Genomic DNA, 57671 nt, shown 5'->3' on the forward strand with positions numbered 1-57671 from the left:
CCCCGATGCCGGTTTGAGGCCGATTAACTCGGCCGTTTCCGGTTTTTGTAGAGCGGAACGAAAACGATAATGCCTGAAGCGACAATGGAAAAAACGGTCATAAAGTCGATTGTCTTAGTCGATGTCAACAAAATATATACCAGAAACCCCCACAGCAGGATGATGCAGACGGCTTGTGTGTTCGTGATTTTTCGGCGTGCCATGGGAAGCGTTTATTTGATTTCGGTGATGATTTTATGGGTGATGGCATAGAACGTAAGTCCCGGAATGGTTTTAATGCCGAGCTTGGCCGTGATGTTTTTGCGATGAGTCAGGATGGTATTGAGACTGACGAAGAGCCGTGCGGCAATTTCTTTGTTCGTATATCCGCTGACGATGAGTTTGAGCACTTCCTTCTCACGGTTCGAGAGATGGCTGTTATCGTCGACCATCGGGAGCAGGATGCGGTTGCGAATGCGGTTGTGCTGCCGGATGTCGCGCCCCAGTGCGTCGATGGCGAACAGAACAGCATAACACAGATTCTCGTCGTACATTCCGGTCAGATGCTTGATCATGATGTTCCGCATATCGTCCATCATGGCTTCGATCGATTCGTCGGTATCAACCGATCGTTTCGACCGTGTATTTCTCCGGTCCTGCTCTTTTTCGCCGAGCGAAAGGAGTTGGGGAAACCATTCTTTCTCGTCGGTTTGAATGCGTCCGCACAGTTTCTCTCTGAACGAGGCGAAGATATTGCCCAGCAGTTGCAGCGAAGCATTGCTCCCGCCCGAGGTATGAATAAATATCTGCAAGTGCCGGTCGATATTGGGCAACTGGTATTGCAAGTAATACCGGTTCGTTTGCTTCAGATAGTCGATAATCTGCGTGAGGTGGAAGTTTTGCAGTTTTTTCTCGGGGAAATAATCTTCGTTGATAAACGTATTGACGATGGTGAGGAAAAAGTCCGTATCGATATCGTTTGCTTCGCAAAGCGCCATGACCGTCTCGTCGCCTACCCCCAGCCGTATGCCGAAGCGATTGATCACCGGAATGAGCGAGAGGTGCTTGCTCACCACCTCGCTCATTCTCATATTTGCATATACTAACGGCATCCGCTTCCGCTATACATTTATATATAGTGTGTTCCTTATGCCTCGTCCCACTGCTTGCGAAGCAGCTCGACGGCGGCCGTAGCCGTGGCTACGCGATCGTTGTTCTGACAGCCGCATTCAAAGCTCACGTACTTATCGTAGCCGAGCATCTTGAGCGCGCGGAAACCGTCGACGTAGCGGTCGGCCTCTCCGTCTTCGCCCGGCATCAGGCGACGCTTGCGGCTGGCTATATGTACGTGCTGAAGCAGCGATCCGGCCGAAAGGAATGCGCCCATATCGGACGTTTCTTCCCATGTCATGTGCCAGAAATCGCCCATGCAACGCACACCGGGGTTGTCGATGTCGCGACAGATGGACGCCGCGTCGGCTACCTGACGGAGGTAGAACGCTTCCTTACGGTTCAGCGGTTCGAAGATGACCGTCGTCCGGTGCTCGGCGGCAAACGAGCCGAGTTCGTCGAACCACCGGCAAAGGAAGTCGCGTGTCTCCTGCGTATGCGGCATGGCCGGCTGTTGCGCGTTGAATGCCGGCACGATGATGACACCGGTCGAGCCCAGCTCGCCCGCGGCAGCAATGATTTCGCGCATCGTATCACGACAGAGGTTACGCACGGCTTCTTCTTCCGAAAGCATAAAGCCTTCGAATCCGGCGCATATCGCGCTGATTTTAATGTTACGTCCTTCGAGTGCTTTCTTCAGTTCGTCCTTCCGCGCGGCCAATCCTCTGCCTCCCACTTCAAGGCCGGTTACACCGAGTTTCTCCATCACATCGAGCTTGGCCGTCAGCTCCAGATCACCCAACGTACCCTCCTGAAACGAGAGGTTCAGCTTCACGTCTTTCTTCGTGTCGCCTTCGTCCTTGCAGCAGGTTTTCGTTTCTGCGCCTGTCGTCGAGCCTCCCGAGCAGGCGGCCATTGTTGCCAGCGCCGCACTGCCCAGCGAAGCTTTCAGAAAGTTTCGTCTGTCGATACTCATCACTTTTTCTCTAACGGTTTACCGGGTACGGGAACCACGAACGGTTTCATATCCATTTTACCCAGATTCAGGTCGGCCGGCGTATAGTCGAGCGCTGCAGCCGTCATGGCTTCCCAGGTCGTTTCTTCGCCCGTATAGGCCGATTCGCGTCCCATAATGGCGGCCATGTTCGATACGGCGGTTTCCGAAGCCTGATCGATCGATTTGCCGGCGCGAATGGTATTGATCCAGTTCACATGCTCCAGCGTATAAGGATCGTTCTGTTTGAACGAAGCCTTTTCGGCTTCAACGTCGTATTTCCAAATCACATTGCCGGCCAGGTCTTTGATCCCCATGTCGGTGCTGTTCCACGAACCTTTCGTTCCCTGAATAAATTCGCTGACGTTGTTGGCGCAACCGTCTATCTGGCGACACATACTGTGCAGATGAATCCCGTTCTCCATCGTGAAGTCGATGCTGAAGTTATCATACTGGTCGCCCGTGATCCGGCGCTGACGCGAGCCGAAGCCCACGGCTTTCACCGGTTTCAGCCCCGAGAACCATGTAAACACGTCGATGTTGTGTACATGCTGTTCCACGATATGATCGCCGGAGAGCCATTTCCAATTCACCCAGTCGCGGATCATCCATTCGCAGTCGCTCCATCCGGCCTGACGCTCCCGGTACCACAACATGCTTTGATTCCAATAAACCGTTCCGCCCGTAATCTCGCCGATCGCACCGTTCATGATCTGCTGGTACGATGCGATATAACTGCGCTGATGGTGACGCTGCGTACCGGTGATTACGCACAGGTTCTTGGCCTGTGCCTGCTTGGCCGTAGCCATGATGGTGCGGTAGCCTACCGCGTCGACACAGATCGGCTTTTCAAGGAAGCAATGCTTGCTTTTTTCTACGGCATACTGGAAATGAATGGGACGAAAGTTGGGCGGCGTGGCAACGATAACCACGTCTACGTCGCTGTCGATAACCTGCTTGTACGCATCCAACCCGACAAAGCGCTTATCGGCGGGGATGTCGATATTCTTTTCGTCTTTCAGTTTCTGAGCCAGACTGTCTACCCGATCCTGAAACGTGTCGCCCAATGCCACAATCGATACGCCATTCGCTGCCGCGAGGAAGTTCATCGCTGCGCCACTGCCGCGCCCTCCACAACCGATGATGCCGGCTTTTAACTCTTTACCGTCGGCCGCCATATCGGGCAACTCGGGCACATAATACGTTCCCGGTTCTTTCAGCGGTTTGTTGGCCGCATTCGCATTCTCGTTACTGCTTGCGCCTCCTCCACACGAGGTAAGCAGGGTGGCAGCCCCCCCCGTACCGACCATTCCGGCTGCTCCTGCAAGAGCGGTGCTTTTGAGGAATGATCTTCTACTGATACTGCTTTTTTTTGTCATGACAATTTTGAGTTAGATATACTGTTTTTTTTTAGTTCCTGATTATTTTGCTTTCAGCGACGAGTCGGGCTCGCAAACCACGCGGAAGCCGATGCCCCGGATGTCGGAATACCACCAAATACTCTTCGGCTGCTGCGGGTCGGTCTTCAGCCAGTCGTCGTGGTGCGTATGACTGCGGGCGGCACAGCGCACATCGGCGGCATCGCTCGTATAGTTGCCGCCACGTACAACCCATTCTTCGCCTTCGGTCACCAACGGATCGGTAACGGTCGAGCTTCCTTTGGCATACGCCTGCGGATCGTATTTGTCGGCACAATATTCCATCACATTGCCGAGCATATTTTTCAGCCCGAACGGGTTCGCTTTGACTTTACCGGGCTCCTGCGTCTTGTTCTTCGCGTTTTTACCGTAAATGACAAATGCTCCGATGGGTTCGGTCTTCGCACTGATAAACTTGCGGATGAAACCTTCATCGGAATAATCTTTCGGTCTTCCTGCGAAGAAATAAGGTGTTTCCGTTCCTCCGCGAGCCGCATATTCCCATTCGGCCTCGGTCGGCAGACGATATTTCTTACCGGTCTTGAGGGAGAGCCACTGGCAGAACGTCTCGGCGGCGTAGTGCGTCATCGTAATGGCCGGTCGCGTGCCTCCTCCCCATCCCTGATCCGGAAATCCGAAAGGCGGCGTAGGACCGGAAACACCGTCCACATCGATGTCCGCGCGGGTATTATTGGCGTAAATCGTTTCGGGCGGGGTACGTCCTTCGCTGAGCGTAGCCGCGTAGAATGCCCAATATTGATCCCATGTCACTTCTACCTCGGCCATAAAGAACGGACTGACTGTTACGTTTCGTACCGGCATCTCATCTTCTCGGCGGAAGTCTTCCTTATCGGGACTGCCCATCTTGAATGTTCCGCCCGGAACGGCGATCATTTTGAACGATACGGGAGTGCCCGGAATTTGTTCGGTAAAATCGGCAAAAGAAGTCACAACGGTTGCCGAGTCGAAGAGTGGCCCGGATGCTGCGGCGGAAGCTCCCGGAATACCGGTCATCTGTCCGTGCTTGTAGTTCGGGTTATAATGTCCGGCATCGAGGTGACAACTGATGCATTGCAAATTCAGTTTTTTCTCGTTTTCTTCATAGTAAAGATGCGCGGTGATCCCTGCATCGGTAATCCCTGCGGGAAACAGATTCTTATGACACTCCTTACACGATTCGTTCGGGATATATTTCACGGCATGTTCGAGCTGCGACTTCATTTCCCAATCGAATGTATCTCTTGTCAGGTAGCCCCACACGTCGCGCATTCCAAGTCGTATCTTGGCCGAATAATGATTCCATGTCTGATTCTTCGGAGGCAGGTGGCAGTCGACACAATGAACGGTGACACCGCTGCCGTTGTTTACGTGCGATGACAATTTCCATGTTTCTTCCGCATGCGGATGGACGTGACAACTCATGCATGCCTCGTCCGTCGAATAGTAGACGGATACTTCATAAAGCGACATAAAAAAGGCCATGCCGACGATAAAGCCGAACAGAAACAAGGGCCATTTCCTTTTCTTCTTTCTTTCGTCTCTTCTCGATCGGTAGCTCGTTCTCATATTTTATTTCAGTCGTTCGTTATATTTGTTTTGTTGTTAATCGATCCATGGCTGCCATTTGCCGTCCATCTCACAAATCAGTACGATCTTGTTATCCATAAGAGCGGCACAACGATGGATGGAGCCAATGAATGCATTGATCCCACCTCCGATCATTCCCATGCGTAGCTTTCTGTTTCTCATGCGCAAATTAATGTCTTCAATCAGAAAAAATAACCGATTGAGCCGCTAAAGGTACTTCTTTTCCGATAATTCGCCAAATTTTTGTAAAGAGGATTGGTTTACGTCTTATCAACAGTCTCTTGCCTACGGGGAAGAGAAGAACGATAAGAAGACTTCCTGCTCCCGTGCCCATCAATTCAATGCATTTACCCGCATCGAAAACGATATTTCGGTTAAAGTCCCAGAATAGAAAATAGGTCACCTCTCTATTCGATCGATAAAGAAACATTACCTTTGTACTTCATTTATAAAACAAGAAAGATGGAGAAGAAAATATGGCTTCTTTGCGGATGGATGCTTTTGCTCTCCGCATGCGGAAGGGAAAAAGAAGCAAAAGCAGGTCTGGAACGTGCCCGGGTGCTGTATGAAGAGCGGCAATTCGCTGCGGCCAAGAATGCGATCGATACGCTCCGGATGCGTTATCCGGAGGAAGTGGCCGTGCTGAAAGAGTCGCTGACGTTGATGCGTCTTGTCGAACGCGGCGAGAGTGAGCGCAACATCGCTTTTTGCGACAGCATGATACCGATTCGTGCGGAAGAAGCCGAAGCAATGAAGAAAAATTTTGTGCTCGAAAAAGATATGGTATACGAGGACGTGGGGCATTATGTCTGGAAGCAAAAGACCGTCGAGCGCAATGTGGAGCGCAGCTATATCCGTTGCGGGGTCGATGAAAAAGGCGAAATCTATCTGGCCAGCGTTTTTTTCGGACGGGCTCCTCTGAATCACACCGGGCTGAAGTTCTGTACACCCGACGGGGCTTACGCCGAGACAGCTTCCGTCCCTTACGATGGGGGCGTGAATTACCGTTTCAAAGATTTGGGCAATACGACCGAGATTGTCACATACAAAGCTGAGAACGGTATTGATGCCATCAAGTTTATCTGCGGGCTTGATGACAAGGCGCGTGTGAAGGCCGAATATACCGGAGGCAAGCCTTTCTCTCTCATGCTGAGCAACGATGACAAGAAAGCCATCCGTGCAACGTTCGAGCTGGCCGTCATTCTGAGCGACCTCGAAAAGATGCGTCGGGAGAAAGAAAAATCGATGAAGAAAATCACGTACATCGATCAGAAGCTCGGCAGTGGCGAAATGCTGAAAAAGAATTAAAAAAAGCCGCATACCGGTTGTCCATTCTCAATAAATCTTTACCTTTGTCTCCCCTTAGAAAAATGGGATAAAACAGGTGTTATGGCACAACAGGAAGATATATTTAAGAAACTGATTTCGCATTGCAAAGAGTATGGGTTCGTATTTCCTTCGTCGGATATCTACGACGGATTAGGAGCTGTATATGATTACGGTCAGTACGGTGTAGAACTGAAAAACAACCTCAAAAAATACTGGTGGGACAGCATGGTGTTGCTCCATGAGAATATCGTAGGGATCGACTCCGCCATCTTTATGCACCCGACCATTTGGAAGGCTTCCGGACATGTCGATGCGTTTAACGATCCGCTGATCGATAATAAGGACAGCAAAAAGCGTTATCGCGCCGATGTGCTGATTGAAGATTACCTCGCGAAGCTCGATGAAAAGATCAACAGGGAAGTTGAAAAGGCCGCCAAGCGATTCGGCGAAGCGTTCGACGAGCAACAGTTCCGCTCTACGAACCCGCGTGTACTCGAAAACCAAGCCAGACGCGATGCAGTACATACACGCTTTGCCGACGCAATGAACGCCAACGACCTCTCCGAGCTGCGGCAGATTATCCTCGACTGCGAAATCGTATGTCCCGTGTCGGGCACCCGCAACTGGACGGAAGTGCGGCAGTTCAATCTGATGTTCGCCACTGAGATGGGCTCGACGGCCGACGGTGCGATGAAAGTCTACCTCCGTCCCGAAACGGCTCAGGGTATCTTTGTCAACTACCTCAACGTTCAGAAAACGGGACGGATGAAATTACCGTTCGGCATTGCACAGATCGGGAAAGCGTTCCGTAACGAGATCGTGGCGCGGCAGTTCATCTTCCGCATGCGCGAATTCGAACAGATGGAGATGCAGTTCTTCGTTCGTCCGGGCGAAGAGTTGAAATGGTTCGAACAGTGGAAAGAGATGCGTATGAAATGGCACCGTAACCTCGGTATGGGCGATCATAAATACCGCTTCCACGATCACGATAAACTGGCGCATTATGCCAATGCCGCTACCGACGTCGAATTTGAAATGCCGTTCGGATTTAAGGAGGTGGAAGGAATTCACAGCCGTACCGATTTCGACTTGTCACAACACGAAAAATTCTCCGGGAAAAAAATTCAATATTTCGATGCCGAACTAAACCAAAGTTATACGCCTTACGTGATTGAAACCTCCATCGGGGTCGATCGGTTATTCCTGAGCATCATGGCAGGAGCCTATCAGGAAGAGACGCTGGAGGGCGGAGAGTCACGTGTCGTTCTGAAGTTACCACCCGCACTCGCACCCGTCAAACTGGCTGTACTGCCGCTGGTGCGTAAGGACGGACTGTCGGAAAAAGCCGAAGAAATTTTACACATGCTGCGCTTCGATTTCCGTTGCCAGTACGACGAAAAAGATTCCATCGGCAAGCGTTACCGTCGTCAGGACGCGATCGGTACGCCGTACTGCATCACGATCGACTACAACACGATGAAGGACGATACGGTAACGATTCGTTTCCGCGACACGATGCAGCAGGAGCGGATGCCGATCGCCAAATTGCACGAAATCATTTCGGACAAGGTCAGCATGCGCAGTCTGCTCGAAGGTTTGAAGTAATTACAGAGACTAACGGATATACATACACGAAAAATGAAGAAAAACGTTTTCTGTCTGATCACACTATTTGCGGTGCTGTTCGCCGCGGTAAGTTGCGACAAAAAGGACGATGATGAGGCCGGTCAGGCATGGAAGCTCGCCAATGAGCAAGCATTCAATGCCATCAAAAATAATCCGGCATACACCGAGTTTAAGTCGCCCGGCAACGAAGGAAGCATATACTACAAAGTTCTCAGGAAAGGGACCGGCACGAAACCCATCTTTTACACCAGCACCGTGAAAGTGTATTCGAAAGGGTGGTTTGTGGCCGACTCGAAGGAGCGTGGTATCACCAACGGCATGATGTTTCAGAAATGGCTTGCGGAAGATGGTATACCGGCAACGCTAAAGGTGTCCGAGCTCCTCTCGAAAAATGGCGTCACTGTTTCATTTAAGGGGATACAGGCTGCTTTGCAGAAGATGGTGGAAGGTGATAAATGGGAGATATGGATCCCCTACCAGTTAGGCGGAGGAAAGAGCAAAGCGTCGACCTTAACCCTCGGTTTCGGAGGCGCTTCGCGTCCTCCTATTCCGGCTTATTCGACACTGGTCTTCGAAATCGAAGTCGTGGAAGTCATGCAGTAGTAGTTGCGCTTTAAAAGTGCAACTTACCGAAGTGTTCGGGACAGTGATAGTCCGGTGACGGCAGCTCTATCGGGCTCCAAGTGACGTAATGCGGGTTTTCCGTACTGTCCGCACATTTGTAGAAGTTGCCCCGTATGCTTTCGGGCAGATGGGCGGCGTCAAGCCCCATCAATTCAAACGGAATAGCGACCGTCACTTCCCACGTATAAATACCTTTCTTTTCTTCAAAAGTCTCCCGGTTTACGGTTGTATAACGGCGTATTTTCCGGTATTCGTCATCGGTGAGCGGGGTGCGGTCATGGCGTCCTGCTCCGCGTGCCGCCAGACACGTGCCGATACAGTTAAATTCAAAATTCGTATAGAACAAGTCGTCATTACGACGCATAAAAAACTCGACGCAACTGTCGGGGTGTACGTACTGTCCGTCCCGACCGGCTACAGCCCGGAGCGATAGTCCGTGCACGAAATAATGGAGATATAATTCTTTGTCGCCACGTGCGATATCGAACGCCACAATCGGTTTGTACGGAAATTCGGGCCAATTGATCGTGTCGAGACTTTGGCGTAAGGCGATAGTTTCCATCGCAGCCGTTACGCTCTTCAAATCCATGCCGTCCAATTCGGGGCAATACGGTACTTTCAATGTTTTCATCATCATGTGTAGCGTTGTAGAAGTATTCATTTGTTGGGAAAAAGAAGGAATGACGCGCTCACTCCCTCTTTTGTCAGATGTTTGTTATTTGCAGGCGCAAGACGGTTTCAGCTGTTTAAAGAAATCGTTTCCTTTGTTGTCGACCAGGATAAATGCAGGAAAATCTTCGACTTCAATTTTCCAGATCGCTTCCATGCCGAGTTCGGGATATTCGAGGCATTCGACCTTCTTGATGCTTTCGAGCGCGAGCACGGCTGCCGGTCCGCCGATACTTCCAAGGTAGAAGCCGCCGTATTTCCTGCAGGCGTCGGTCACCTGCTGGCTGCGGTTTCCTTTGGCAATCATCACCATGCTTCCGCCGTGAGACTGGAAGAGATCGACGTATGAGTCCATACGTCCGGCCGTCGTCGGGCCGAATGAGCCGGAGGACATGCCTTTGGGCGTCTTCGCCGGCCCGGCGTAGTAGATCGGGTGATCTTTGATATACTGCGGCAGCCCTTCTCCCTTGTCGATGCGCTCTTTGAGCTTGGCGTGCGCAATATCTCGCCCGACGATGATCGTGCCGGAGAGTGACAGGCGTGTCGAAACGGGATATTTGTCAAGTTGTCGGAGAATTTCCGCCATAGGTCGGTTCAGGTCGATCTTCACCGCGTTTCCTTCGCCAGCTTGACGCAGCGGTTCGGGGATAAGACGCCCGGGATGATCGTCAAGCTTCTCGATCCAGATACCGTCTTGATTGATTTTGGCCTTGATGTTGCGGTCGGCCGAGCACGAAACCCCCATTCCTACGGGACACGATGCGCCGTGACGCGGCAGACGAATGATGCGGATATCATGAGCAAAATATTTTCCGCCGAACTGTGCGCCGAGACCTATTTTACAGGATTCTTCGAGCACCTTCTTCTCTAATTTGATGTCTCGGAAGGCACGACCGCCTTCGTTGCCCGTTGTCGGGAGGTTGTCGTAGTAATGCGTCGAAGCAAGCTTGACGGTCAGCAGATTCTTTTCGGCCGATGTTCCGCCGATGACGAACGCGATATGGTAAGGCGGGCAGGCGGCCGTACCGAGCGTCTTCATCTTTTCGACGAGGAAAGGTACGAGTGTGTCCGGGTTCAGCAAGGCTTTCGTTTCCTGATACAGGTAAGTCTTATTCGCCGAGCCTCCTCCTTTGGTGACACAGAGGAAATGATATTCCATCCCTTCGGTGGCTTCGATATCGATTTGCGCGGGCAGGTTGCATTTCGTATTCACCTCGTCGTACATGGTGAGGGGAGCATTCTGCGAGTAGCGGAGGTTTTCTTCCGTATACGTCTTGAACACGCCTTTCGAGAGCGCTTCCTCGTCGCAAAAGCCTGTCCATACCTGCTGTCCTTTCTCGCCGTGGATGATGGCTGTTCCCGTATCCTGACAAAGCGGGAGTTGTCCTTTACACGACACCTCGGCGTTGCGCAGGAAGGTCAGGGCAACGAACTTGTCGTTATCGCTCGCCTCGGGATCGGCTAAGATTTTAGCGACCTGTTCGTTGTGTTCGCGCCGCAACAGGAACGAGACATCGCGAAAAGCCTGATTGGCCAGGAGGGTCAATGCTTCCGGCTCGACTTTGAGGATCGGGTGTCCTTCAAACTCACTGACCGACACATGGGCTTTCGTCAGCAGATAATACTCCGTCGTGTCTTTTCCCAACGGGAACGGCGGCTGATACTTGAATTCAGGTGTTGTTGCCATAATTCTATGCTCTGATTTTTACGTTACATCGACATCAATAAATTTCCTGCTCGCAAAGATACATAATAAATTGAGAATGGAGGACGGTTAATGCGATATTTTCGGTTGTTGTTATCTTTCGTTTTCTTCGGGAAAAAGCCGCATAAGACGAAGCGTTTTTTTGTTGCTGTTACCGATGGTGTACGGGTAAAAAACTTATCGCTGCACAACAGCAAGGTCAAAGCATGCTGTTTGAATGGTATTGTTGCACAAAATGGGGTGGGAGGACGAATCTTTGGGGCTGTTCGTCTGCTTTCAGCATGTCAGCTTAAGTCCGATCCCTCGCACGGTTACGATGGAAACGCGTTTGTCTCCGGTGAGGCGTTTTCGCAGCTGTGTAACAAACACGTCCAGACTGCGTGAGGTGAAATAATCGGCTTCTGGCCAGAAGCGCTCGAGAATGGCCTCACGTCTGACGGTTTCGTTCCGATGTTCGCATAAGAGCTGCAAGATTTGTGCTTCGCGCGGCCTGAGCGAAATGGCTTCCCCGTTCTTGTCGTACAATTCCGACTTCGATGCATCGAACCGAAAGCTGCCCAATGTATATTGTAAGGAGGTGTCTCTGGACTGTTCACCGTTCACCCTCCTGAACATCGCTTTGATATGTGCGTCAAGCTCTTCGGAAGTATAGGGTTTCTTGATGTAATTACTTACCCCTACATTATAGCCGTGGATGACATTCGCCGGTTTATCGAATCCTGAAGCAAAGATGATGGGTAATGTTTTTTCCGTTTTCCGTATTTTGGATACCATTTCATAACCGTTCATCACCGGCATTTCGATGTCGGAGACAATGATATCCGGCGCCTGTTCTTTCCATTGCTGCAAGCCTTCTTTGCCGTTCACGGCGGTGAGAACTTCGTAACCGCCAATCATGTCTTCCAGTCCGCTGCGTACCATGTAGAGCAGCTGGGCATCGTCTTCGATCAATAAGAGTTTAATCATGTTGTTTCGTAGTTAATGAAAAAGATAGTTCTTGCATCAGGAGGGGGAAGACCAGTGTAAACCGGCTGCCTTGGCCTTCGATGCTTTCTACTTCAATGCTTCCGTGGTGTGCTTGCATGACTTGCTGCACATAGGTCAGTCCCAGCCCGAAGCCGGTCGCTCCTCCGCGCAGCGAGCGTTTGTTGGCGGCTGAGGCGCGTTCGAACTTTTCGAAAATCAGGGCCTGGTCTTTTAACGGGATGCCGAATCCGTTGTCCGAAACACTGATTCTTTTTTCGTTCGGAGTGGTATGGCACGAAATTTGGATATGTACCGAGGTGTCGGAATATTTGACGGCATTATCAATCAGGTTGCTGATGATTTCACGCAAATGCATCGGATCGGCATAGACCTGTTCCGTTTCCGAACAATCCACCTCGAAAGTAATCCTTTTGTCCGTTCGGATCGAGAAGCTACGAACCTGCTCGTCGATCAGCGGCTTTAGCGGCACTTTAACACGGTCGAGGATCAGTTTTTCTTCTTCTATTTTGGCAAGCGTCATGACTTTGTCAATCAACGAATGCAGACGACAACAACTGTTTTCAATGATGTCGAAATGTTTCTTTTTCTTCTCCGCATCGTGATCGATCTTGCCGCTAACTAAAGCGCTTATTCCTATCATGATCGTATTCAACGGCGTTTTCATATCGTGCACCATCGCGTTCGAGAAATTTTTGCGCAATTCGGCAATCCGGTTTTGGAGGAGGATAATTTTGACTTGATAAGCGATGCCCCACCCCACAAAAAATATGGAGACCAATGACCCGAGGAAAAGGAGTCCGAGCCGATTGAATACATTCTTGTGAGGCGAAACGATAACGGCGCGAATAGCTTCGGTACTGTCTCGGCGGAGAATTGCAGGGTCCGTCTCAACTATTCCCCACCATGCATGAAACGTCGGGTCGGTGCTCTCCAATATCTCGCCCGTGCGCAGATTGACTTTGTTGATAATCGTTTTTGTATGGATGTTCTCGGCAGAAAGAAAAGTTTGGTAAATCGAATCGAACTGTGTTAGAGAAACAGGAGCATTATATTCAATAAGCGCCTCCTGGACGGGGGTGAAATCTTCTTTTCCGTTTTCTTTTAATCCTCCACCAATAATAGTTGCTCCTTCAGGGAGTTTCCCGCTATTTAATCGAAGTGAAATATCCTTGTATACGGTTGTCTCTATTGCCTCATTACAAGTTTCTTTAAGATGAGAATATAATATTCGGTACACATAAACCGACCACATTGCTTGCAGACAAAACAATACAAACAATGATGCCGCAGTTACAATCTTAGGTCTTCTTGTATTCATGATACCTGCTTTTATTATTTAACGATACAAAGATGTAAAATTTTTTTTTATCGCGCAAATTTTTCAGGCAAAAAAATTTAACCTACACATAACCTTAGATAACGTAGCCTTAACATTGCATGAAATTCGGAGGCTGTATCTTTGCCGTATCAAAAACAATAAAAAGTAAACAGACATGAAAGAAAATGTATTTAATGTATGCAGAAGAGGCACTGCAAAAAAGAATGCGATGGTGCAAGTACCGGATGGATATCTGACCGCTCTGACAAACCGTGAACTGGAGATGATTGAAGGCGGAGACTGGATGTATATTGTGATAGACGGGAAATCCGTTAAGATTTATATCCCGAAAAATTAACGTAAAGATAACGTAGCGTTAACACAAGGCTCGAAAAAGCGGTTTTACCTTTGCTGTCGGAATATAAGAAAACAAAGGATCATTAGATGTGATAATAATAGTTAGTTATTTATTAATGTAATTTTTATGTTCAAATCCCGCATGCGCATGCACCCTCTCTGAGAGGACACGTGTTTTTCGGAAACCGGTATAAAGAAAAACGCGAGTCCTTTTGGAAGGGCTTTTAAAAGAGAAAGAGCGCAAAACGGGAACGGCAAAAGGATGAAATGAAACAGGGAAGAAAAGAGGCATTAAGCCTTCATAGATTTTATTAATCAATTAAATTTTAAAGAAAATGAAAGAAAAACGGAATGAATCCACTTACGCAGTGGAAGTGATGAGTGAGAGTGAAATGACGGAAGTCAATGGCGGATTATGGGGAGAAGTTGCAGCTTTTATAGTATCGGCAGTATTCCAATGGGGATTTGCAGCTGGACAGGAAGACAGAGCTAAAAATAAGTAAAATCAATTTCTATAAACAAGATGATATGGAAACGAAACTGTTAAACAATTCAAGAGAAGAGTTATTTACCGAATTAACTATGTCGGAAGCCATCGCTACGGAGGGTGGAAAAATGACAGATCATGCGGGGTATTGGATATCAAGCTTGTTTAATCTTGGTGGAGTATGGGTGGCTGGATACTTAATGGGTAAATATTTGTAACAAGATTATGAGACTCATAAAATTTTACAGGAAGCATACTATCCTTGTTTTAACTTGTCTCCTTGTAACCATGGCGGTACTTCAATGGGGGTACTATGCCGGTAAAGAAGACGCAAAAAAACGTTTGGAGCATAAAACAGAAAAATTTGAATGTTACTGCATGGATAAAGTAGAGATGGAAAAATAACGATGTTACTTATAGCTATTGCCTTATGCATTCTTGTATTGGCTATACGATGCAAGAATAAGAAGATAAAATATGCATTGTTGGCATGTTCGCTGGTCTTGTTGATTTTAAGCATGCTTATTACACTCTGATTTTGTTTCGTGAGAGTGTAGCACTTATCCGATGATTTCGGGGTTTACTCGGCAAGACAGGATATGATGTTTTTGACCGGAGAGGGACCGATTTACTTCTCCGGTCACTTATCGCTTTTTCGGGCAATTGGATAATTGAAATCTTCTTTTTAATTTCGCATCAATGAATGTTTAACAATAAAAAATGAAACGTATGAAACGGTGTATTTTTAACAAAGAATCGAATGCGGATAAGGCATTGGTGATTTTATTCTGCCTGTCCATTATCATTTATGTGGCCGGTGAAATAGCATACCAATTCGGACAAGCTTTGGCTGCGGGGTAAGCGCATTGAATGCTATTCTTAAGAGTAATTGAATTCTTTGGCTTCATGTTCTTCAACCGAATTAATTATTAAAACAGAACAGTAATGGAAAGACAATTATTTAACCTCATTGTATTGTCGTTAATTATTGCAGCCGACTGTTTGGCAATTTATGACTTGCTGCGTTATGAAAAAAAGCGTAGTGTACTGTATAAGGTGGTTATGGTATGCCTTATTCTTCTTTTACCATTGTTAGGAGTATCGATATATTATGCAATAAAGAATCGTCACTTAAGACGAAGATGCTCCGTTTAGTTTCTTACAAAACATTGTTTTGAAAATTACTCTTTTACAAACCAAAGAAATAAAACACAAAATATCAATCCAGGACATGAAAAAAACAATTTGGAAAACAGCCTTGATCACCCTTGGGGTATGGGTGTTGTACGATATCATCCGGAACTTACCCGAGAGTGTCGCAGCTTTTAAAGCCGGCATGGATTTTTGCATGAATATGTTATAATCGGCTGGAGAATGAGGGTGGGGCGCGATGCGTTAATTTGTTCTTTAACGTTTACCCTTGCCCCATAATCTTATTTATTCTCATAGAACTTAAGAAGATATGCCAAAATGTAATGTTTTGACGCATCCTCTTTTGGTTGTCCGGTATCGGTTAGCCCCCTGCTTTGTTAACGTAAAAATAACATGATGATAACATAGCTTCAGTTGTTCGCCATATACTTTTGTCGTAAGAATTTAAAGACAGAAGCTATGTTGTTACCGAACGAGTTTATTGAGAATAGTATTGAGACGTATATCTATAAACATACAACAACGTCTCAAAAAATTTACTGGGTCGTATTGGCGGCTGTGACAGTGGCATTAGCTTCTCTGCCGTTTATTTATGTAGATATATCGGTACAGGGGTTGGGAATCATCCGGCCTGTTGCGGAAAAAACGGAGATCAAGTCGCCTGTAACAGAACTGGTCGATTCCGTCTACGTCCGTGAGGGCGAACAAGTGAAGAAAGGCGATATTTTGTTGCGATTCCGTACAAACAGTTCGGATTATAAGATAGCCTATCAATCGAACCGCCTGAGCGATTACGCCGAACAACTAAGCGATTTGACTTATTTGGCAAGAGGAGCGTGTCCTCCTTCTTTTCAATCGCCTGTACGCAGGCAGGAATATCATTATTATATCAAACGGAAGAATGAGTTAGAGACTTCGTTGGATCAGGCGGAAAAAGAATATCTCCGCAACAAATCCCTGTTTGAAAAGAAAGTCATTGCCGAAGAAGAATACGATAAGTATCTCTACCGCTACAAAAGTCAGCAGAACGAGTTGGCCTCGCTCATCGAAAATCAGATGAGTACATGGCAAGCAAATTTGAACGCACTCCGTAACTCACATAGCGAGATGCATACTTCCCTAAAGCAGGAAATAAAAGATAAGGAGATGTATTTCGTCAAGAGCCCGGTCAGCGGAACGTTAGATCAGTTCTCCGGGATATATCGCGGCAGCAGCATACGGGCCGGAGAATCCCTCGCCGTGATAAGTCCGGACTCTACGCTGTATTTCGAGGTGTATGTGACCCCAAGGAATATCGGTTATCTGAGTTTGGGCATGCCGGTGATTGTGCAAGTAGAATCGTTCAATTATAACGAATGGGGTACGGTCGGTGGTACGGTCAAAGATATATCGTCGGATTTTATGACGGATAAACAAGGTCATTCTTCTTATAAGGTGAAATGTGGGATGGACAGAGACTACCTGCAACTGAAGAACGGACGAACCGGTAAGTTAAAGAAAGGAATGACCGTCAGTGCTCATTTTATGATTACCCGTCGCTCCCTGTTCGACCTGCTTTACCAGAAGATGGATGATTGGGTAAATCCTGCCCGGTATAAACAAGTATCTAACGATTAAACATAAAAAAACAAATGAAAAGAGGAATTAAAGTTAAACAGCATGATATAACCGACTGTGGGGCGGCTTGTCTGGCATCCGTTTGTGCTTACCATGGATTACGTTTTCCCGTTTCACGTATCCGGCAGTATGCTTTCACAGACAAAAAAGGAACGAATGTGCTTGGGCTTACTCAAGCTGCGCATAAACTCGGCTTATCGGCCAAGGGGGTCCGTGCGCTTCCGGAGGCTTTGGATATCGTACCCAAACCGGCAATTGCCCATGTTATTGTCAAAGAACAATTACAACATTATGTCGTAGTCTATAAAGTGACGAAGACACACGTTACCTATATGGATCCCGGGGATGGGCGCATGCATCAAAAAACGCGTGAGGAGTTCAATAAAGAATGGACAAAGGTTATGGTTATTATGGAGCCTGAAGAGTCTTTCCGGCGTGGAAACGAGAAGAAGAATATCATCTCTCAATTCATGGCTTTGCTTGCGCCACATAAAAGCGTCATGCTTCAAGCTCTTTTCGGCGCTCTTGTGTATAGTATATTAGGACTTTCTACAGCGGTCTACGTCGGTAAGATTACAGATTATGTCTTAGTAGATAAGAATTTGAACCTGTTGCATCTGATGGGAATAATCATGATTGCCGTCCTTTTATTGAGAACGTTTATCGGTGCGATGAAGAGTATTCTGGCCTTAAAGACCGGTCAACGTATCGATGCCGCATTGATTCTCGGATATTATAAACATCTGTTGACCCTCCCTCAGCAATTTTTCGATACGATGCGCGTAGGCGAAATCATATCGCGAGTGAATGATGCCGTAAAGATTCGTTCTTTTATCAACAATGTCTCACTCGATCTGGCTGTGAACGTGATGATCCTGTTCTTCACCTCCTGTCTGATGTTTGTGTATTCATGGAAGCTCGCCGTAGTTACCCTCTTGTCAGCCCCTCTGTTCCTGCTTGTGTTCTGGGGATTCAACCGACTGAACCGTAAATACCAGCGCCGCATTATGGAAAGCGCTGCCGATCTTGAATCACAGTTAGTCGAATCGATTAACTCCATTTCGACCATCAAACGGTTCGGGATAGAAGAGTATGCCAATCTGAAGACCGAGACGCGCTTTGTCCATCTGTTAAAGAACACGTTCCGCAGTATCTATGGCTCTATTATGGCACAGGGTGGCATTCAATTTATTTCTACGGGAGTGACGATTGCCGTGTTGTGGACAGGTAGCGTACTGGTGATCGATCAGGAACTGACGCCGGGTGCCCTGATGCTGTTCTATTCATTGGTGGGATATGTACTGTCTCCGATCTCTTCGCTGATCACGTCGAACCAAACCATACAGGATGCGTTGATTGCGGCAGATCGCTTGTTTCAGATTATGGATTTGGAGAGAGAAAGCGACAATAGTCAGAAAATCAATCTGACACCGGAGATGATCGGCAATATTTCGTTCGAGAATGTAGCCTTTCGTTACGGTTCCCGAAAGAAGGTCTTCGAGTCGTTAAATTTAAAAATAGAAAAAGGAAAGACAACAGCCGTTATCGGTGAAAGCGGCTCCGGTAAAACAACGCTGATTTCACTGATGCAGCATATCTATCCGATACAAGACGGACAGATACGCATCGGAGAGTTCGATATTGCCCAAATTACGAACGAGAGTTTACGCAGGATCGTTGGTACTGTTCCTCAGCAAATCGAATTATTTGCCGGAAGTATTGCCGAAAATATCGCGCTCGGAGATTTGTATCCGGATATGGAACGAATCATCGACTTGGCGGAGCAACTAGGTTTAAAGGAGTTTATTGAAAAATTACCGCAGAATTATATGACGTATATCGGCGAGCATGGGGCATCGCTTTCCGGGGGAGAGCGGCAACGTCTGGCCATTGCACGTGCGTTATACAAAGAACCGGAAATCTTAATATTTGATGAAGCGACTTCTTCGCTCGATTCGGTTTCGGAGAAATTTGTAAAACAGACCTTGAAAAGTCTGGCGACACGAGGAAAGACGATTATTGTGATTGCTCATCGACTGAGCACCGTCAGAGATGCCGATGCGATCGTTGTGCTGGATGATGGGAAGGTGGTTCAGCATGGGGTGCATGAGCAGTTGATACATGAGGACGGTATTTACCGAAAGTTGTGGAACGAGCAATACGGCATGGTATGAAAAGCATGGTTTTTCTTGTATTGTGCCTGTTGTCAGGAAATTTACTGTATGGGCAAGCTTCGTACACATTAGGAGAATGCATACAACAAGCTCTGCATGCCAATGTGGATATCAAACGCCAACAGGTAAAGTTGGACAAGCAGGCCATTCGGGTCGAGACGGAAAAGTACAGCCGGTTGCCGGACCTGAATTTGAACGGAACACAGCAATTTGATTTCGGGCGTTCGCTGAACCGTGATAATACGTATACGGATGTCAACTCACAAACAAGTTCATTTTCTTTGACCACAGAAGTGGGGCTGTTCTCCGGATTTAAAACGATGCATTCGATCGCACGGCAAAAGTTAGAATTAAAAATAAATCGAGAATTATTAGAGAAAGTACGGAATGATATTACGTTGCAAGTTACCATCTGCTATTATCAGATTCTGCTCGATAAGGAGATTGCAGCGATAGCCGACGAACAGATCATATTGACGCGTGAACAGGAAGAAATGACACGGGTGCTGGCTACACATGGCAAAGTAGCGGAATCACAAGTGTTGACTGTCAAGGCACAGTTGGCAAATGACGAATTAGCATCGGTCAAAGCAGCGAATACACTTCGCCTCTCCATGATCAATTTGCTTCAGTTACTTGAGCTACGCGATACCGCCGGTTTCGACATCGTGCCTGTTGCGCTCGATACCCTCATGCCTTTGGCCGTATCTCCGGATGAGATTTTTGCCGTATCGGAACAGATTATGCCTGAGATCAAAAGCGCCCGTACAGCTGTTGAGAGCAGCCAAAGCGCTATTCGCATAGCCAAAGCCGGTTATTATCCGTCCTTAGCATTGGCCGCAAAAATAAGTAGCGGATATTATCACAATAATGACAATAATCCGCCATTAGACATACAGTTTAAAAACAATATGCAGCAAACGGTATACCTCACGCTCCGTATTCCGCTATTTAACCGGATGACGACCAGGAATGCCGTACGCACAGCACAAAAAGAACGGGAGGATAGCCGTCTTGCCGCAGACAATGCGTTAAAAACGTTGTATAAGGAAATACAAAAGACGTGGTACGATGCTCTCTCCGCACACGAGCGCTACGAGTCGACCCGCCACTCCGTCGCGGCCAACAGTGAGGCATTACGCTATGCAAAAGAAAAATATCAAGCGGGTAAGAGTACCGTATACGAATATAACGAAGCAAAAATGAAACTGGCGAATAGTCGCTCCGAACAGGCACAGGCCAGATATGAATTTGCCTTGCGGAAAAAGATATTGGATTTTTATGCCGACCAATCCATCAGGTAGAAACGATCAAAAAAGGATGATTATGCAATTATTTGAAACCATTGACAGAGCCAAACGCATGCACGGTCTGATACAGCACGAGGCAACGGGAGACCCACAGCAATTTGCCGAGCGCCTGCATCTTTGTCGCCGACAGTTTTTCAATGTGTTGGACGAACTGAGGGATTTAGGTGCAGAGATACGATATGACAGAGTACGGTGTACGTATTTTTACGCTAATGACTTCGATTTTCAGATCGTAATCAAATGCTGCTCCCTTGACGAAAAAGAGCAGAGGCGGATTTCCGGAGGATTTTTTATCAAAAAAATACCGAGTGCAATTTTATTGCACCGAAGCGATGTACTTTTGTGTTGTGATTAAACGAATGGTGCACAATTCGGGAGATTGCAGAAAGACTTTATTTTGTAAATTTAAAATTTTAAAACAATGAAAAATTCAGAATTGACTACTTATGGAGTAGCAGAGCTTAATGCTCAAGAGATGGAAGAAGTGAATGGGGGATTTTGGGGCGCTTTAGCGGCTGCTGTCGCGGCTTATTTAATCATTAGCTCAATAGAGTATCCTGAGGATTTCGTAGATGGTTTTTTAGGTAACAAATAAACTGAATGATCATGAAAGAACTAAGTTTAGAAGAATTGGTTGAGATAAATGGAGGTGAAACAGGTTCTCGGAACGGTGCTCGCATAGCAGGGCGACTTGTTGGGATAGCATTGATGGGACCCTTGGGCGGAATTTATTATTGCGGTAAAGATATGGGATGGTGGTAATAAACAAGACTTATCGTATGATTTTTAAATATTCGTCTCGAAAGAAGCAGATTGGTATATTGAGTATTTTGTTCTTGATGGTGGTTATATATGCCATATACAGGCATTATCTACGTCCTTATGCGATTCAATATTCAGACAGTCGATTCTTGAAAGATTTGCTTTATACATTTCCTAATTTCTGGGGCTCATTCATGCTTTATCTGATGTCTAAATACTTTCTGAACCATACTTTTTGGAAATCGATATGGTATGTGTTTGCATTGGCCGTTATATATGAATCGCTCCATATTGTGAATTTTGGGACAAGTTTCGATATTTATGACATCTTGGCTTCGGTGATTGCTCTTATATTCATTGTGATATATGAAAAAGTCATCAAACCAAATGTTTGTAGAAGAAAGGTACTTTTCTCTAAGCAATCTTGTGTAAATGATAATGCAGGAGACGACATATGGAAAGAGTAAGATAGCCTTATACCATACAAACCAAATCGAGTAGGAGGAAAACGTCTTCCTACTCGATTTACTATAAAACATATCAAACCAAATTGTTTGCTGTTTTGGAATGAAGAGACTTTCTCTATATTAACAAATCCAGTAATGAAACAACGCATTGATTTAAGATGATCTTTCTCAGCGGTATTCCATTATGAATCGCGTTTTATTCTACCATCCTTTCCAAACGATTATGGGCTGTTCTTTGGGCGCTTTTTCTCGTGCCGACGCTGCTGTGCGGTCAACCTCGTTCGGTCATTACGGGGAGCGTCGCAGATGAGCATAACCGGCCGCTTCCGAACGTGAGCCTTTTCTTCAAACAGGCGAAAAGAGGAACCGTTACGAATTCCGACGGGCAATTCCGGCTCCGGCTGCCAGAAACAGGCGATACGCTGACCGCATCGTGTATTGGGTACGAAACGCAGGCCATACCCATAGCGCAAGACAGGCTTACTTTATCCATTCGATTGGTTTCCGCCGATGTACCACTGAACGAAGTCATCGTTACGAATCTTTCGACTCGCGAGCTGTTACAAATTTATAGCTGTAATTTTTAGACATAAACAACATGATGAAAAAGAATTATATTATTGCAGGAGCCATTATTGGCATTATCGGGATACTGATGGCATGGATATACAGACCGTACGTCGAAGCACATCAAATTGAGGATTTATACATAGGAGATACGCTTGAATGCCTTTTCTTTATCCCTACGGGAGCGTGTCTTCTTTATGGTATCAGTAACAAATACTCTTTTGGAAAGGTCGTATTAATTATTGCTTTCTCAACGGTACTCTATAATGTGATAGGGGGAGATTTCGGATTTTTTGTAATCCGTCTTGTTGCCATACTGGTTAGCACAGTTGCCACTTATTTCATCCAAAAATGTATCAGCCGATGTGCCGTCCCAACGAAAGTCAATAGATAGATCGTTCTATCGTATGATTTTTAAATAGTTGTTTCGAAAGAAACAGATTGCGATAGTCCATGTTCTGTTCTTGATTGAACGAACATGAAAAATTTTGATTGGGCTACCTACGGAGTAGCAGAGCTTAATGCTCAAGAGATGGAAGAAGTGAATGGGGGAGATGGAAAATTTCATTATTGGGAGTTTGGCTTGGCATGTGTTTTGCTTGGTCCTATAGGTGGGGCATTTTATCTATTAGGTGTTGCACAAAATTGAACTAAAATAATTTGATATTTTGTAATTATGTTTGAAGAATTAACTATTACAGAGCAGGAGAATATCTCTGGAGGAGAGCTTGTTATCGCTACAATTGCTTTTTTCTGCTACCAATTAGGTAAAGATTAACTTTGGAAGAATAATGAAAAAAGTTAGTGTGATTTCTAATGTGTTAAGCATTGCTGCTATTATATTCCTCTTCATTTTAGACTATCCGTTTATGAGTGTCGGATATATTATGAAGAATGTATTAATTTTAGCGCTTATCTTGCTATCGATATTGATTTATGTACGAAAAAAACAGACGGAAAATAAATAGCTTTTCAAGTGTTTGTTTTTTTTAGTTATTGTTGCTTTGCAAATGTGATGTTTTGATTGTCAATCAGAGGTTGACACAAGATGTTTAATTGAATATCGGGAATCTTTATCTTGTACAGAGCATAGGATTCCCGATTTTGTCATTCATATTGCTTCTGTTTCGCAGATCGATCATTTTAAGACAGAGAACTATACGGATTTTATGCGTTTGCATACTGTGCGTGGTGAACACCGGTATGTTAAGCGCGATAGATGGAATTTTTTTTGCATCTGATCGAAAACGCTTCTATCTTTGTGCGTTTATTTTTTATATTTTTTATAATCGTGTTGATTGCGGCTCTTGTGCGTCGGGCAGTAGAGAGGTTATCCGCCACCATGTAGGCATATTGCCTGCATTTCGATTGTCAACCGATAAATAAATGATCAAAACATAGAAAAGGACGATGGTCAGATGAAAAGAGTAGTATGTATCATGCTTGTTATTATGACAGGTATGTATTTAGGTGCAGGGCCGTCGAGGATGTCGGCTGCCACAGCTGCTCCTCGTGCAGGTTTATTTGATTTCTTCAGAAAAAAGAAGAAGAAAACGGCTGCAACGGAGACGAAAAGTGACTATGAGAAACTGGTGGCAGACGCTTGTCGGAGCGAGGGTATGTTTATCGTTTATCAGAAGAAGAACGATTATTACTTTGAGATACCCGTTAGGCTGCTCGGCCGTGATATGCTTGTTGTGAACAAGCTGCAGCGCGTCCCCTCAGAGTTGAACGATGCCGGCGTAAACCGCGGCGTGAACTATGAGAATCAGATGGTGCGCATGGAGTGGGACAAGCGTGCGGGCAAGTTACTCTTTCGGCAGCAACGCCCACTACCCGATTCACCGCAGGAAGATGCGATACACCGTTCGGTAGCGGACAATTTCATCTCGCCGCTTATCGCCGCCTTTAACATAGAAGCGGTAAAGAACGATTCGACGGCAGTCGTCATCAAGGTCAATGATATATACAACGGAACCGAGACGAGCATCAACAACGTCTTTACCAACATAAATCTGGGTACATCGGCCGTTAAGGATTTGTCACGCATACAAAAGATCAAGTCGTTCCCCGATAATATTGTCGCGATGTCCGAACTTACCACACGTGTTGTCGAAGGTACGACGACCGTACACGTCACCGTCGAAGTCAGCTCATCGCTGTTGCTGCTGCCGGAACGGAAGATGACCGGTCGCTTCGGGAGTCCTAAGGTAGGGTATTTTACCACATCGCTTCAGCGTTTCGGCGACGCGCAGCAGCGTACGGAGAAAAGTCATTACATCACCCGCTGGCGAATGGAGCCCAAGCCGGCCGACCGTGAAGCCTATTTGCGCGGTGAACTCGTAGAGCCGGAACGACCCATCGTCTTTTACATTGACCGTTCTACTCCGCACCGTTGGCGTCCTTATATCAAGCAGGGGATAGAAGAGTGGCAGGAAGCGTTCGAACAGGCAGGATTTAAAAATGCGATTGTGGCGAGAGACCTTACCGACAGCATGATCGTGGATATGGACGATGTTAGCTACTCGGTACTTACATACGCTGCATCGGAGAAAAAAAATGCGATGGGTCCATCGTTACTCGACCCCCGTTCGGGCGAGATCTTGGAGGCAGACATTATGTGGTGGCATAACGTCATTTCTATGGTAAGCGAGTGGATCACTACGCAGACCGGTGCCGTAAACGTTGAGGCCCACCGCTCACCTCTGCCGGATTCGCTGATGGGCGATGCCATCCGTTTCGTTGCCTGCCACGAAGTGGGTCACTCGTTGGGATTACGGCATAACATGATGGGCTCATGGGCTTTCCCTACAGACTCGCTGCGTTCGCCGGGATTCACCGGCCGCATGCACTCTACCAGTTCATCGATTATGGATTATGCGCGTTTTAACTATGTGGCACAGCCGGAAGACGGCGTCAGTCTCCTCTCTCCGCATATCGGTCCGTACGATAAGTTTGCCATCGAATACGGTTATCGCTGGTATGGCAAAGAGACCCCCGAAGAAGAGCGCGAACTTTTAGCCGATTTCCTGAGTCGGCATACGGGGCGTCTGTATAAGTATGGTGAAGCGCAGGACATACGGGACGCTGTAGACCCACGCGCACAAAATGAGGACTTAGGCGACGATCCCGTGCGTTCTTCGCTGCTGGGTATCGCTAACCTTAAACGGATCGTTCCTCATATAATCGAATGGACGACGACCGGTGAAAAGGAACAAACCTATGCTGACGCGTCCCGCCTCTACTATGCGGTCATCAACCAGTGGAACAGCTATCTGTATCATGTTCTTGCCAATATCGGCGGCATCTATATGGAAAATACGACGGTGGGTGACGGGACGAAGACTTTTACGTTTGTGGAAAAGGAGAAGCAGTCTGCCTCCGTACGTTTCCTGCTGGATGAAGTGCTTACTTATCCACGATGGCTCTTCGATGCGGAAGTGGGCAAATATACGTACCTGTTGCGCTCTACACCGCTCGGCATACAGGAGAATGCTCCCACACAAGTACTTAAAAACGCACAGGCTTATATCTTGTGGGACCTGCTGGGCAACAACCGCCTGATGCGCATGATAGAAAATGAGGTTGTAAACGGCAAACAGGCCTATACGACGGTAGAACTTATGGACGCCCTCCATCGACATATTTTTGCCTCCACCGAACGTGGCGTATCACCCGACGTGATGGAGCGTTCGCTGCAGAAAAATTTCCTTGATGCCTTACTAACGGCTGCCGCCGAACCGGAGGCGGTGAAAATAAATAAGCATCTCTCGGAAGATCATTTTTTACTTGCCGGCCGACCGTCGTTATGTCAGCATTCCGATGAAGAACAGCGTTGCCTGCGTCAAATAAACCGGGTGGGAGCACCACGCACGCTTAACTTCTACGGTGCGCAACTTACGCGTATTTCAGACGCCATCTCGATAAAGCGCGGAGAACTCTTGCGCATAAAAACATTGTTGCAAAAACGCCTCGGTATGGCCGATACGGCCGTGCGCTATCATTATGAAGATATGATACTCCGCATCAACACGGCGTTGGGGATTTGACAGACCGGTAATAAACAGAACGTAATTTATATTTTTATGAACAAAGGATTTTTATATGTATTTTTGTGCTTCATCTTGTCGACTGCTGCCGACGCAGCCAATCGTGTTGTTACGGGGGTCGTACTGGCGGGAGACGATAACCAGCCGCTTGTCGGCGTGTCGATACAAGTCCCTTCGGACGAGCTGAAAAAAGCGGGTATCTCGTCGAACACGCTTGGTACGATCACAGATGTGAACGGAAATTTTTCAATATCCGTGCCTGATGAGGTGCGTCGTCTCGTCTTTACTTACATCGGTTATCAGGAGGAGTCTTTGCTCTTGCAGGACGGGCGTAACGACTACCGTATCGTGTTACAGTCCGGTACGCATATGCTTGCCGATGTAGTAGTCACCGGCTACCAGACGGTGGAACGTCGCCGGCTCACGGCGGCTGTTTCCAAAATAGATGTATCCGAGGCTGTTATCGGCGCAGCTAAAAGTATCGACCAGGCGCTTGCCGGACAGATAGCGGGTGTTTCGGTAACGAATACGACCGGCAGCCCGGGCGCTCCGGCGCGTATCCGGATACGCGGTACGGCTTCGCTCAACGGCACGCAAGACCCATTGTGGGTGATGGACGGTATGCCGCTGGAAGGAACGGATATCCCCAGAATAAGCAGCAGTAATGACAATGACATTATCAATATGGGGCAAACCGCTATTGCCGGTATAAGCCCGAACGATATCGAAAGCATCACGATACTCAAGGATGCTGCAGCTACAGCGATCTACGGCGCACGTGCTGCCAACGGCGTGATTGTGATTACGACCAAACGCGGACGCAGCGGAAAACCCGTGATCAACTTCAATACCCGGCTTACGTATATGCCGAACCTTAACACTTCGCGCCTCAATCTTCTCCGTTCCGAAGAAAAAGTCGATCTGGAGCTGGAACTGATGAAAGAGCCCGATGATGAAGTATTTTTTTCTCCCGTGCCGGTATATGCCACCAAGGGAGGGGTCGCTGCCATCCTCACCCGCTATAACCTTCTCGAGGCATATCGGAAAAACGGTTGGAACGGTCTGACACCGGAGGCGCAGCAGGCAATCAATAATCTCAAAACGGTGCATACCGACTGGAACGATATATTGTATCGCGACGCTTTTACGCAAGAGTATAACCTGAGCCTTTCCGGAGGAGCAGAAAAGATTACTTATTATAACTCGCTCGGCTATATGAAAGAGAACGGTAATGTACCTGCCGTAAGCATGGACCGCTTCAACCTCACAAGTAAAACCGATTACCGGTTGAGCAAGGTCTTGAAATTGGGCTTCTCGCTTTTCGTGAACCGCAGGAAAAATAATACGTTCGTAACAGATACGTACGGGTTCTCCAACCCCAATTACTATTCGCGCATCGCCAATCCCTATTTTGCACCTTTCAGCGCTGACAGCCGCTATTTGTATGACTACGATATCGCAACCGGAAACACGCGCGACCTGAAGCAGGGATTCAATATCTTTGAAGAACGGGCCAACAGCAGTGACGAGGCCACGACGACGGCCATCAACTCGATCTTTGATGCCGAACTGCGCTTCGGCGATCATTGGAAGCTCTCATCACAGGTGGGGGTGCAGTGGGAACAATATGAACAACAACGCTATGTGGGGCAAGAAACATTTAGCATGCGCAACGCACGTATCAACAGTCATTACTGGGATAACGCCAGCAAGACGAACAAATACTTGCTCCCCGAAGGAGGTATGCACAAAACAACAGACCGTACCATGTCTCAAATAATGTGGAAGACGCTGGGAGAATATAAAAACACCTTTGCTGACAGTCATGATGTGCAGGCCATGATCGGTTCCGAAATACGTAAAAACCGATACGACAATCACTCGGTCAACGGTTACGGTTACAATCCCAGAACGCTGACGACAAAGCCGCTTATTTTTCGCGACGAAGCACAGGCGCGCGCATATCCGCTTTACACCAAAAACTATCAGGAAAACGCGTTCGCCTCTTTCTTTGCCAACGGGTCGTATTCGCTTATGAAACGTTACATCCTCGGTGCAAGTGTACGTATGGACGGTTCTGACTTGTTCGGCGTGGATAAGAAATACCGTTACCTGCCTATCTACTCCGTGAGCGGATTGTGGCGGCTTTCCAACGAAGCGTTCTTACAGTCTTATGACCGGATAGATAACTTGGCGCTTCGTCTCTCTTACGGCTTGCAGGGGAATATCGATAAGAACACTTCTCCATTTCTGATAGGACGGTATGAAAATATCTCCATCTTGCCGGGGGTGACAGAAGAGAACATCACCATCTCCGACGCGCCCAACAGTAAGCTGAGATGGGAGAAAACCGCTTCCTATAACCTGGGGGTCGACTTCTCCGCCATCGAACAGCGCATCAATCTGAGCATCGATTATTATTACCGCAAAGGGACCGATCTTATCGGCACACGTATGCTCCCGCTCGAGAATGGTTTCACCAGTATGAGCATCAACTGGGCCAGCATGGAGAACAGGGGGATAGAAGTCAATTTGCAGACACGGAACATTATGACGAAAGATTTCTCATGGTATACGTCGTTCAACTTTGCCTATAACAGGAACAAAGTGTTAAGACAGATGGTACCCGACAATCAGACGACACCCGGCTTGGAAGGATATCCGGTCGGTGCGATCTTCGCTCTCGAAGTGAAAAGTATCGATCCGCAGACGGGACGTATCTACATTGCCAATCCCGAAGGAAAGGCCGTAACGCTGGAAGAACTCTACGGCGCTTCAGATCCGACGGGCACCGGCTTCTATGAGTTTAAAACCACCCCGGTACAGGAACGTACCTTTTATAAATATATCGGTTCGTCTGATGCTCCTTATACGGGAGGCCTCATGAACACGTTCACTTATCATAACTGGGAGTTGAGCGTCAATTTCGCGTATCATCTGGGCGCATACGTACGCACTTCGCCCTCATACAAAATCGTAGGACAGGACCCGGGGCATAATGTGAACCGTGATATTCTGGAGCGATGGTCCCCGGCCAACCCGACCGGCACATTGCCGGCTCTGCTCACACGTAAGACTTTCCCCGCCGATTATAGTCTGATCGATAATCGCGGAGATATTTACCGTAATTTGAGTATCTGGGTGAAGAAGCAGAATTACATACGCCTGCAGAACATACGTCTGGCATACCGTATGCCGGCCGTATTCCTGCACCCGCTACACATCAGCGGGGCTACGCTGGCCCTTGAAGGGCGTAACCTGCTCGTTTTCGGTTCAAGCTATAAGAACTATATGGATCCCGAATCTATGGGCAATCTTTATGCTACCCCGATCCCCAAGTCGATTACATTCAACTTTAATCTCGACTTTTAACGCCATGTCATATATGAAAAATTCGATAAAAAAATTTACGGCAATGCTTCTGGCGGCAGGTGTACTGATGTTTTCCGCATGCGATCGTTTCCTCGATATACGTCCCGTAGGAAAAGTTATCCCCGAAACACCGGCGGAATACCGCGCACTGATGACGACGGCTTATCAGTTTCAGTTTATCGACCGCAGTCTTACGGATATGCGTACGGACGGACTTGTTGTACGCAGCGATGAGCTGGATCAAAACAACTACGGTGACATCGAGAAATGGATAGACGTCAACTACGGAGCGGCTACGCAACCGTTCGGCTGGGCCAAGTACTATGAATCTGTTTACTATGCCAATGCGATCATTGACGGACAGAGCCGTATGAAAGAGGGTAACGGAGAGGAGATGCTTCAGCTTGCAGGCGAAGCATACCTCATGCGCGGTTATTTGCATTTTCTTTTGGCAAACCTCTACGGGCAGCCGTATACTGTAAGCGGTGCACCTCAGACTAAGGCTGTACCTGTCAAACTCGACCTCGACTTGGAATCCGTCTTGGGGCGCAGTACACTGGCGCACGTGTATGAATCTGTCTTGGCCGATATCGAAAAGGCCCGCACGCTTATCACAAAACAAACATGGGATTCGGCTCACATGTATCGTTTCTCTACGCTGTCGGTCGACGCTCTCGATTCGCGCATCCACCTTTACATGGGCGAATGGCAAAAAGCATACGATGCGGCAGAGCGTGTACTGCAGAAGAAACAGGAGCTTGAAGACCTGAACCGGAGCGACGCCATGTTACCTAACTATTATCGGTCTGTCGAGATGATCACTCCCTGCGAGATGATCTACTCCTCCTCTACGATCCGTGCCGTACGTGCTACGAGCACCCTTATCAACAAATATGATACGTTGGGAGACTTGCGTGTGCACAAATATTTCGGTGCGATTGATGCCAACGGACAGTATCCCATACTTAAGACCGACGGTTCAACCAAATACCGTTGTTCGTTTCGCACGGGAGAACTTTATCTCAATGCGGCTGAAGCGGCAGCACATCTCGGTAACTTGTCGCAGGCACGCTTACGCCTGCTCGCCCTCATGAAGAAACGATATACTCCGGATGCTTACCGGACAAAGCAAACGGCTGTGAGCGCCATGACGCAGGACGAACTGATTACTGAAATACTCGACGAACGCGAGCGTGAATTGGCCATCGAAGGGCACCGATGGTTCGACCTGCGCCGTACTACCCGTCCCCGCATCCAAAAAATACTTGGTGGAAAGCAATATATTCTTGAACAAGACGATGCCCGTTATACGCTGACGATCCCCAAAGAGGCCATCAGTGCCAATCCGGGATTGAACAATTAATGAAACAAGCGGGCTGTGAGAGCATACGATATTCGTGTGATGATAAAACATTTCTGAAAGTAGGAAGAAAACCGTTTCGTTTTCTTCCTACTCGATTGAAATTTATTGCTGTCCATTAAAATTTTTTGAACAATAAAAATTAGGACTGAATTCCTCGCTTGGAATCCAGCCCTTTTAGTGACCTTTGTTTCTGCCAAAATAAACCATAGTAGCGATGAACAAAGATACACATTTTACCGGACAGTAATATAAAATAATTAGAGATACCGTTAATGAAAGCGTAGATAAAACAAAAAAGAACGATATGTTCCCTGTTTGCAGTGGGTCATCGGAGCTCGTAATCGAGTCCGGTCACTTGAAATTCGGTACGCCGGTTCAGCTGATCAGCTACTTCCTGCTGCTCCGGCGAAAGGGCATTGACAAAGGCTTCATTTAGAATGGTTCCTTCAGGGAGAAAGGGATGTTTTTCCGTAAGTTTTGCGGTGATTATTTTGGGTACGGTTTCGCCGTATCCTTTAGCGGTAAGTCTATCGGGATCAATACCTGATTCAATCAGGTAGTCGACGACGGACTGGGCGCGGCGCTGTGCCAGATTTTCGTTGTATGCCTCCGTACCTTTGCGGTCGGTATGGGCTCCCAGCTCGATCGTGACATTTGGATTTTCGTTAAGAATTTTGACAAGTTGGTCGAGCGCTTCTTTCGATTCGGGACGGAGGGTGGCTTTGTCGAAGTCGTAAAAGATATTTTCAACCACCACGGGCTTGTCGACGGGCGAGAGGAAGAAATCGACGTAATATGTTTCATCTTTCTCTTCGTCACTCGTTTTGAGTTCAAAGTACTGGTTCAGGAAGTTGGGCGCTTCGGCCATCATCACGTAGCTGACATCGCGCGCCAGTTCCACTTTGTACGATCCGTCGGGCTTAACGGGTACCTTCATGTTCAGGCCGTCTTTCCCCACGATACGTACGACGGCGTTCTCAATCGCGTATTCTTCGACATCGGACACGTAACCCTCGATTTGTATCGTAATCGTTGGATATTCGAACGAGTAGATATGATCCCATCCACGGGCGTCGCCTCGGTTCGAGGAGAAGAATCCGCGTTCTTTGTCACCCTCGAAAGTGATGCCGAAATCGTCGGCTGCCGAGTTGATGGGGGCGCCCATGTGAGTGACGATCCATTGTCCGGTGCTGTCGAGCGTGGCTTTGAACAAGTCCAGTCCGCCCATGCCGGGATGGCCGTCGGAAGCGAAATAGATCGTCACCGAATCGCGCACGTAGGGAAACAGCTCGTTCCCCTCGGTATTGATGGAGGGGCCGAGGTTTTCCATTCCGCCGAAGCCGTTTTCTCCGGTGATTCGCGTACGAAACAGGTCTTTTCCTCCGTATCCACCCACTGCGTCGGCGACGAAATAGAGGTATTTGCCGTCGGGCGAGACAGCCGGATGCGCCAGCAACGTGATCGAATCTTTGACGATGTTGGCACGCTGTCCCTTGCCCCAGGCGGCTCCGCTGCGCGAAGAGACGTAAATCTCGGAGGTACGCGGGTCGACGGCGTCTTCGGCGCAGTAGGTATAGTACATCGTCGATCCGTCTTTCGAGAACGAGGGGGTACCCTGGTCATACGCTGTCGTGACGGGGTCTTGCACCTCGACGGGTTTCTGCCATGCACCGTGTTCATCTTTGCCCGAAACGAACAGGGCATTGTTCTTCAGTCCGGTGATACCGTTGACGGAGTCTTTGTGTACAATTCCGCGCGACGAGCAGAAATAAAGCTGGTCGTACTTTTCGCCGTAGAGCATGGGGCTGAATTCGCTGCGGCGTGAGTTAAAGATATCCATCCGTGCCACCTGATAGAGTGTCGGTCGTTCGCGCCATCCGGTTGCCATTTCGCATCCTGCGATGCCGTTGGCGGCGCGTGTGTCGGACGAATCGAGTGCCAGATACGTACGGTAGTATTTGATGGCATCGCCATATCGTCCGTCTTTTTGATATGCTTGTCCGAGGTAAAGGAAGAGCATACTGTCCGGATAGTCGTAGCGCAGCGCATTCTGATAGGCGCTGATGGCGCGTGCCGTGTTGCTGGTGCGCTGATTGCAGTATCCCATGCGAAAGGCGATGTAGGCACGCAGGTCCTTCTGTTCGGGCTTCGATTTCGTGTAGAGCTTGCGATACATTTCGGCCGCACTGTGGTATTCGCCGAGGCGCTGTTTCTCTTCGGCATCTTTGAGCTTGACCGTCTTGCACGAGATAAGTATCCCGAGAAGCAAGCATCCCAGCCCGAGCGGCACGTTATATCTTTTTAAAAAGCGAATCATCTTAATGGGTAACGGATCGGTATGCATCTTATTGTGTCATAGCAGCAGCGAACTGTCGCCATAGCTGAGGAAACGGAAATTATGGTCGAGCGCATAGTCGTAGATCGCTTTCCAGTCTCCTTTAACAAAGGCTGAGACGAGCAGCAGCAACGTGCTTTGCGGCTGATGGAAATTCGTAATCATACCACGTACGATCTTAAACTCATAGCCAGGCGCAAGGATGATCCGGGTGGCCGCGACGAGCCGGTCGACTCCTTGGTGATCGAGATGATCCAGAAGATGTTGTAGCGCTTCGCGGGCGGAGATGCAAGGCACCTCATCTGTGTAGGGAGTCCATTGTTCAACGGTCGGAAGGTCGGCGTGGTCGGTCAGCCTTGTCATTGAGAGCCGGGCGCCGAGGTAGTAGAGGCTTTCGAGTGTGCGTACCGACGTAGTACCGACAGCAATTACAGGCCCTGACGCGGTTATGAGGCGTTCGATTGTCCGGCGACTGACGGCGAAATGCTCCGTGTGCATTTCGTGCGATCCGATCGTTGGGCTCTTGACAGGCTTGAACGTGCCGGCTCCTACATGCAGCGTGACCTCTTCGCGCCCGATGCCGCGGGCATCTAATTCGGCCAGCACCTCGGGCGTGAAATGCAATCCGGCCGTAGGGGCGGCCACCGAACCTTTGATACGCGAATAGACGGTCTGATACGTTTGCAGGTCGGTCGGCTCCGTCTCGCGCCGCAGGTAGGGAGGGATAGGCAGTATCCCGGCTGCTTCGAGCACTTCGGCAAACGTATAGCGCGAATCATCCCACCGGAAAGTCACGAGGTGACTCGTGCCGTGTGTCTCTTCCCGCTCGGCTGTCAGTCGAACGGATTCCTCGCCGAGGTATACCGTACGAGTCAGCGTGCCGTCTTTCCATTTTTTCAGGTTCCCGATGAGGCAATGCCAGCTACACTGCTCCGTTTGTTGAAAAATCTGTGCATAGTCGGCCGGCTCAGCCGGTTCGAGGCAAAAGAGTTCGATCTGTGCGCCTGTCGTTTTATGGAAGAGTAGCCTTGCCCGTATGACACGCGTATTGTTGAAAACGAGCAGAGCGTCGGACGGCAGCTCATCGGGTAATCGGTTGAACACCGTTTCGCCGATCTGTCCGCCGCGGTAGACGAGTAGCTTCGACCGGTCTCGCTGCGGTAACGGGTATCGGGCTATCCGATCGTCCGGGAGCGGATAGGCATAATCGTCGATATGTATGTGTTGAGGTGCCATCATTTCGGGAGGCAAAAGTACGAAATTCATGGCAAAAGATAGAAATGACATCTTATCCTTCCCACTTCTTTTTCTCTTTCTTTTCCGAAAAAGAGGCAGACGGGGAGGAATATCTTTTAGGAGAAATGCCGAACTTCTCCTTGAAACATTTGAGAAAATAGTTGGCGTCCTGAAAACCTACGCGATAGGCCAATTCGTTGATGCGGATATCCTCGACTGATAAGATCGCAGCGGCTTTTTTGAGCTTGTAGTCGCGCATATATACCGACGGAGAAACCCCCAGTAGCTTCTTCATCTTCCGATACAAGTGTACACGACTGAGCCCAACGTCTTCGCTCAGGTTCTCAATCGAGTACATTTCGTTCGACAGGTTCTTCTCAATCTGCTCATCGATGCGCCTCATCAGCTCCTGATCGTATGGATTCAGGCGGTTTTTCTCTTTCTCGGGTAGCGCGTCTCTTTTGTAAAGCTCGTGCAAATGCTCCTGCCGGCGCAGGATGTTGTGGATACGCAGATGAAGTTCTTTATATGGGAACGGTTTCGTCAGATAACCGTCGGCGCCCTGTTCCAGGCTTTCCATTTTAATCTCCTGCTGCTGCACGGCTGTGAGCAGAATCACCGCGATATGGCTCGTCAGGATATTCGATTTAATTTCGGTGCAGAGCTCCTTCCCCGTTCTGCCCGGCAGCATGATGTCCGACACCACCACATCGATGTCCGTCTCTTTCAGAATTTCGAGCGCCTCTTCGGCCGAAACCACGTTGAACACGTTGAACGACCGGTTTAGTTTGCGCGAAAGGGTATTCAGCAACGTGATGTTATCTTCCACCAGCAGTACGTTGTATCTTTTCCTGTTCGAGGTGTCGGTCGAAACAACCTCCTCTTCCTCTTTTTCCAGCTCCGACAGCACCTCTACCGGCAGCACAAAACTTTCCGACGTCGAACAGGGCAAGTCCTCGCTCAGCCTGATGCCCCGCAGCGTAACCGTAAACGTACTGCCCTTGCCCGGTGCGCTGTGAACGTCGGTCTCTCCCTTCATCAGATCCTCGACGATTCTCTTCACCAGCGAAAGCCCGATGCCGCTTCCGGCGCTGTGCGCTTTCTTCCCTTTGAAGAAACGGTCGAAAATATGAGGCAACTCTTCGGGCAAAATGCCGCTGCCCGTATCCGATACTTTGATCGACAGGCCGCAATGCTCTTGATCTTCGGGCGATATCTGCACCCGAAGCGAAACACACCCCCCTCTCGGAGTGTATTTGAAGGCGTTGGACAACAAGTTCAGCAACACCTTCTCGATTTTATCCTTGTCTATCCACAGCGGCTTGTCGGTCGTTACGGACAAATCCGTCTTCCAGACAACCCCGTTCTTCACAGCCACCGACTGAAACGCGGCGTTTACATTTTCCAGAAAGTTCTTCAGCATAAGCGGCGTTTCATCCAGATGCTCTTTCTCCAGCTCGATCCGGTTAATGTCCAGCAACTGATTGACCAATAGCAGAAGGCGTCGGCCGTAATACTGTATGGTCGAGACTTTTCCGCGATCGTCGGGGGGTAGCGACGATGTTTCCAGCAGTTCTTCCACAGGATTCAGAATCAGCATCAGCGGCGTGCGTATTTCATGACTGATGTCGGTAAAATACTTCACTTTCATGTTGTGTATCTGCTCGATCTGTTGCCGTTCGAGCTCTTTCAGACGAATACGGTGTTTCAGCTCCGCTCTTCTCAGCATATTGGCCACAACCGCCCAGACGGCCGCAAGACACAGAATGATATACAACACGATCGCTTCACCCGAAAGCCACCAGGGGGGAGACACGATAATCGGAACCGTCAAAGGATCGCTCCAAACGCCGTCATTATTGCCCGCATGTACCGTAAGGGTATATTTCCCTGCGGGAATCTTTCCGTACTCGACCCGCCCGCCCGGCCCGGTATATCGCCAGTCGTCGTCGAAACCGTCGAGCCTGAATTTGTAGCTGTTATTTTCCGGCATCAGGTAGTTCAATCCGGTAAATTCGAACGTGACGGTCGTCTGATCGTATTTCAGGCGCATCTCTCCCGGGTTGAGCATATCGATGCCGCCGAAACCGGACAGCTCCGCTATCGGAATGTTGTTGATTTTAACGGCCGAAAGATAAACCGAAGGCTTGTAAAGATTCTTATAGACGTTCTTCGGATGAAACGAAACCCACGCGTCCTTACCGCCAATAACGAGGGGAGAAGCCGGCTGACTCGTTCGCAAATAGGCTCCTCCGTTTATCTCGGACAGAGGAAACCCGTTTCGAAGATGATGGTTGATGCAGCCGCCGTCGGCCGTTAGTTGAGAGATGCCGTTGATGCAGTTGGCCCATACATGGTTGTCGAAAGAGATCGTACCGAAAACAGTGTTGTTCTGCAACCCCTCTTTCTCGGTAAAATGCCGGACGACCCTCAACTCCCTGTCTAAGAGAAGAAGTCCGTTGCCGTTCGTACTCACGTAGAACGTGTCGTTCAATAGCAGCGTGTGATTCACCTGCCGGATGTCTGGAAGCACTTTCTCGACCTTGCCTCCGGGTCTGTTCTCAAAGGCAACCAGTCCCGAGCCGGTTGTAGCAAGCAGGTAGCTTACCGAGTCGATGGGCAGTAAGTGCATGCACTTGCTTCGTCCGATGATGGGATGCAGCTTCTCCCGAATAGGAAAAGATTCCGTCCGCCCGCTAACCGGGTTGTACCTGTTCAACCCGCCCCCCCGGTCCGAAAGCAGCCACAAGCCGTGTCCGGAGGCTTTCCCGATGCCGTTGATGACTCCCAGCGCTTCCAACCCGGCAGATACCGCCCGGCCGCCCTTCATCTTATAGAGCCCGTTCCTCAATGTACCGATCCACAACGCATCGTTTCCCTCGTCGTAATACAACGATTTGATAACAATCGGATTTCCCCGAGCGTCTTTCAGCTCGGTGCGTTCCACGAGATCGCCTGTGTTGTCATACTCCAGCAGACAACCGCTCTCGGTACCCACGATCAGAGAACCGTTTTTATCAGCGAAAGCACTTACGATCTGAGTACCGTCCGCAGAAACAGGATGTGTTTGAAAGCGCGACAAATAGCTGTCGTAGAGATATAAACCGTCGTGATACGTACCAATCCATAATGAGCCGTTTTTATCGAACAGCAGGGAGCGGATGGAGGCGTTTTCCACCTTGTCCAAACCGTTCAAAAGGTTGATTTCGGTAACCGTACCTGCGTTCGGATCGAGCCGTCCGACCCCTTGAAAACTCCCGATCCAAATGTTCCCGTCGGGTGCAAGGGCCAACGAACGGACATTGTCGAAAGGCGAATAGCCGGAGGCTTTTTCCGAAGAAGACCAATGACGCAGCGGCTCTCCCGTAAGAGTACATTCATAGATACCGCTTCTGTACGCAGCCAGATAGACCCTTCCGTTCGGATGGAAAAGAATGTCTTCTATCCGTTCGTTCTCGCTCAACAGCACAGGCGTTCCGGAGACGGAGGAATAACGCACTGTCCGGTTGCCCGAAACATCGTAGCGGAAAAAGGCGCGGGTAGCCGTCGCAATCCAATACTCGTTTTTTCGGGGCGATGCCACGATTTTCGATACGGAGGTGTCGAACACGCGAGCGTCTTCCGTCAAATTCCGGGGCTTCGAAAAGAGATCGCTTGACTTGTCGTAGAGATAAATCCCGCTCCAGCCGCTTGCCCAGACGCGACCGTCGATCACCGATAACGACCGTATCTCATGGTCGGGCGAGCCGCCCATCCTGTAATTCCTGAAAACGCCTTTTTTCCGGTCAAAAAGGCTTACGCCGTTGTCGTGCGCGATCCAAAGATTTCCGCCTTCTCCGTTTTCGATGTCGTTGATATGGTTGCCGGCGATGCTGCAAGTATCGCCCAAAACATGCCGATAGATTTTCACGCGATTCCCGTCGTATTCGTTCAGCCCGTCGCGCGTACCGACCCAGATAAATCCCAAGCTATCCTGATGTATCGTTAAAACGGAACGTTGACTCAGTCCTTTCTCCGGCCCGAGCAACTGTACGGGTATGTTTCTCTGAGCTGTCAGGAGGCCTGCCGAAAACAGCAGCCAAACACAGCAAAGCAACGTAGAAGGAATACTGTGAAAGGAGTATCGCATAAACAACGTTTTTATTCAATCGTTTTATCTTTTATTCTAAATAATCGTTTCAAAGATACAACGGTTTATTGGTCTTGGCAAGAGTTTTCTCATGGTAATTATCCTTTTTCAATCCGGATACGAGTGATTGATTTTTTCAATAAATAACCTACCTTTGTTCTCCGAATGATTGGGAAGAGGCTTTACAAAACGAGGGTTCGTGCAGTCTCTTCGCTTAGAAACTAAATAAAACAGAATTGGATGAAAGAAACAAGGATACTCTTGTTGGGATTGCTTTTGTGCCATGCCGGCTGTACGCAGCAAAAGCCTTCCACCGTCTCGTTCGATCGTTTCGGGATCTTGCCCGACACACAGGACAACGCGTCTGATGCAGCCTCCAAATTGATTGCTTACCTGCAGTCGCGTACCGATACGGCTCATTTGACCGTTGCATTCCCTGCCGGAACGTATCATTTCTACGAGGACGGCGCTTTCGTACGCGAGTATTATATCTCGAATCACGATCAGGACAATCCCAAGCGGGTGGGGTTCGCGTTTGAACATCTGCAGAATATTACGTTCGACGGACAAGGTTCCGAATTTATTTTTCACGGTCGGATGATCCCGTTTGCATTGTTGAACGGAAAGAACATTACGTTGAAGAACTTCTCCGTCGATTTTGCCGTTCCTGCTTTGCGGCAATTGCAGGTCCTCGACGTAAACAGAGCGCGGAACGAAACAAAGGCGGCCATTTATCCGTCGGGATATTACCGCATCGAAGATGGCCGATTGGTACTTTCGGGCGAGGGTTTTGAGATCGTTCCGACGTTTGCAATGCCTTTTGCATCCGACAAGCGGCTTGCATACAAGCGACAGGACGTAGGTTTCCGACCGGAATCCGTAACGGAAATCTCGCCCGATACCTTCCTCATCAAAGGATGGGATCAAACGGCTTATACCACTCACGGAGAGCGGTTTGTGCTGCGTTTCGGCCACAGGCCTACCCCGGGTATCTTCGTGAGCGAATGTATAAATACGACGCTCGAAAACATTCGCATCCGCTACGCCGAAGGAATGGGATTATTGGCACAGATGAGCAAAAATATCATCCTGGATAGATTTAGCGTTTGTCTTCGGAGCGATGACGACCCGCGCTTTTTCACCACGCAGGCCGATGCGACTCATTTTTCGGGATGCAAAGGCGTGATCGTCTCTAAAAACGGCTTGTATGAGAACATGGCCGACGATGCCATCAATGTGCATGGCACCTATCTGCGAGTTACGCGTCGTATGGACGATCATACGCTTCATGCGCGTTATATGCACCCTCAAGCCTGGGGCTTCAAATGGGGCGAACCGGGAGATAGCGTGCAGTTCGTCGAGTCGGAACGGATGGAGACGGTGGGGAACCATATCCACACAATCCGGTCGATCAAGCCGATTGACCAACCGACGGAGACCGGGGCGAAAGTGTTCGAAATCACTTTTGCCGATACCTTGCCGGCGGAAATCTCGGAAGCAGGGAAATATGGCATGGAGAACCTGACATGGACGCCCGAAGTGGTTTTCGCGGATAACATCGTGCGAAACAACCGTGCACGAGGTGCTTTGTTCAGCACGCCGCGTCGCGTCGTCTGCGAAAACAACCTGTTCGACCATCCTCACGGCACGGCGATTCTGCTCTGCGGCGATTGCAACGGATGGTACGAGACGGGCGCATGCAAGGAGGTAACGATTCGGAACAATACGTTTGTCAATGCGATGGCCGGCAGCTATCAATTTACGAACGCCGTCATCTCGATCTATCCGGAAATACCCGATCTGGACGGGCAGGAGCGTCTGTTTCATTCGGGTATTGTGGTCGAAGACAATCTGTTCGAGATATTCGACCACCCGCTGTTGTACGCCAAATCGACCGACGGCATTATTTTCCGCAACAATAAGGTGACATACAACACGAAGTACGAGCCGTTTCATTGGAATACACATCTCTTCTTCTTCGAGAAAGTGCGGAACGTGACGCTCGAAAGCAACCATTTCGGCAAAGACTTCGATCCTATGCGGGATATTCTGATCAACCGTTCCCCGAAGGATGCGGTAAACATTCGATAAAGGCATCACTTCGTAGTTCGTAAGAAGGATGAAAAAATAGCGGTGGCTTGATAAGCAGAAAAGAAATCTGCCTGTCAAGCCGCCATCTTATTCCATCGTATGGATAGGGAGGGGGTTATAAGCTCCACTCGAAGCCGTCCTTCGTATCTTTCACGACGAATCCGAGTGCCGCCATCTCGTTGCGTATGCGATCGCTGGTAGCCCAGTCTTTGTTTTGTTTGGCCTGCTGACGGATGGAGAGGAGCAGGTCGATCGCTTTGCGGTAAGCCTCGTTCGTTTCGTTCGAGGCAGCCGTATCGCGAAGTCCCAGGATGTCTTCGATAAAGAGGCGGAAGACGGAGCTCAGCTCCTCCAGTTCATCGGCTGTTATGGTGCCTTTGCCGTCGTGTACGGTGTTGATGGCTTTGCACGCATCGAACAGATGGGAAATCACGACAGGGGTGTTCATATCGTCGCACATGGCCTCTTCGCACTTCTCGCGCAGCCCTTTCGTGTCGACGGTCGAGACGTTCGAGGGGCTCAGTTTCTGCAGGCGGCTGCAGGCCTCGAACAGGCGTTCCAATCCTTTCTCGGAAGCTTGAAGCGCTTCATTGCTGAAATCGACCGTGCTGCGGTAATGTGCCTGAAGGATGAAGAAACGTATCGTGACAGGTGTGTATGCCTTGGCAAGTAACGGATGATTGCCTGTAAAAAATTCCGTCAGGGTGATGGCATTGCCAAGCGATTTGCCCATCTTCTGCCCTTCATAGGTGACCATATTATTGTGTACCCAGTAATGTACCATGTCGTGTCTCTGCGAAGCGATAGCCTGCGCGATCTCACACTCGTGATGGGGGAAGATCAGGTCCATGCCGCCGCCGTGGATGTCAAAATGCTCGCCAAGGTATTTCTTTCCCATCGCCGTACATTCGCAGTGCCAGCCTGGAAAACCGTCGCCCCACGGCGAAGGCCAGCGCATGATATGTTCGGGTTGCGCCTTCTTCCACAGCGCGAAATCGACCGGGTTGCGTTTCTCCTGCTGCCCGTCCAATTCGCGCGTGGTGTTGAGCATATCGTCGATGTTGCGGTTCGAGAGGATGCCGTACCGATGGTCTTTGTTATATTTCGCGACATCGAAGTAGACCGACCCTTCGCTTTCGTATGCATATCCGTTCTCCAGAATCTTCTCTACCAGTGCGATCTGTTCGATGATATGTCCCGAGGCATAAGGCTCGATGCTCGGTGAAAGTACGTTCAGCAGTTCCATCGCTTTATGGTAACGCAACGTGTAGTAATGCACCACCTCCATGGGTTCGAGCTGTTCGAGCCGTGCCTTCTTGGCAATTTTATCGTCACCGCTGTCCGCGTCATGTTCGAGATGACCGACATCGGTGATGTTGCGTACGTAACGCACGTTATATCCGAGGTGTTTCAAATAACGAAACAGAATGTCGAAGGTGATGGCCGACCGCGCGTGGCCAAGGTGCGGATCACCGTATACCGTGGGGCCGCAGACATACATGCCCACGTGCGGAGAGTGAAGCGGTTCGAATACTTCTTTCTTCCGTGAAAGAGTGTTGTATAAAACAAGTTTTCGTCGATTGTCCATATCTCTTTGATGTTTAAGAGGTACAAAGGTAAATATTATTTCCGGTTTTCCGAATATCGTTTTTTTTTCATACTTTTGCATTCATCTTACGGTACAGGTTTAGAAGATAATGGTTTTATATGAAATACGCATTAGTTACGGGAGGCTCGCGAGGCATTGGCCGGGCTATCTGCACGGCGTTGGCCGCAAAAGGGTATCCGGTCATTATCAACTATGCATCGAATGAAGCCGCAGCCAACGAGACAAAAGCACTTATCGAGGCGAACGGTGGGACGGCAGAACTGCTGTCTTTCGACGTATCGGACGAAGTATCCGTCGACAAGGCGCTTGAAGGCTGGGCGGACAATCATCCCGACGATTATGTCGGTATTCTGGTCAACAATGCCGGTATCCGTCAGGATGCCATGATGATTTTCATGCAGAATGCGCAGTGGCGGAACGTGCTGGATACCTCGGTGAACGGATTTTTCTTTGTCACGCGGCGTGTATTGAAAGATATGCTGATCAAGCGCGACGGGCGCATCGTGAATATCGTATCTCTTTCAGGCCTGAAAGGGATGCCGGGACAGACGAACTATTCGGCAGCCAAGGCTGCCGTTATCGGTGCGACGAAAGCGCTGGCTCAGGAGGTGGCACCGCGAAAAGTAACAGTCAATGCCATTGCTCCGGGGTTTATCATGACGGACATGACCAAAGACTTGGACGAAGCGGAGCTGAAGAAGAATATTCCGTTGGGACGGTTCGGAAAGCCCGAGGAAGTCGCTTCGCTCGTCAGCTTTCTCACCTCCGACGAGGCCGCTTACATCACCGGCGAAGTGATTTCAATCAACGGAGGAGTGTTCTGACCCTTATTCAGCTGCTTGTGCGATACATTTGCAAATAACACCCAACAAACAACAAAACATAGAACGAGAATTAAGAGAGATATATGGAAAGAAGAGAAATAGAATCGAAAGTCAATCAGTTTTTGATCGAAGAGATGGAGATCGAAGCCGATCTGATTCGCGACGATGCTCTGCTGAAAGACGATTTGGGATTAGACAGCCTTGATTTTGTCGATATCGTTGTCATCGTAGAAAAAACGTTCGGTTTCAAAATTAAACCTGAAGAGATGGCGAACGTACTTACGGTAAAAGAATTTTACGATTACATCGAGTCGAAGGTAAGAGGCTGAGATGCGCGGAAAAGAAAGAGAATGGGAAGGAGTGACCGGAGGCACCACTTTGGGGCAAAAAGCGATGAAGATTACCTTCTCTGTCGTGAATGTCCGTGTCGGATATGTCATTCTCGCGTTTGTCGTTCCGTTCTATATGCTTTTTCGTCGCAAGGGATATTTGTCGATTTATCGTTATTTCCGATGGCAGCATGGCTATTCGCCCTTGAAATCATTTTTTTACACCTACCGTAATCATTTTGTTTTCGGACAGGCGATGCTCGATCGCTTCGCCGTCTATGCGGGACAGAAGAATTTTAAGATTGACAGTCCCGACAATGATTTGTTCATCTCGATGCTGGAGAACCCACATGGTTGTATTGTGGCCGGTGCCCACGTGGGGAATCCCGAATTATGCGGCTACCTTCTGCGACAGCAGAAGAAACGGATCAACTGTTTGATATACGGAGGCGAAGCTCAAGAGGTACAAAAGAACCGGACAAAGATACTGGAACGTAATAACATTCGCACGATACCCGTTTCGGAAGATATGTCTCATATCTTTCTGATCAACGAAGCGCTGAAAGACGGCGAGATGGTCAGCATGCCGTGCGACCGCACTTTCGGCAGCAGCAAAAGCGTCGAATGTGACTTCCTGAACGGCAAGGCCGACTTCCCGATCGGGGCATTCGTTCTTGCGCGGCAGTTCGATGTGCCCGTGCTGGCCATGTTTGCCTTGAAAACGAAGACATCGCAATACCGCATCCGCATCGTGCGTATCTCTGTGCCGGCAGAACGTTCGAAACGCGAACAGATCGAGTCGATGACCCGCACTTTCGCTCACGAGCTGGAGTGTATCGTAAAAAAATATCCCGAACAGTGGTTTAACTTTTATAATTTCTGGAAAGATGAACATGTTTCCTGCGCTTGAAAAGAAATATACGAAAGAACGGACAGGTATTCTTGAGGCGCAACGACGGGCACACGAAATTGCGTTTGCCCCTGTGACGTTTCAGGTATCGCGGCTGATGGTAAAATTCGGCATCTTCCGGTTGCTGGATGAAACCAAGAACGGACTGACCTTCGACGAAGTCGTTGCTGCGACTAACTTGTCGCATTATGCCGTTCAGGTATTGCTGGAGGCTTCTCTTACGGCACAAACGGTCTTATATGTCGATGGGCGGTTTGTGCTCTCCAAGATCGGCTGGTTGCTGCTCACCGATCCGCTTATGTCGGTCAATATGGATTTTAACCACGATGTGAATTACCTCGGCCTGTATCATATGGAAGAAGCCTTGCTCAACGGCAAGCCCGAAGGTCTGAAAGTGTTCGGGTCGTGGAAGACGATTTATGAAGGATTGTCTTCACTTCCTGACGAGGTGCAGAAGAGTTGGTTTCGGTTCGACCACTATTATTCCGACCATTCGTTCGATGAGGCGCTGAAGATCGTCTTTTCACACTCCCCCGCACGTTTGCTCGATGTGGGCGGGAATACGGGCCGATGGGCGCTCCGTTGTGTAGATTATAATGACGATGTCCACGTGACGATTATGGACCTACCGCAGCAGATCGGCATGATGAAGCAACAAATTGGCGATAAAGACGGTGCGGCACGCATCGACGGTTATGAGATCGATTTGTTGAATCCCGACGCGCCTTTTCCGCAAGGCTTCGACGCCATCTGGATGAGTCAGTTTCTGGATTGCTTCTCGGAGGCGGAAATTACGAGTATCGTTCAGCGCGCGGCTGCCTCGATGGATGAACATGCCCGGTTATTTATCATGGAAACGCTGTGGGATCGGCAGGCTAACGATGTGGCCGCATATTGCCTGACCCAGATCAGTCTCTATTTCACGGTGATGGCTAACGGAAACAGCAAGATGTATCATTCCGACGATCTGATCCGCTGCATCGAAGCCGGAGGATTGACGGTCGAGACGATTCACGACGGACTGAAAAGCGGGCACTCTATACTGATTTGCCGGAAAGCATGATATATTTTATACGCTCATCAGATGATTAAAGATTTCGGCATCCTTCAATTGTTGCCGCAACGACTGCCTTTCGTGATGGTCGATGAATTGACGCATTATGACAAGACGAGCGCTCGAAGCTCTTTCATGGTACGGGAAGAGAATCTGTTTTGCTTCGGTGGCCGTATGGAAGAAGCCGGATTGATTGAGAATATGGCTCAGACATGCGCTGCACGCATGGGCTATCGTGCCCGGACGGAGTTGCAAAGTGACGGTATGGTCAGGGTGGGCTTTATCGGTGCCATTAGAGGAATAACGATCGTTCGTGTACCCCTCGTTGGAGAGGTGCTGACAACAACGGTTGAAGTGAAGGAAGAAATTTTCTCTACTTCGCTTGTCGAAATCAAGGTGGAAGTGGGTGACGAAGTGATTGCTTCGGGTTCGATGAAAATATTCCTGACGGATCAGACGGCGTCGTAGGGTATAAGTGTACCATAAATAAAGAAATATGATGGAGAAGGTATTAAAAGCATCGAAAGAATTTGATGTACGGTTCAGTGAGGTAGACTCGATGAACATCGTTTGGCACGGCTCTTACGCGCTTTATTTCGAGGATGCCCGCGAAGAGTTCGGACGGGTTTTCGGGCTGAGTTATCACGAGTATATTGCCAACGAATACTTTGCGCCGCTCGTTGATCTGAACTTTCAATATAAGAAACCGTTGCTCTACGGACAACGTGCACGCATCGACATCACCTACCGTAACACCCCTGCGGCCAAGGTGATTTTCGACTACGAAATTCGGCTGATTGACGACGACAGTCTGATCGCTACCGGCTCCTCGACACAAGTCTTCCTCGACCGCGAATACCGATTGATGTGGACGAACCCGCCGTTTTATGAAGTATGGAAAAAGAAATACGGTCAGTTATGACGGTATGTACGGGAGATAACGTGGTTTCTGCGCTGGGCTTCACCGCCGAGGAGAACTACCGGAATGTGAAGCAGGGCCGGACCGGATTGCGTCTTTACCGCGAGCGATTCGGATTGCCCGAACCGTTTATGGCCTCGGAGATCGATGACACAGCTTTGAACGCGGCTTTCGTGGAGACTGAGACCGAATATATGCCTTCTGTCACGAAGGCAAATTACACAAAGCTGGAAATGGCTGCCATCGTTTCGGTAGCCGGGGCTCTGAAAACGGCCGCTATCGATGCGGCTGACAAGCGGGTGCTCTTTATCTTCTCGACGACGAAAGGCAATGTTTATCTTCTCGACGAGCATGAACGCTTCGGTTATGAAGCTGAACAGGTCTTTCTTTGGCGGTCGGCCGAGCGGATTGCCGGCTTTTTCGGAAATACGAATCCGCCGCTGGTTGTCTCGAATGCGTGTATCTCCGGAGCTGCGGCGCTGATAGCCGCACAGCGTGAATTACGTGCGGGACGATGCGACCATGTCATCGTCGTTGCCGCCGATATGCTATCGCGCTTTGTGATTTCGGGCTTTCAATCGTTCAAGGCCTTGTCACAAGAGGTATGCAAGCCTTTCGACCGTGATCGTTGTGGGTTGAACCTCGGAGAGGCTGCGGCAACCCTCATCCTGACCGAATGTCGTGCGGAGGAGGTAGATGCGGGCGATGTTCTTCTAACGGCTGGAGCTGTCCGCAACGACGCCAATCATATTTCAGGTCCTTCACGTACGGGTGAAGGAAGTTACCTTGCCATGCGTCATATCCTTAAAGAGGTTTCATCCGGCGAAGTGGCCTTTGTCAACGCCCACGGTACGGCTACGCCTTATAACGACGAGATGGAGTCTATTGCTTTGACACGCGCCGGACTGGTCGATGTCCCGGTCAATAGCCTGAAAGGATATTTCGGGCATACGCTCGGCGCGGCAGGCGTGTTAGAGAGCGTCATCTCCATCCGAGCTCTTCGTGAGGGGATCGTCTTAAAGACATATGGCTTCGAGACGTTCGGGGTTACACATCCGCTTCGTGTCACGTCCGAAACGCAGACGACAACGCGCCGCCGGTGCGTCAAGATGCTTTCGGGCTTCGGAGGATGCAATGCCGCACTGCTATTCACAAAATATGTACCCAATTAATACGGTGAAAGAATGAATTATATAAATGCATATTGTACGATAAACCCCGAAGGAGTGAGGCTGAACGGCACGATGTGTTTTGTTCCCGATCCGGAACATTTCCCGATGCGTGATTTCTTTGCAGCCGCGTATCGCTGTCTCCAAATCGACTACCGCAAGTTTTATAAGATGGATGCGCTCTCGAAGCTCGGCTTTCTTGCCTCGGAATGGCTGCTGAAAGGGTTCGATCGTGAACAGCCGAAGGAAGACATGGGCATCGTACTCTTCAACCGCGGCGCGTCGCTCGAAGCCGATGCGGCGTATCAGGAAACGATTCGCGACGAAGAGAATTTTTTCCCTTCTCCGGCCGAATTTGTCTATACGCTGCCCAATATCGTGACGGGTGAAATCGCTATCCGAAACAAGATCTTCGGCGAAACGATGTTTTATGTGCTCCCTGCCTTTCGACCGGAAACGATTTGTGACATCGTTAACGACGCACTGACAGCTACCGGCATGCGGTACGTGCTGGCAGGATGGACGGAAGTGGACACCAATACATTCGACGGACGTATGTTTCTCTGCTCGAAGGATAACCGGCCGGATACTCTCAACCGGTCGCCCCTGCCGCTTACGGCCGAACAATTGACCGAATTATTTAGATAATAACTCAATTAAAAAACAATGGATGAACTGATTTTAGAACTTAAAAACGAATTGATCAAGGTACTGAACCTCGAAGGAGTGAAGCCTGAAGATATTGGAGACGACAGTGAACTTTTCGGCGGCGGGTTGGGACTCGACTCGATCGACGCGCTTGAACTGATTGTATTGCTCGAGAAGAACTACGGCATTAAACTCAAAGATCCCGCGCAAGGCAAAGAGATTTTCAAATCCGTGCGTACGATGGCCGAATACGTACGGGCACATCGTACAAAGTAGCCACAAGGAGTGACACGGATGAACCTAAACTAAAGAGGATGTACCTAAACATCGCGTTTTGATACACCCTCTTAAAAAATGACTTTTTTTGTCCCGATAAGCTTATGAGAAGCGTGTGCCCGGAAAAGTATGACTATCGTTATTCGATTAAAATCTTGCCGGAGTATCCATTATCGAATTTGACAAAGTATACGCCCGGTTGGGGTGCATCGAACGTGGTCAGTCCCGCTTGTACTTTCTCACGTCGGTAGAGATGGCCCATGGTGGTGAAGACATAAACCGTGGTAGGACGATCGGTCTCCACGTAGATTTTCCCTTCATACGCCCAGGCTCTTGATACCTTTCTGATGATTTCCTGATTGCCTACCGGACTGACCCCTGATACGGTTACTTTCAGATTTCGGGTAACGGTAAGAATCGTTACCTCCATGACACTGTCCGAAAGTATTGTTCGTTTAATGCCGCCTTGTTCGTTCCAGATGGGACTGTCGGTCGTAACCGTCGCATATTTCAGGCTGTATCCGTTTTTCGCCTTGATCGTAAACGTAAAGTCTTGCTGGCTTTTTACGAAAATCAGCTGTCCCGGTCGGGGGTTGGTCTCGGCCGATGGCGGTACGATCAATTCGATAAGGCGATTGATCCCGTCGATCTTTTCGTCGCAGAAGCTGAGGTAACATTGGTTACTTACAATACTGTCACCGCAGGGATTCTTGACCGATACGCGGAAGAACGCCGATGAGTCTTTGGCCAGTGCATAGTAACTGTTCTTTGTTGCTCCCGGTATAGGCAGACCGTTTCTGTACCATTGATAAGTCATGAATTTTCCAGTCGTTTCTACGCTCAGCAGGTATCGCCAATTGTCGCATTCGCGTGCGTGGAGAGGCAAGTCTTTGATGAACGCGGGGATTTCACGGAAATATACCTCCATCGTATCGGAACTGACAGTTTCGGGCACCGTATCGGTAATTTCTACGTGATATTTGCCGGGTTTACGCACAATCAGGCTGGTGTCCGTGGCACCTGCGATCGCACTGCCTTCATGGAACCACTGATATTTGATGTCCATTCCGCCACCTTTGACGAAGAGCGTATCATGGTCTTTACAGATATACTTCATCGGGTCGAGGTTGCGAATAAACCATGGGTGGATCCATATCTTTACGGGATAAGGCAGTCGTCCGCCAAAATTATGACCGTCGATTACGGGAGTGAAGTAGTACATCAGTTCTCCGAGCTTCGTCGAGTCGGTAGGAGCATGCGGCCATTTCTTCCCGGTATGCTGCAATATTCCTCCTGCCTTTTCGAGATACCAGCTACCTCCGAATCCGGCGCTGAGTATTTCGATTGTGTCAAGTTCGCCTACATACAGGCGCGCCGGGATTTCTTTGGCTGTAAAGAGCCCAATGCTGTCTTTTCCGGTACCGACGGGTACGACGATGGGCGGACAGCTTCCGAATATGGCGTAGATATTGACCGAAGCGATAATCGAATCGACCGGGTTATCTTTGCGTGAGTGACCGTTAGGGGTATACTTAACAGGTACATGGCAAGTGATTTCAGCACCGACTCCCTTGTTAGCAGCCGCATTGTACTCATTGATGGGCATGGGCAGTCTGACGTAGCGCACGCCCTGAGCATCAACACTGTCCTTGTATGTGATCGTATCACGTTTGGTTAGTCCGCTCATGGAACCGGAGCCCCGATAGAAGATTGAGTCTCCCTCGACGTTCAGTTCTTTGGGCATCCGGAGCATCAAATGATCGGTTGGCACCATAGTGTTTACGGTCCCTGTAATCTTTTTGATCGTTAGTTTGAGGGTGTCCTGTGTCTGAAGCTCGTTGAAGGCATGCGTGCCGGATACCGGAGCGATCTTGATGTCTTCGAACAGATAATTGTATGTTACGTTCGGATACAGTTTCCGTGAAACGATATGAGTGCCGCTCCCGGCTGCAACCGTTCCGCAGGGTGACATGCCGGCAATCTGTCCTTTATATTGTATCCCCGTAAAATCGGTATTACATTTGGCATTAAATTCCATGACGATGCTGGCTGTCCGGTCGGCATCTGTCGCCTCTGTATCGAGGTTCCCCGGCAGGATGATATCACTTCCTTTGGCGTCGGCGAGTTTAATCGAAGCGATCGTCCGTTCCGCATCTTCTCCGGCCCCGAATGCGGCAACGAGAGCAGCTTCCAGCGCAGCAGGAATGGGGGTTAGTGTACCTGTGGGATATTCAAGGCGTGCGCTTCCGGCTTTATAGACTTGTCCGGAAGGAACGGTAAAGTCTTTCATCTCTGGGTTTTTAAGTGCGCCTGTGGAAGTCGCGGTCGTAAAATTCACTTTGATTGTATACGGCTCTACCGATTCGTGTTTGAACGTATCTCGAACAGCTGTGATACTTCCTGCTACCGTAGCATCGGCCGATGGTTTGATAATGAACGAATCGATGGCCGAAAAATTATCGCCCTCCGGATCGAGCGGAGCATTTGTGTTCGGAGTCCATGCACTGTTGAAACCTGCACCGGTATATACCTTCACTTTATCGCCCGTACAGTCGTTGAAATTATAGGTATAACTCATCTCGAAGGTCTTTGAAGCCGTGCCGGGAACATTAGCTACTTTTACCCAACGATTTCCCAGTCCGGTACCGTTATAAATCGTTCCGGCGTCGGCATCTTTTAGTTTAACGTCGCTGATATTTCCTTCGAAATAAAACCACATATCCTGTATCGGATTGCTTGTCTGGTTTGTTACGGTGAGTGCCGGACTACTGACGGTAGGGCCATAGGCCGGTACCTCGGGGACGGAAACTTCGAGCGAATTGCCCGGCCCGGTATATTTAAACGTGACATCACGTACATGCGTGTGGGTTTGTCCGGTTTTCGGATTCTTCCACGTTGAGATACGTTTCATGATACTTGCATCGCGCTTGGCTGAGGGTAATGCCTTAATTTTACCGCGCGTCGTAAGCCGCCAGAAATCGTCGGGCCGTTGCCATTTGCCCGCTTGCAATGCTCCGGAACCATCGTACGTCAGGTCATACAAATTTTTTACGTCATAAATCATATGCCCTCCCGTCGAACTTGCAGGGGCTAAGGTTGTATTTTCAATCGGCCCTGATCCATTATAATACTGTATCGTCAGAGGATCGATAATGCGATATCCTTTGGGTAGTTTGAATTCGAGTTTCTCCAGGTATTCATGGAAGCGTACTTCCTTGGGGAAGTAGGGAGACGGGAATTTTCCACTGTGGAAAATATCGGTATACCCAAGCGAGAAAGGTCCTTTGGGATTGTTGTCGGGGAACGATTCTTCTATGGCATCGTTATTCCACCAGTTCAGCCGGTCGAGGTTGTATGTACCGATGGGTAACGATGCTTTTTCTTTCCCTTTACGGGCAGGATCCGTTGCACTGTTCAGCGGGTTGCTCACAGGAGTGGCGCTTACATATAATTCGGAATCCATACTGTTAGGATTGTTGGTGCCGGATCGTATCTTAAAGGGGACTTTGATTTCGACGATTGTGTGGGTTGTTAAGCCGGCTGGATAATGATAACGGAAGTAGCCCGTATTGATTGTTGATCTTGCAAAAGTTACCTGACCGGCTGCCGGTGTTCCGTTGAGCGTGACCGTTGCGTTTTGGGGATCGGGTACGACGTTCGAATCGAACCGGAATCCTACGGCCTTGACCGGCATATCGATGTATTTATACCCACCTGGTGCCTGAATCGTACCTTTCCAGTAGAAGTATCCTTCGTCTTCGGCCACGAAGAGGTCATGCCGTATTTCATTGTCGGGAGCTACGGAGCCATCGTCCGGCACTCTGTCGTTATTTGTATCTTTCAATCCTTTGGATGTTCTGCGAGAATAAAATTCATCGAACGATATGCCCACAATATCGCAGGTGTGTATGGCTTCTTGAAAAACCTGGCTTATTTTCTCGAGCGTTTGGGCGCCCCATTTCTGGTTTGCCCAATAATGTACTTGGTCCGTTTGATTTACATTCAATCCGCACGGGGCGGCTTTATATTCCACATGCAGGTAAGCCGTCCCTTGATTCCCCCGGTTCTGAATTGATACGGATGCGTGCGTGGCCCCCGGAGCGACGGTGGCTTGTCCATACAGCACTCCGGTGCCATCGCTGTTACTCGTTATCTTCATACTTAAAATCGTAAGCCAGGCAGGGGTCTTAACATGAAATTCTGTTATTGCTTCATTCGTAGAACCGGGGGCGATGAAAACAGTCTGTTTTTTGGTCTGTCCTCCTTTTAAACTCAGGCTCGGCGGCAACTCACGATAATGCGGAGCATTCAGATAAACAATTCGGAAAGCTTGGGCCAGGGCAATGCCATCATCACCACAAGGACTTTTAACTTGAATGATATTGCTTGTTATTCCGTTGATGGTATTTGTTCCATAGTTATGATAAACATTACGGGTGGTATTGTCATAAATATCTCCGTTGATCGTAGGCACCCAGAACGTAATCGTTTTGCCTGCCGGAACTTCTTCGGGAATGAGGATATGTATTGCATACGGTTTTCCAAGAGCACTTGGTTTGAGATAGCCAAATGTCTCACCGTTGGTTTTGTTCGATGCTTCGGTAATTTCACTGGCTGTGATCTTACGTTTGGGACCTCCTTCTACTTGCATATAAATATCGGAGATGTCAAGATAATTATATGATCCGTAGTTGCGGAAATGCAACCGGATGTTACGTGCGCTTCCCCCCGTATTCCGAAACGTCGTTTTCACGATGGTTGGCGTTGTCCCGTCCATGTTGACTTGGGGGCTGGTGATAGGAGCATCGGCATGATTGACGTAGGTTGTGCTAATGTGTTCCATATTGGGCAGGGGAGGAGACGGGAATGCCAGCGTGACGGAAGAGCCTGTTGCCGTGGTACAATCCGAATCGTGCGGGTATTGCACGCTTGCCTCAACAAGGTGCGAGCCGCAGCCGGTAGAGGCCCCTTGAAAGGTAATGACTTTGTCATTCGTATCATCGATCTTGCTTCCTAACGCAGAGGGTGTGAATGCATACGTATAGGTCTTCTTGCCGCCGACCGTCGCTTCGACCGGAGTAAAGGGGACACCTTTGAGCTTGAAGTCGGAAAGTGTGGTTACGAGGTCTGTCGTAAACGTAACTTTCGCCGAAGAAGCCTTATTCGCTGTATTTGTCTTGAGATAATACGTAACGGTATTGACACTTGCCTGGGTCGGGAAATTAATCGTTCCATCGGTCGATACGATAGCAATACTTGGTTTTACCCTATTTGTTGTTATCGTCTTTTGTCCGTCCATTACATTCGTTGCTCCGGCTTTAACCTGAATGTCGAAATTCGCTGCTCCGGGTGTTCCGCACGAAACGGCTTTTACGTTGACGTGAATTTCTACTTCCGTGTTGCGCAGTAATTTGTTTCCATTTGAGGTGATAGCGATGGACGCAGTTCTGCCTGTAGCCAAAGCCCCTCCGAAAGTGTTGGATATGTTCAGAGGCGTTGAGGTCAGTACCCTCGTTCCACTGATGGCCCCGAAGTCTACCTGTGGGGGGAGCGTAATTTCGATGGTTGCGTTGTTAATATCTGCATTCAGAGGAGTAAAGCGTATTAATAACGCACGTTCATCTTCAAGCATCACTAAAGGTACTTCGTCCAGTTTTGGGTAACCTGATGTCCAATTTACCTTTTGGGCTTGTGTCGCAATTGCTGTGGCAAGCAAAAGCATGCAGAGCAGTAAGGATGTCCGGCTTTTTCGCCATAAGCAAAAAAAAGGAGCATTCAAATTGTGAGTACTTTTTCTTTTCATTCTGTTTTGATATTTTAATTGATGTTTGTATCTTGTTTTATTTATCTCGTTTTAATCATTTTTTGACTGAATTGAATTTGTCAAAAGACAGGTTGCTTTTTGGGGCTTATAATATTATACAAAAGTATGCTATTTTTTCAGCCAAGCCAATATATTTGCAATATTTAATATATTTTATTTTTAATCAAAAGAGTTCCTCGAGGAAATTTATTTCAGCATTTATTGGATTTATTTCTCATATGTGCATTGTGTAATGTGGTATATCTTTGAAAATATGGTGGGTGGTGGCTTTTTGCAAAGGGCGCTTTCTGTAAAGCCGTTACTTAAAACTTTATTATTTTTCTGAATGGATATTGGAAATTATCCCGTACCTTTGTCCCCGCGATGATATAAATAAAATTGGAAAGGATTTAAACGTGTGATGATGAAAAAACGATTACTTCTGTCGGGGTGTGGATTGGCAGGTTTGATGTTGTTTTTCGGCTGTGGAACGTCGACGGATGCACCGGGGCGGAAAACGTTCAAACAGGCCGAAGTTCCGGCAGTCTATACTGAACCGAGACTACGTGCCGAGTATTTGGCGATGCATTATTGGGATCATTTCGATTTTGCCGATACGGCATTTGTGGGTAGTGCGGCAAAGATCACCGAACAAGCGATCGTCGATTTCCTTTCCGTTTTCCCATATGCTTCGTATCAGATTTCCTGTGACGGAATCAAACGTTTGCTCGATCAGGCACAGAAAAATCGTGCGATGTACGCTTTTTTTACGTCGAAGATGGAACAATTTCTTTTCTATCCTAACTCATCCATGCGAAACGAAGAATATTTCATCCCCGTACTTGAGCACATGGTTGCATCAGACAGTTTGGATACGTATCGCAAAGCGCGTCCTCGGGCGATGCTGGCACAAGTGCAGAAAAACCGTCCCGGCATGCAGGCTGCCGATATTCGTTATACGACCGGGAAGGGATCTCAGGGATCGCTTTACGACTTGAAGACCGATTTTGTGCTTGTCTTTTTTTATGGCCTTGATTGGGAAAATGCGCGTGAGGTAAGTCGGATGATTGACGCTTCGCAGCCGGTGAAGCAGATGATTGCGCAGAAAAAACTTACGGTTCTTTCCATATACCTCGATATGGCTGAAGAGCAGTGGAAGGAGCATCTGCCTCAGATGCCCAAAACGTGGATACACGGGTATGATAAGAACCTTGATATCCTGCAACGACAAACGTATGTGTTGCGTGTTCTTCCGGCACTTTATTTGCTTGATAAAGAGCATAAGGTTGTCATGAAGGAGGTTGCCTTTCCGTATATCGAATTGTATCTGAACAGTATTCTCAATCCTCCGGCACAACAGGAAATGCAAACCCCTCAATCATAAACAGAATGAAAAAAAGTCCAATATATACCGGTGGCGGTGATAAAGGAACGACCTCGCTCGTAGGAGGCGTACGCGTCCCAAAGACCCATCCCCGTCTTGAAGCTTACGGCACGATCGACGAACTGAACTCCCAAATAGGACTGTTGATTGCCGAAACGGACGATCAGGAAACGGCTGACTTGCTCCGCTTTGTCCAACACAAACTCTTTACCGTGGGTTCCTATTTGGCAACCGATATGACACAGACGGACCTGCGTATCGAAAGCAATGTGACTCCCGAGAGTATCCGTCGTCTTGAAGAAGCGATTGATCGTTACGATACGCAGCTACCGCGTATGCGCGGATTTGTTTTGCCCGGAGGAAACCGCACATCGGCTTTGGCGCATGTGTGTCGTACCGTGTGTCGCCGTGCCGAACGACGCATTTACCGTCTCACCGAATCGGCAACCGTCGAAGAACCTGTGCTGATTTTTATGAATCGACTCTCCGACCTTCTGTTTGTCATCGGCCGAAATGAGTGTGTCCGTAAAAATAATGACGAAATTCTTTGGGATAGCGCTTGCAGCTAACAAATAAACATTTATTTTTGCCGAAAATTTCAGCCCATTTTTGGGATGGCTTTAAAGGTAAATAACTGTAAAATAAGGTTTTTATGTATTGGACATTAGAATTGGCATCCAAATTGGAAGATGCACCTTGGCCTGCAACCAAAGACGAACTGATTGATTACGCTCAACGTTCCGGTGCTCCGCTTGAAGTGATTGAAAATTTGCAAGAGATGGAAGATGAAGGCGAAATATATGAGAGTATAGAAGATCTCTGGCCGGATTATCCCAGTAAGGAAGACTTCTTTTTTAATGAAGAAGAATACTGAAAAATGAAAGAGTTGCGGGCAGTGCTTGCAGCTCTTTTTTATTTCATACACAATTTTACAAGTTTTTCAGAGTTATACATATCTATAGATGTAACTCTTTCGAATGACGATCAAACGATTCTGGACGTTTTTCCTCCTTTTAAGCATGGGGGTAGCTTCTGCTTGGGCGCAGGTTGACGCATCGCTGAACCATTATTTTATGGCGATGGGGGCATATAACCCTGCCTCGGTCGGAATGAAGAACGAGCTCGGAATAACGGCGCTCTACCGGCTGCAATGGCTTGGACTCGACAGAGGAATGCCGCAGTCGGCTTTTGTTGCCGCCGATATGCCATTCACGTTCGGAAAAACACGGCATGGGGTAGGAGTGATGTTTTTTAGCGACGACAAAAGTACGTTATATAAAGATGTGTACACTTCGCTTCAATATGCATATAAACATAAGTTGGGTAAAGGAGTATTGAGTATCGGACTTCAAGGTGGAATGATCAGCAAGTCGTATTTAGGTTCTAAGGCAGAACCTCTTCCCGAAGGAATTGATGGAAGCACAGACCATTCGCCCGAAGATGACGCCTTGCCCAAATCCGACATCGATGCGAAGGGATTGGATATAGCCTTAGGGTTACTCTACTCGACAGACAAATATTATGTCGGTATTGCTTCCACGCATCTGCTTGCTCCGGAGATGGAACTGGATGAAAATTTTACGCTGAAAGTTAATCGGGGATATAATTTAACAGCCGGATACAATATTAAACTGAAAAATCCGTTGATTGAGTTACAGCCTTCTGTATTTCTGCAAACGGACTTGCAGATGTACATGGGCGATGTGACTCTGAGAGCCGTCTACAAGACAATGTTTAACGGAGGATTGGGCATGCGGATCGGAGAGAGTTATCAAGGCATTCGGATGAACGGTATACTTTATTTGGGAGCGAATATCGGTAAATTTCGTGTGAGTTATGCCTATGAATATCCGTTTTCTGCTTTGTCGAAGGTAAGTACAGGCAGTCATGAGGCCATGGCAACGTATCGGATGAACCTGAACAAACCTAAAG

At 48.5% G+C, this 57671-nt stretch carries 50 protein-coding genes (1 of these 50 running past the window's edge); 35 read left to right on the forward strand and 15 right to left on the reverse strand.

Annotated elements, in window-relative coordinates:
* Positions 1-23 precede the first annotated feature (23 nt).
* Genes Tanf_RS02100 through Tanf_RS15230 form a run of 6 tightly spaced genes read right to left on the reverse strand, consistent with a single transcriptional unit; the run spans position 24 to position 5250 of the window.
* A complete protein-coding gene (locus Tanf_RS02100; RefSeq protein WP_014224613.1) occupies positions 24-203 on the reverse strand; it encodes a hypothetical protein in 180 nt (59 codons plus the stop codon).
* A 9-nt stretch (positions 204-212) separates the two neighbouring features.
* The gene (locus Tanf_RS02105) at positions 213-1070 is read right to left on the reverse strand and encodes a helix-turn-helix domain-containing protein (protein ID WP_236684362.1); all 858 of its coding nucleotides are present in this window, start codon (positions 1068-1070) and stop codon (positions 213-215) included.
* Between the two features lie 56 nt (positions 1071-1126).
* Positions 1127-2065: a TIM barrel protein gene (locus Tanf_RS02110; protein ID WP_046824739.1), complete on the reverse strand. Its 939-nt coding sequence runs from the start codon at positions 2063-2065 to the stop codon at positions 1127-1129.
* The gene (locus tag Tanf_RS02115; protein ID WP_046824740.1) at positions 2065-3462 is read right to left on the reverse strand and encodes a Gfo/Idh/MocA family protein; all 1398 of its coding nucleotides are present in this window, start codon (positions 3460-3462) and stop codon (positions 2065-2067) included. The genes Tanf_RS02110 and Tanf_RS02115 overlap by 1 nt, the downstream gene beginning before the upstream one ends.
* Before the next feature lie 42 nt (positions 3463-3504).
* A complete protein-coding gene (locus tag Tanf_RS02120; RefSeq protein ID WP_046824741.1) occupies positions 3505-5067 on the reverse strand; it encodes an SUMF1/EgtB/PvdO family nonheme iron enzyme in 1563 nt (520 codons plus the stop codon).
* A gap of 36 nt (positions 5068-5103) precedes the next feature.
* The gene (locus Tanf_RS15230; protein WP_155642551.1) at positions 5104-5250 is read right to left on the reverse strand and encodes a hypothetical protein; all 147 of its coding nucleotides are present in this window, start codon (positions 5248-5250) and stop codon (positions 5104-5106) included.
* Positions 5251-5550: 300 nt separating this feature from the next.
* Between Tanf_RS15230 and Tanf_RS02130 the strand changes: the two genes are divergently transcribed.
* The 3 genes from Tanf_RS02130 (at position 5551) to Tanf_RS02140 (ending at position 8646) form a co-directional block, all read left to right on the forward strand.
* Complete coding sequence (locus Tanf_RS02130; protein ID WP_046824743.1) at positions 5551-6396, forward strand: hypothetical protein; 846 nt, start codon at positions 5551-5553, stop codon at positions 6394-6396.
* An 81-nt stretch (positions 6397-6477) separates the two neighbouring features.
* Positions 6478-8022 (forward strand): glycine--tRNA ligase, encoded by a 1545-nt coding sequence (locus tag Tanf_RS02135; protein ID WP_046824744.1) that lies wholly within the window; start codon positions 6478-6480, stop codon positions 8020-8022.
* A 33-nt stretch (positions 8023-8055) separates the two neighbouring features.
* Positions 8056-8646, forward strand: coding sequence for an FKBP-type peptidyl-prolyl cis-trans isomerase (locus Tanf_RS02140; RefSeq protein WP_046824745.1), 591 nt, complete (start codon positions 8056-8058; stop codon positions 8644-8646).
* A gap of 10 nt (positions 8647-8656) precedes the next feature.
* Here Tanf_RS02140 and Tanf_RS02145 read toward each other — a convergent pair whose 3' ends face one another.
* The 4 genes from Tanf_RS02145 to Tanf_RS02165 form a co-directional block, all read right to left on the reverse strand.
* A complete protein-coding gene (locus Tanf_RS02145; RefSeq protein WP_236684363.1) occupies positions 8657-9328 on the reverse strand; it encodes a carbohydrate-binding family 9-like protein in 672 nt (223 codons plus the stop codon).
* A gap of 54 nt (positions 9329-9382) precedes the next feature.
* Positions 9383-11023 carry a fumarate hydratase gene (locus Tanf_RS02150; protein ID WP_046824746.1) on the reverse strand — a complete coding sequence of 547 codons (1641 nt, stop codon included), beginning with the start codon at positions 11021-11023 and terminating at the stop codon, positions 9383-9385.
* A 294-nt stretch (positions 11024-11317) separates the two neighbouring features.
* Positions 11318-12007: a response regulator transcription factor gene (locus tag Tanf_RS02160; RefSeq protein WP_046824748.1), complete on the reverse strand. Its 690-nt coding sequence runs from the start codon at positions 12005-12007 to the stop codon at positions 11318-11320.
* Positions 12000-13346: a sensor histidine kinase gene (locus tag Tanf_RS02165; RefSeq protein WP_080948529.1), complete on the reverse strand. Its 1347-nt coding sequence runs from the start codon at positions 13344-13346 to the stop codon at positions 12000-12002. The genes Tanf_RS02160 and Tanf_RS02165 overlap by 8 nt, the downstream gene beginning before the upstream one ends.
* A gap of 175 nt (positions 13347-13521) precedes the next feature.
* On the opposite strand from Tanf_RS02165, the gene Tanf_RS02170 reads away from it, so the two are divergent.
* From Tanf_RS02170 to Tanf_RS02235, 18 genes are all read left to right on the forward strand, one after another.
* Positions 13522-13704 carry a hypothetical protein gene (locus Tanf_RS02170; protein WP_046824750.1) on the forward strand — a complete coding sequence of 61 codons (183 nt, stop codon included), beginning with the start codon at positions 13522-13524 and terminating at the stop codon, positions 13702-13704.
* A gap of 334 nt (positions 13705-14038) precedes the next feature.
* On the forward strand, positions 14039-14206 hold the full coding sequence (locus Tanf_RS15020) for a hypothetical protein (RefSeq protein WP_155642410.1): 168 nt from the start codon (positions 14039-14041) through the stop codon (positions 14204-14206).
* A 25-nt stretch (positions 14207-14231) separates the two neighbouring features.
* Complete coding sequence (locus Tanf_RS15025; RefSeq protein ID WP_155642411.1) at positions 14232-14408, forward strand: hypothetical protein; 177 nt, start codon at positions 14232-14234, stop codon at positions 14406-14408.
* Between the two features lie 511 nt (positions 14409-14919).
* Complete coding sequence (locus Tanf_RS15730) at positions 14920-15051, forward strand: hypothetical protein (protein WP_256122186.1); 132 nt, start codon at positions 14920-14922, stop codon at positions 15049-15051.
* Positions 15052-15135: 84 nt separating this feature from the next.
* The gene (locus tag Tanf_RS16045) at positions 15136-15345 is read left to right on the forward strand and encodes a PLDc N-terminal domain-containing protein (protein ID WP_014224653.1); all 210 of its coding nucleotides are present in this window, start codon (positions 15136-15138) and stop codon (positions 15343-15345) included.
* 76 nt (positions 15346-15421) lie between these two features.
* Entirely contained in the window at positions 15422-15553 is a 132-nt protein-coding gene (locus tag Tanf_RS15735) for a hypothetical protein (protein WP_014224654.1), read from the forward strand.
* Positions 15554-15801: 248 nt separating this feature from the next.
* Positions 15802-16959 (forward strand): HlyD family secretion protein, encoded by a 1158-nt coding sequence (locus Tanf_RS02190; RefSeq protein ID WP_014224655.1) that lies wholly within the window; start codon positions 15802-15804, stop codon positions 16957-16959.
* A 14-nt stretch (positions 16960-16973) separates the two neighbouring features.
* The gene (locus Tanf_RS02195) at positions 16974-19133 is read left to right on the forward strand and encodes a peptidase domain-containing ABC transporter (protein ID WP_046824753.1); all 2160 of its coding nucleotides are present in this window, start codon (positions 16974-16976) and stop codon (positions 19131-19133) included.
* Positions 19130-20437, forward strand: coding sequence for a TolC family protein (locus Tanf_RS02200; RefSeq protein WP_046824754.1), 1308 nt, complete (start codon positions 19130-19132; stop codon positions 20435-20437). The genes Tanf_RS02195 and Tanf_RS02200 overlap by 4 nt, the downstream gene beginning before the upstream one ends.
* 22 nt (positions 20438-20459) lie before the next feature.
* Positions 20460-20798, forward strand: coding sequence for a helix-turn-helix domain-containing protein (locus Tanf_RS13745; RefSeq protein WP_140230679.1), 339 nt, complete (start codon positions 20460-20462; stop codon positions 20796-20798).
* A gap of 66 nt (positions 20799-20864) precedes the next feature.
* Positions 20865-21038, forward strand: coding sequence for a class IIb bacteriocin, lactobin A/cerein 7B family (locus tag Tanf_RS14695; protein WP_140230680.1), 174 nt, complete (start codon positions 20865-20867; stop codon positions 21036-21038).
* An 11-nt stretch (positions 21039-21049) separates the two neighbouring features.
* On the forward strand, positions 21050-21205 hold the full coding sequence (locus tag Tanf_RS15030) for a hypothetical protein (RefSeq protein WP_155642412.1): 156 nt from the start codon (positions 21050-21052) through the stop codon (positions 21203-21205).
* A 718-nt stretch (positions 21206-21923) separates the two neighbouring features.
* Positions 21924-22259, forward strand: a complete 336-nt coding sequence (locus Tanf_RS02215; protein ID WP_046824755.1) for a carboxypeptidase-like regulatory domain-containing protein — start codon at positions 21924-21926, stop codon at positions 22257-22259.
* A gap of 11 nt (positions 22260-22270) precedes the next feature.
* Positions 22271-22633, forward strand: coding sequence for a hypothetical protein (locus Tanf_RS02220; RefSeq protein WP_041590708.1), 363 nt, complete (start codon positions 22271-22273; stop codon positions 22631-22633).
* An 84-nt stretch (positions 22634-22717) separates the two neighbouring features.
* Positions 22718-22888 (forward strand): hypothetical protein, encoded by a 171-nt coding sequence (locus Tanf_RS15035; RefSeq protein WP_014224662.1) that lies wholly within the window; start codon positions 22718-22720, stop codon positions 22886-22888.
* A gap of 838 nt (positions 22889-23726) precedes the next feature.
* Positions 23727-26288, forward strand: a complete 2562-nt coding sequence (locus Tanf_RS02225) for a zinc-dependent metalloprotease (protein WP_236684365.1) — start codon at positions 23727-23729, stop codon at positions 26286-26288.
* A gap of 36 nt (positions 26289-26324) precedes the next feature.
* Positions 26325-29660: a SusC/RagA family TonB-linked outer membrane protein gene (locus tag Tanf_RS02230; RefSeq protein WP_046824757.1), complete on the forward strand. Its 3336-nt coding sequence runs from the start codon at positions 26325-26327 to the stop codon at positions 29658-29660.
* A 13-nt stretch (positions 29661-29673) separates the two neighbouring features.
* Positions 29674-31023, forward strand: a complete 1350-nt coding sequence (locus Tanf_RS02235; protein WP_046824781.1) for a RagB/SusD family nutrient uptake outer membrane protein — start codon at positions 29674-29676, stop codon at positions 31021-31023.
* A gap of 325 nt (positions 31024-31348) precedes the next feature.
* Here Tanf_RS02235 and porE read toward each other — a convergent pair whose 3' ends face one another.
* From porE to Tanf_RS02255, 3 genes are read right to left on the reverse strand one after another with little or no spacing between them, the layout of a single operon-like run.
* Positions 31349-33340: a PorE family type IX secretion system protein gene (gene porE / locus Tanf_RS02245; protein WP_046824782.1), complete on the reverse strand. Its 1992-nt coding sequence runs from the start codon at positions 33338-33340 to the stop codon at positions 31349-31351.
* Positions 33341-33376: 36 nt separating this feature from the next.
* Positions 33377-34645: an S-adenosylmethionine:tRNA ribosyltransferase-isomerase gene (locus Tanf_RS02250; protein WP_371706641.1), complete on the reverse strand. Its 1269-nt coding sequence runs from the start codon at positions 34643-34645 to the stop codon at positions 33377-33379.
* A 1-nt stretch (position 34646) separates the two neighbouring features.
* Positions 34647-38723 carry a hybrid sensor histidine kinase/response regulator transcription factor gene (locus tag Tanf_RS02255; RefSeq protein ID WP_046824759.1) on the reverse strand — a complete coding sequence of 1359 codons (4077 nt, stop codon included), beginning with the start codon at positions 38721-38723 and terminating at the stop codon, positions 34647-34649.
* 240 nt (positions 38724-38963) lie between these two features.
* Here Tanf_RS02255 and Tanf_RS02260 point away from each other — a divergent pair, with 240 nt between their 5' ends.
* The gene (locus Tanf_RS02260; protein WP_046824760.1) at positions 38964-40814 is read left to right on the forward strand and encodes an alpha-1,3-galactosidase-related protein; all 1851 of its coding nucleotides are present in this window, start codon (positions 38964-38966) and stop codon (positions 40812-40814) included.
* A 115-nt stretch (positions 40815-40929) separates the two neighbouring features.
* Here the strand turns inward: Tanf_RS02260 and cysS are convergent, their stop codons facing one another.
* Complete coding sequence (gene cysS / locus Tanf_RS02265; protein ID WP_046824761.1) at positions 40930-42402, reverse strand: cysteine--tRNA ligase; 1473 nt, start codon at positions 42400-42402, stop codon at positions 40930-40932.
* 119 nt (positions 42403-42521) lie between these two features.
* Here cysS and flxB point away from each other — a divergent pair, with 119 nt between their 5' ends.
* The 9 genes from flxB to Tanf_RS02310 all read left to right on the forward strand — a co-directional run bounded on the left by flxB (position 42522) and on the right by Tanf_RS02310 (position 48552).
* Positions 42522-43247 carry a flexirubin biosynthesis SDR family reductase FlxB gene (gene flxB, locus Tanf_RS02270; protein WP_046824762.1) on the forward strand — a complete coding sequence of 242 codons (726 nt, stop codon included), beginning with the start codon at positions 42522-42524 and terminating at the stop codon, positions 43245-43247.
* Positions 43248-43330: 83 nt separating this feature from the next.
* Positions 43331-43576, forward strand: coding sequence for an acyl carrier protein (locus Tanf_RS02275; RefSeq protein ID WP_014224678.1), 246 nt, complete (start codon positions 43331-43333; stop codon positions 43574-43576).
* A 1-nt stretch (position 43577) separates the two neighbouring features.
* Positions 43578-44486 carry a lysophospholipid acyltransferase family protein gene (locus Tanf_RS02280; RefSeq protein WP_014224679.1) on the forward strand — a complete coding sequence of 303 codons (909 nt, stop codon included), beginning with the start codon at positions 43578-43580 and terminating at the stop codon, positions 44484-44486.
* Positions 44464-45549, forward strand: coding sequence for a FlxJ family methyltransferase (locus Tanf_RS02285; RefSeq protein WP_046824763.1), 1086 nt, complete (start codon positions 44464-44466; stop codon positions 45547-45549). The genes Tanf_RS02280 and Tanf_RS02285 overlap by 23 nt, the downstream gene beginning before the upstream one ends.
* Positions 45550-45570: 21 nt before the next feature.
* Complete coding sequence (locus Tanf_RS02290) at positions 45571-46008, forward strand: hotdog family protein (protein WP_046824764.1); 438 nt, start codon at positions 45571-45573, stop codon at positions 46006-46008.
* A 28-nt stretch (positions 46009-46036) separates the two neighbouring features.
* Positions 46037-46462, forward strand: coding sequence for an acyl-CoA thioesterase (locus tag Tanf_RS02295; RefSeq protein WP_046824765.1), 426 nt, complete (start codon positions 46037-46039; stop codon positions 46460-46462).
* A complete protein-coding gene (locus tag Tanf_RS02300; RefSeq protein WP_236684364.1) occupies positions 46435-47631 on the forward strand; it encodes a beta-ketoacyl-[acyl-carrier-protein] synthase family protein in 1197 nt (398 codons plus the stop codon). Before Tanf_RS02295 ends, Tanf_RS02300 begins: the two co-directional genes overlap by 28 nt.
* Positions 47632-47643: 12 nt before the next feature.
* Positions 47644-48276 carry a hypothetical protein gene (locus tag Tanf_RS02305; RefSeq protein ID WP_052448974.1) on the forward strand — a complete coding sequence of 211 codons (633 nt, stop codon included), beginning with the start codon at positions 47644-47646 and terminating at the stop codon, positions 48274-48276.
* Between the two features lie 18 nt (positions 48277-48294).
* The gene (locus Tanf_RS02310; protein ID WP_046824767.1) at positions 48295-48552 is read left to right on the forward strand and encodes a phosphopantetheine-binding protein; all 258 of its coding nucleotides are present in this window, start codon (positions 48295-48297) and stop codon (positions 48550-48552) included.
* A gap of 139 nt (positions 48553-48691) precedes the next feature.
* Here the strand turns inward: Tanf_RS02310 and Tanf_RS02315 are convergent, their stop codons facing one another.
* Positions 48692-54355, reverse strand: a complete 5664-nt coding sequence (locus Tanf_RS02315) for a hypothetical protein (RefSeq protein ID WP_140230681.1) — start codon at positions 54353-54355, stop codon at positions 48692-48694.
* 421 nt (positions 54356-54776) lie between these two features.
* On the opposite strand from Tanf_RS02315, the gene Tanf_RS02325 reads away from it, so the two are divergent.
* The 4 genes from Tanf_RS02325 to Tanf_RS02340 form a co-directional block, all read left to right on the forward strand.
* Positions 54777-55739: a DUF5106 domain-containing protein gene (locus Tanf_RS02325; protein WP_080948531.1), complete on the forward strand. Its 963-nt coding sequence runs from the start codon at positions 54777-54779 to the stop codon at positions 55737-55739.
* A gap of 5 nt (positions 55740-55744) precedes the next feature.
* Positions 55745-56308, forward strand: a complete 564-nt coding sequence (locus tag Tanf_RS02330) for a cob(I)yrinic acid a,c-diamide adenosyltransferase (RefSeq protein WP_046824771.1) — start codon at positions 55745-55747, stop codon at positions 56306-56308.
* Between the two features lie 83 nt (positions 56309-56391).
* Entirely contained in the window at positions 56392-56613 is a 222-nt protein-coding gene (locus Tanf_RS02335) for a DUF2795 domain-containing protein (RefSeq protein WP_014224689.1), read from the forward strand.
* Positions 56614-56716: 103 nt separating this feature from the next.
* Positions 56717-57671: the 5' portion of a PorP/SprF family type IX secretion system membrane protein gene (locus Tanf_RS02340; RefSeq protein WP_080948532.1), read on the forward strand. Its footprint extends 38 nt past the window's final position; the window shows 955 of its 993 coding nt (coding positions 1-955); the start codon lies at positions 56717-56719; its stop codon lies off the right edge, out of view.

The sequence above is a fragment of the Tannerella forsythia genome (assembly GCF_001006485.1).
GTDB classification, from domain to species: domain Bacteria; phylum Bacteroidota; class Bacteroidia; order Bacteroidales; family Tannerellaceae; genus Tannerella; species Tannerella forsythia.

What these genes read in the sequence shown, in the direction of transcription:
- Tanf_RS02100 (WP_014224613.1), bottom strand. Translation starts at nt 203, where the DNA reads ATGGCACGCCGAAAAATCACGAACACACAAGCCGTCTGCATCATCCTG.
- Tanf_RS02105 (WP_236684362.1), bottom strand. Translation starts at nt 1,070, where the DNA reads ATGAGAATGAGCGAGGTGGTGAGCAAGCACCTCTCGCTCATTCCGGTG.
- Tanf_RS02110 (WP_046824739.1), bottom strand. Translation starts at nt 2,065, where the DNA reads ATGAGTATCGACAGACGAAACTTTCTGAAAGCTTCGCTGGGCAGTGCG.
- Tanf_RS02115 (WP_046824740.1), bottom strand. Translation starts at nt 3,462, where the DNA reads ATGACAAAAAAAAGCAGTATCAGTAGAAGATCATTCCTCAAAAGCACC.
- Tanf_RS02120 (WP_046824741.1), bottom strand. Translation starts at nt 5,067, where the DNA reads ATGAGAACGAGCTACCGATCGAGAAGAGACGAAAGAAAGAAGAAAAGG.
- Tanf_RS15230 (WP_155642551.1), bottom strand. Translation starts at nt 5,250, where the DNA reads ATGAGAAACAGAAAGCTACGCATGGGAATGATCGGAGGTGGGATCAAT.
- Tanf_RS02130 (WP_046824743.1), top strand. Translation starts at nt 5,551, where the DNA reads ATGGAGAAGAAAATATGGCTTCTTTGCGGATGGATGCTTTTGCTCTCC.
- Tanf_RS02135 (WP_046824744.1), top strand. Translation starts at nt 6,478, where the DNA reads ATGGCACAACAGGAAGATATATTTAAGAAACTGATTTCGCATTGCAAA.
- Tanf_RS02140 (WP_046824745.1), top strand. Translation starts at nt 8,056, where the DNA reads ATGAAGAAAAACGTTTTCTGTCTGATCACACTATTTGCGGTGCTGTTC.
- Tanf_RS02145 (WP_236684363.1), bottom strand. Translation starts at nt 9,328, where the DNA reads ATGAATACTTCTACAACGCTACACATGATGATGAAAACATTGAAAGTA.
- Tanf_RS02150 (WP_046824746.1), bottom strand. Translation starts at nt 11,023, where the DNA reads ATGGCAACAACACCTGAATTCAAGTATCAGCCGCCGTTCCCGTTGGGA.
- Tanf_RS02160 (WP_046824748.1), bottom strand. Translation starts at nt 12,007, where the DNA reads ATGATTAAACTCTTATTGATCGAAGACGATGCCCAGCTGCTCTACATG.
- Tanf_RS02165 (WP_080948529.1), bottom strand. Translation starts at nt 13,346, where the DNA reads ATGAATACAAGAAGACCTAAGATTGTAACTGCGGCATCATTGTTTGTA.
- Tanf_RS02170 (WP_046824750.1), top strand. Translation starts at nt 13,522, where the DNA reads ATGAAAGAAAATGTATTTAATGTATGCAGAAGAGGCACTGCAAAAAAG.
- Tanf_RS15020 (WP_155642410.1), top strand. Translation starts at nt 14,039, where the DNA reads ATGAAAGAAAAACGGAATGAATCCACTTACGCAGTGGAAGTGATGAGT.
- Tanf_RS15025 (WP_155642411.1), top strand. Translation starts at nt 14,232, where the DNA reads ATGGAAACGAAACTGTTAAACAATTCAAGAGAAGAGTTATTTACCGAA.
- Tanf_RS15730 (WP_256122186.1), top strand. Translation starts at nt 14,920, where the DNA reads ATGAAACGGTGTATTTTTAACAAAGAATCGAATGCGGATAAGGCATTG.
- Tanf_RS16045 (WP_014224653.1), top strand. Translation starts at nt 15,136, where the DNA reads ATGGAAAGACAATTATTTAACCTCATTGTATTGTCGTTAATTATTGCA.
- Tanf_RS15735 (WP_014224654.1), top strand. Translation starts at nt 15,422, where the DNA reads ATGAAAAAAACAATTTGGAAAACAGCCTTGATCACCCTTGGGGTATGG.
- Tanf_RS02190 (WP_014224655.1), top strand. Translation starts at nt 15,802, where the DNA reads ATGTTGTTACCGAACGAGTTTATTGAGAATAGTATTGAGACGTATATC.
- Tanf_RS02195 (WP_046824753.1), top strand. Translation starts at nt 16,974, where the DNA reads ATGAAAAGAGGAATTAAAGTTAAACAGCATGATATAACCGACTGTGGG.
- Tanf_RS02200 (WP_046824754.1), top strand. Translation starts at nt 19,130, where the DNA reads ATGAAAAGCATGGTTTTTCTTGTATTGTGCCTGTTGTCAGGAAATTTA.
- Tanf_RS13745 (WP_140230679.1), top strand. Translation starts at nt 20,460, where the DNA reads ATGCAATTATTTGAAACCATTGACAGAGCCAAACGCATGCACGGTCTG.
- Tanf_RS14695 (WP_140230680.1), top strand. Translation starts at nt 20,865, where the DNA reads ATGAAAAATTCAGAATTGACTACTTATGGAGTAGCAGAGCTTAATGCT.
- Tanf_RS15030 (WP_155642412.1), top strand. Translation starts at nt 21,050, where the DNA reads ATGAAAGAACTAAGTTTAGAAGAATTGGTTGAGATAAATGGAGGTGAA.
- Tanf_RS02220 (WP_041590708.1), top strand. Translation starts at nt 22,271, where the DNA reads ATGATGAAAAAGAATTATATTATTGCAGGAGCCATTATTGGCATTATC.
- Tanf_RS15035 (WP_014224662.1), top strand. Translation starts at nt 22,718, where the DNA reads ATGAAAAATTTTGATTGGGCTACCTACGGAGTAGCAGAGCTTAATGCT.
- Tanf_RS02225 (WP_236684365.1), top strand. Translation starts at nt 23,727, where the DNA reads ATGTCGGCTGCCACAGCTGCTCCTCGTGCAGGTTTATTTGATTTCTTC.
- Tanf_RS02230 (WP_046824757.1), top strand. Translation starts at nt 26,325, where the DNA reads ATGAACAAAGGATTTTTATATGTATTTTTGTGCTTCATCTTGTCGACT.
- Tanf_RS02235 (WP_046824781.1), top strand. Translation starts at nt 29,674, where the DNA reads ATGAAAAATTCGATAAAAAAATTTACGGCAATGCTTCTGGCGGCAGGT.
- porE (WP_046824782.1), bottom strand. Translation starts at nt 33,340, where the DNA reads ATGATTCGCTTTTTAAAAAGATATAACGTGCCGCTCGGGCTGGGATGC.
- Tanf_RS02250 (WP_371706641.1), bottom strand. Translation starts at nt 34,645, where the DNA reads ATGTCATTTCTATCTTTTGCCATGAATTTCGTACTTTTGCCTCCCGAA.
- Tanf_RS02255 (WP_046824759.1), bottom strand. Translation starts at nt 38,723, where the DNA reads ATGCGATACTCCTTTCACAGTATTCCTTCTACGTTGCTTTGCTGTGTT.
- Tanf_RS02260 (WP_046824760.1), top strand. Translation starts at nt 38,964, where the DNA reads ATGAAAGAAACAAGGATACTCTTGTTGGGATTGCTTTTGTGCCATGCC.
- cysS (WP_046824761.1), bottom strand. Translation starts at nt 42,402, where the DNA reads ATGGACAATCGACGAAAACTTGTTTTATACAACACTCTTTCACGGAAG.
- flxB (WP_046824762.1), top strand. Translation starts at nt 42,522, where the DNA reads ATGAAATACGCATTAGTTACGGGAGGCTCGCGAGGCATTGGCCGGGCT.
- Tanf_RS02275 (WP_014224678.1), top strand. Translation starts at nt 43,331, where the DNA reads ATGGAAAGAAGAGAAATAGAATCGAAAGTCAATCAGTTTTTGATCGAA.
- Tanf_RS02280 (WP_014224679.1), top strand. Translation starts at nt 43,578, where the DNA reads ATGCGCGGAAAAGAAAGAGAATGGGAAGGAGTGACCGGAGGCACCACT.
- Tanf_RS02285 (WP_046824763.1), top strand. Translation starts at nt 44,464, where the DNA reads ATGAACATGTTTCCTGCGCTTGAAAAGAAATATACGAAAGAACGGACA.
- Tanf_RS02290 (WP_046824764.1), top strand. Translation starts at nt 45,571, where the DNA reads ATGATTAAAGATTTCGGCATCCTTCAATTGTTGCCGCAACGACTGCCT.
- Tanf_RS02295 (WP_046824765.1), top strand. Translation starts at nt 46,037, where the DNA reads ATGATGGAGAAGGTATTAAAAGCATCGAAAGAATTTGATGTACGGTTC.
- Tanf_RS02300 (WP_236684364.1), top strand. Translation starts at nt 46,435, where the DNA reads ATGGAAAAAGAAATACGGTCAGTTATGACGGTATGTACGGGAGATAAC.
- Tanf_RS02305 (WP_052448974.1), top strand. Translation starts at nt 47,644, where the DNA reads ATGAATTATATAAATGCATATTGTACGATAAACCCCGAAGGAGTGAGG.
- Tanf_RS02310 (WP_046824767.1), top strand. Translation starts at nt 48,295, where the DNA reads ATGGATGAACTGATTTTAGAACTTAAAAACGAATTGATCAAGGTACTG.
- Tanf_RS02315 (WP_140230681.1), bottom strand. Translation starts at nt 54,355, where the DNA reads ATGAAAAGAAAAAGTACTCACAATTTGAATGCTCCTTTTTTTTGCTTA.
- Tanf_RS02325 (WP_080948531.1), top strand. Translation starts at nt 54,777, where the DNA reads ATGATGAAAAAACGATTACTTCTGTCGGGGTGTGGATTGGCAGGTTTG.
- Tanf_RS02330 (WP_046824771.1), top strand. Translation starts at nt 55,745, where the DNA reads ATGAAAAAAAGTCCAATATATACCGGTGGCGGTGATAAAGGAACGACC.
- Tanf_RS02335 (WP_014224689.1), top strand. Translation starts at nt 56,392, where the DNA reads ATGTATTGGACATTAGAATTGGCATCCAAATTGGAAGATGCACCTTGG.